The organism is Caballeronia sp. SEWSISQ10-4 2, assembly GCF_030464885.1.
In the GTDB taxonomy this organism is placed as follows: Bacteria; Pseudomonadota; Gammaproteobacteria; order Burkholderiales; family Burkholderiaceae; genus Caballeronia.
On the sequence record NZ_JALPRJ010000064.1, the window covers coordinates 1 to 47,514 of the forward strand.

41 protein-coding genes, 1 tRNA gene and 2 pseudogenes are annotated in these 47,514 nt (G+C 58.5%); 18 read left to right on the top strand and 26 right to left on the bottom strand.

The features are described from left to right. Window positions 1–186: 186 nt before the first annotated feature. From M0D69_RS32255 to M0D69_RS32290, 8 genes are all read right to left on the bottom strand, one after another. Complete coding sequence (locus M0D69_RS32255; RefSeq protein ID WP_301785898.1) at window positions 187–1,332, bottom strand: porin; 1,146 nt, start codon at window positions 1,330–1,332, stop codon at window positions 187–189. Window positions 1,333–1,534: 202 nt separating this feature from the next. Then, complete coding sequence (locus tag M0D69_RS32260) at window positions 1,535–3,076, bottom strand: tripartite tricarboxylate transporter permease (RefSeq protein ID WP_301785899.1); 1,542 nt, start codon at window positions 3,074–3,076, stop codon at window positions 1,535–1,537. 14 nt (window positions 3,077–3,090) lie between these two features. Further along, entirely contained in the window at window positions 3,091–3,600 is a 510-nt protein-coding gene (locus M0D69_RS32265; protein WP_301785900.1) for a tripartite tricarboxylate transporter TctB family protein, read from the bottom strand. Window positions 3,601–3,668: 68 nt separating this feature from the next. Then, window positions 3,669–4,049: a VOC family protein gene (locus M0D69_RS32270; protein WP_301785901.1), complete on the bottom strand. Its 381-nt coding sequence runs from the start codon at window positions 4,047–4,049 to the stop codon at window positions 3,669–3,671. A 69-nt stretch (window positions 4,050–4,118) separates the two neighbouring features. Further along, the gene (locus tag M0D69_RS32275; RefSeq protein WP_301785902.1) at window positions 4,119–5,129 is read right to left on the bottom strand and encodes a tripartite tricarboxylate transporter substrate binding protein; all 1,011 of its coding nucleotides are present in this window, start codon (window positions 5,127–5,129) and stop codon (window positions 4,119–4,121) included. A 37-nt stretch (window positions 5,130–5,166) separates the two neighbouring features. Beyond that, the gene (locus tag M0D69_RS32280; RefSeq protein WP_301785903.1) at window positions 5,167–6,087 is read right to left on the bottom strand and encodes an ABC transporter substrate-binding protein; all 921 of its coding nucleotides are present in this window, start codon (window positions 6,085–6,087) and stop codon (window positions 5,167–5,169) included. A gap of 241 nt (window positions 6,088–6,328) precedes the next feature. After that, the gene (locus tag M0D69_RS32285; RefSeq protein ID WP_301785904.1) at window positions 6,329–7,051 is read right to left on the bottom strand and encodes an FCD domain-containing protein; all 723 of its coding nucleotides are present in this window, start codon (window positions 7,049–7,051) and stop codon (window positions 6,329–6,331) included. A 131-nt stretch (window positions 7,052–7,182) separates the two neighbouring features. After that, the gene (locus M0D69_RS32290; RefSeq protein WP_301785905.1) at window positions 7,183–8,178 is read right to left on the bottom strand and encodes a YncE family protein; all 996 of its coding nucleotides are present in this window, start codon (window positions 8,176–8,178) and stop codon (window positions 7,183–7,185) included. A 909-nt stretch (window positions 8,179–9,087) separates the two neighbouring features. On the opposite strand from M0D69_RS32290, the gene M0D69_RS32295 reads away from it, so the two are divergent. The 5 genes from M0D69_RS32295 to M0D69_RS32315 all read left to right on the top strand — a co-directional run bounded on the left by M0D69_RS32295 (window position 9,088) and on the right by M0D69_RS32315 (window position 19,031). Then, window positions 9,088–10,353: an efflux RND transporter periplasmic adaptor subunit gene (locus tag M0D69_RS32295; RefSeq protein ID WP_301785906.1), complete on the top strand. Its 1,266-nt coding sequence runs from the start codon at window positions 9,088–9,090 to the stop codon at window positions 10,351–10,353. 18 nt (window positions 10,354–10,371) lie between these two features. After that, window positions 10,372–13,488: an efflux RND transporter permease subunit gene (locus tag M0D69_RS32300; RefSeq protein WP_301785907.1), complete on the top strand. Its 3,117-nt coding sequence runs from the start codon at window positions 10,372–10,374 to the stop codon at window positions 13,486–13,488. Further along, window positions 13,485–16,802 carry an efflux RND transporter permease subunit gene (locus M0D69_RS32305; RefSeq protein WP_301785908.1) on the top strand — a complete coding sequence of 1,106 codons (3,318 nt, stop codon included), beginning with the start codon at window positions 13,485–13,487 and terminating at the stop codon, window positions 16,800–16,802. The genes M0D69_RS32300 and M0D69_RS32305 overlap by 4 nt, the downstream gene beginning before the upstream one ends. Beyond that, a complete protein-coding gene (locus M0D69_RS32310; protein ID WP_301785909.1) occupies window positions 16,799–18,349 on the top strand; it encodes an efflux transporter outer membrane subunit in 1,551 nt (516 codons plus the stop codon). The genes M0D69_RS32305 and M0D69_RS32310 overlap by 4 nt, the downstream gene beginning before the upstream one ends. Window positions 18,350–18,596: 247 nt before the next feature. Continuing rightward, window positions 18,597–19,031, top strand: a complete 435-nt coding sequence (locus M0D69_RS32315) for a cupin domain-containing protein (protein ID WP_301785910.1) — start codon at window positions 18,597–18,599, stop codon at window positions 19,029–19,031. A 51-nt stretch (window positions 19,032–19,082) separates the two neighbouring features. On the opposite strand, the gene M0D69_RS32320 is transcribed toward M0D69_RS32315, so the two are convergent. The 7 genes from M0D69_RS32320 to M0D69_RS32350 form a co-directional block, all read right to left on the bottom strand. Further along, on the bottom strand, window positions 19,083–20,141 hold the full coding sequence (locus tag M0D69_RS32320) for an alpha/beta fold hydrolase (protein ID WP_301785911.1): 1,059 nt from the start codon (window positions 20,139–20,141) through the stop codon (window positions 19,083–19,085). Between the two features lie 121 nt (window positions 20,142–20,262). Beyond that, window positions 20,263–21,303: a fumarylacetoacetate hydrolase family protein gene (locus M0D69_RS32325; RefSeq protein ID WP_301785912.1), complete on the bottom strand. Its 1,041-nt coding sequence runs from the start codon at window positions 21,301–21,303 to the stop codon at window positions 20,263–20,265. 81 nt (window positions 21,304–21,384) lie between these two features. Further along, on the bottom strand, window positions 21,385–22,182 hold the full coding sequence (locus M0D69_RS32330) for a substrate-binding domain-containing protein (protein ID WP_301785913.1): 798 nt from the start codon (window positions 22,180–22,182) through the stop codon (window positions 21,385–21,387). Further along, on the bottom strand, window positions 22,179–23,261 hold the full coding sequence (locus tag M0D69_RS32335; protein WP_301785914.1) for a YncE family protein: 1,083 nt from the start codon (window positions 23,259–23,261) through the stop codon (window positions 22,179–22,181). Before M0D69_RS32335 ends, M0D69_RS32330 begins: the two co-directional genes overlap by 4 nt. Before the next feature lie 233 nt (window positions 23,262–23,494). After that, the gene (locus tag M0D69_RS32340; protein ID WP_301785915.1) at window positions 23,495–24,640 is read right to left on the bottom strand and encodes a porin; all 1,146 of its coding nucleotides are present in this window, start codon (window positions 24,638–24,640) and stop codon (window positions 23,495–23,497) included. A gap of 389 nt (window positions 24,641–25,029) precedes the next feature. Beyond that, window positions 25,030–26,373, bottom strand: a complete 1,344-nt coding sequence (locus tag M0D69_RS32345; RefSeq protein ID WP_301785916.1) for a sigma-54 dependent transcriptional regulator — start codon at window positions 26,371–26,373, stop codon at window positions 25,030–25,032. Then, a complete protein-coding gene (locus M0D69_RS32350; RefSeq protein WP_301785917.1) occupies window positions 26,366–28,321 on the bottom strand; it encodes an ATP-binding protein in 1,956 nt (651 codons plus the stop codon). Before M0D69_RS32350 ends, M0D69_RS32345 begins: the two co-directional genes overlap by 8 nt. A gap of 206 nt (window positions 28,322–28,527) precedes the next feature. On the opposite strand from M0D69_RS32350, the gene M0D69_RS32355 reads away from it, so the two are divergent. Together M0D69_RS32355 and M0D69_RS32360 are read left to right on the top strand one after the other, a co-directional pair. Next, a complete protein-coding gene (locus tag M0D69_RS32355; protein WP_301785918.1) occupies window positions 28,528–28,659 on the top strand; it encodes a hypothetical protein in 132 nt (43 codons plus the stop codon). A gap of 163 nt (window positions 28,660–28,822) precedes the next feature. After that, window positions 28,823–29,581, top strand: coding sequence for a GntR family transcriptional regulator (locus M0D69_RS32360; protein ID WP_301785919.1), 759 nt, complete (start codon window positions 28,823–28,825; stop codon window positions 29,579–29,581). Between the two features lie 44 nt (window positions 29,582–29,625). Here M0D69_RS32360 and M0D69_RS32365 read toward each other — a convergent pair. Both M0D69_RS32365 and M0D69_RS32370 read right to left on the bottom strand, forming a co-directional pair. Next, window positions 29,626–29,724 (bottom strand): annotated as a pseudogene (locus M0D69_RS32365) (pyridoxamine 5'-phosphate oxidase); the annotation flags it as partial. Window positions 29,725–29,876: 152 nt separating this feature from the next. After that, on the bottom strand, window positions 29,877–30,788 hold the full coding sequence (locus tag M0D69_RS32370) for a LysR family transcriptional regulator (RefSeq protein ID WP_301785920.1): 912 nt from the start codon (window positions 30,786–30,788) through the stop codon (window positions 29,877–29,879). A 338-nt stretch (window positions 30,789–31,126) separates the two neighbouring features. On the opposite strand from M0D69_RS32370, the gene M0D69_RS32375 reads away from it, so the two are divergent. Next, window positions 31,127–31,837 (top strand): SDR family NAD(P)-dependent oxidoreductase, encoded by a 711-nt coding sequence (locus tag M0D69_RS32375; protein ID WP_301785921.1) that lies wholly within the window; start codon window positions 31,127–31,129, stop codon window positions 31,835–31,837. 59 nt (window positions 31,838–31,896) lie between these two features. After that, complete coding sequence (locus tag M0D69_RS32380; RefSeq protein ID WP_301785922.1) at window positions 31,897–32,127, top strand: 4-oxalocrotonate tautomerase family protein; 231 nt, start codon at window positions 31,897–31,899, stop codon at window positions 32,125–32,127. Between the two features lie 79 nt (window positions 32,128–32,206). Here M0D69_RS32380 and M0D69_RS32385 read toward each other — a convergent pair. The 3 genes and pseudogenes from M0D69_RS32385 to M0D69_RS32395 form a co-directional block, all read right to left on the bottom strand. Beyond that, window positions 32,207–32,465, bottom strand: a pseudogene (locus M0D69_RS32385) (FAD-binding protein); the annotation flags it as partial. Window positions 32,466–32,490: 25 nt separating this feature from the next. Then, window positions 32,491–32,697: a tautomerase family protein gene (locus M0D69_RS32390; RefSeq protein ID WP_301785923.1), complete on the bottom strand. Its 207-nt coding sequence runs from the start codon at window positions 32,695–32,697 to the stop codon at window positions 32,491–32,493. Then, window positions 32,645–32,851, bottom strand: coding sequence for a hypothetical protein (locus M0D69_RS32395; RefSeq protein ID WP_367619789.1), 207 nt, complete (start codon window positions 32,849–32,851; stop codon window positions 32,645–32,647). The genes M0D69_RS32390 and M0D69_RS32395 overlap by 53 nt, the downstream gene beginning before the upstream one ends. A gap of 151 nt (window positions 32,852–33,002) precedes the next feature. Here M0D69_RS32395 and M0D69_RS32400 point away from each other — a divergent pair, with 151 nt between their 5' ends. After that, window positions 33,003–33,212: a hypothetical protein gene (locus tag M0D69_RS32400; protein WP_301785925.1), complete on the top strand. Its 210-nt coding sequence runs from the start codon at window positions 33,003–33,005 to the stop codon at window positions 33,210–33,212. 34 nt (window positions 33,213–33,246) lie between these two features. After that, the gene (locus M0D69_RS32405) at window positions 33,247–33,663 is read left to right on the top strand and encodes a MarR family winged helix-turn-helix transcriptional regulator (RefSeq protein ID WP_301785926.1); all 417 of its coding nucleotides are present in this window, start codon (window positions 33,247–33,249) and stop codon (window positions 33,661–33,663) included. 34 nt (window positions 33,664–33,697) lie between these two features. On the opposite strand, the gene M0D69_RS32410 is transcribed toward M0D69_RS32405, so the two are convergent. Further along, the gene (locus M0D69_RS32410; RefSeq protein WP_301785927.1) at window positions 33,698–34,117 is read right to left on the bottom strand and encodes a DUF1801 domain-containing protein; all 420 of its coding nucleotides are present in this window, start codon (window positions 34,115–34,117) and stop codon (window positions 33,698–33,700) included. 510 nt (window positions 34,118–34,627) lie between these two features. Here M0D69_RS32410 and M0D69_RS32415 point away from each other — a divergent pair. The 3 genes from M0D69_RS32415 to M0D69_RS32425 all read left to right on the top strand — a co-directional run bounded on the left by M0D69_RS32415 (window position 34,628) and on the right by M0D69_RS32425 (window position 37,440). After that, window positions 34,628–35,860, top strand: coding sequence for a Crp/Fnr family transcriptional regulator (locus M0D69_RS32415; protein ID WP_301785937.1), 1,233 nt, complete (start codon window positions 34,628–34,630; stop codon window positions 35,858–35,860). 81 nt (window positions 35,861–35,941) lie between these two features. Further along, a complete protein-coding gene (locus M0D69_RS32420; protein WP_301785928.1) occupies window positions 35,942–36,682 on the top strand; it encodes a motility protein A in 741 nt (246 codons plus the stop codon). 53 nt (window positions 36,683–36,735) lie between these two features. Beyond that, window positions 36,736–37,440 carry an OmpA family protein gene (locus tag M0D69_RS32425; protein WP_301785929.1) on the top strand — a complete coding sequence of 235 codons (705 nt, stop codon included), beginning with the start codon at window positions 36,736–36,738 and terminating at the stop codon, window positions 37,438–37,440. Between the two features lie 40 nt (window positions 37,441–37,480). On the opposite strand, the gene M0D69_RS32430 is transcribed toward M0D69_RS32425, so the two are convergent. Then, window positions 37,481–38,530, bottom strand: a complete 1,050-nt coding sequence (locus M0D69_RS32430) for a phytoene/squalene synthase family protein (RefSeq protein WP_301785930.1) — start codon at window positions 38,528–38,530, stop codon at window positions 37,481–37,483. Between the two features lie 1,108 nt (window positions 38,531–39,638). On the opposite strand from M0D69_RS32430, the gene M0D69_RS32435 reads away from it, so the two are divergent. Together M0D69_RS32435 and M0D69_RS32440 are read left to right on the top strand one after the other, a co-directional pair. Then, a tRNA-Leu gene (locus M0D69_RS32435) sits at window positions 39,639–39,723 on the top strand. Between the two features lie 151 nt (window positions 39,724–39,874). Further along, on the top strand, window positions 39,875–41,083 hold the full coding sequence (locus M0D69_RS32440; protein ID WP_301785931.1) for an integrase arm-type DNA-binding domain-containing protein: 1,209 nt from the start codon (window positions 39,875–39,877) through the stop codon (window positions 41,081–41,083). Between the two features lie 9 nt (window positions 41,084–41,092). Here the strand turns inward: M0D69_RS32440 and M0D69_RS32445 are convergent, their stop codons facing one another. From M0D69_RS32445 to M0D69_RS32455, 4 genes are all read right to left on the bottom strand, one after another. Continuing rightward, window positions 41,093–41,401, bottom strand: a complete 309-nt coding sequence (locus M0D69_RS32445; protein WP_301785932.1) for an H-NS histone family protein — start codon at window positions 41,399–41,401, stop codon at window positions 41,093–41,095. A 158-nt stretch (window positions 41,402–41,559) separates the two neighbouring features. Next, complete coding sequence (locus tag M0D69_RS32450) at window positions 41,560–43,257, bottom strand: metallophosphoesterase (RefSeq protein WP_301785933.1); 1,698 nt, start codon at window positions 43,255–43,257, stop codon at window positions 41,560–41,562. A 316-nt stretch (window positions 43,258–43,573) separates the two neighbouring features. Further along, window positions 43,574–44,104: a Mov34/MPN/PAD-1 family protein gene (locus M0D69_RS43900; protein WP_367619787.1), complete on the bottom strand. Its 531-nt coding sequence runs from the start codon at window positions 44,102–44,104 to the stop codon at window positions 43,574–43,576. Continuing rightward, window positions 44,047–45,795 (bottom strand): ThiF family adenylyltransferase, encoded by a 1,749-nt coding sequence (locus M0D69_RS32455; protein WP_301785934.1) that lies wholly within the window; start codon window positions 45,793–45,795, stop codon window positions 44,047–44,049. Before M0D69_RS32455 ends, M0D69_RS43900 begins: the two co-directional genes overlap by 58 nt. An 89-nt stretch (window positions 45,796–45,884) precedes the next feature. Here M0D69_RS32455 and M0D69_RS32460 point away from each other — a divergent pair, with 89 nt between their 5' ends. After that, window positions 45,885–46,010, top strand: coding sequence for a hypothetical protein (locus M0D69_RS32460; protein ID WP_301785935.1), 126 nt, complete (start codon window positions 45,885–45,887; stop codon window positions 46,008–46,010). 179 nt (window positions 46,011–46,189) lie between these two features. Further along, window positions 46,190–47,053 (top strand): WYL domain-containing protein, encoded by an 864-nt coding sequence (locus tag M0D69_RS32465; RefSeq protein WP_301785936.1) that lies wholly within the window; start codon window positions 46,190–46,192, stop codon window positions 47,051–47,053. The last annotated feature ends 461 nt before the right edge of the window (window positions 47,054–47,514 follow it).

Genomic DNA, 47,514 nt, shown 5'->3' on the forward strand with positions numbered 1-47,514 from the left:
AACCGGTACTTCGCCACGCTCGCCGAAGTCCTCTCGGCCGTCGAGGCCTGTTTCCGGCACTGGATCGGACCAAACGAAGTTCTACGAAGACTATGCTGCATTATTTAAGACGTTGTGTTTAACGCGCAATCCACAGTCATCCGGGATCGAGAGATGGACGACAACAGCTCCGGGTGCTGCCTCGCCTCAGAACTTGTGCGTTATACCCAAGATGACCGCTACTTGATTGGGCGTGCCTGAACTCGACTCGAGATCGCCCACTGTCCCGCCGGCGGCTACCAAGGAGTTACCATCCGAGCTGAACGTGGTACCGCGCGCGTGAGAGTAGGCGCTGATCGCGTACAAAGTGGTTCGCTTCGACAAGAAATACTCTGCACCAGCGGCAACCGTGTGATACGTTGCCGACGATGCTCCGCTCGATCTCATGTAGGTATACCCAGCATTCACGGCAAATGCCGGCGATACCAGGTACTCAAGTGAAGTCGCTCCGGTGTTGAACGTTTCGGTCCTGTTGAAGGCGGCCAACTTCACATAAGGCTTCCACTGCGCATTGCTATACCGGATATTGGCGGTGAAAGGACCGATCACGTACTGCGCTGCCACGTGGAAAATCGAACGCGATCCAATGAACGGGACGCTACCGAACAGTGGCGTCACAGAATTATTATGTGTCAGATCCGCCGTACCTACACCGGCCGCACCGTCGTTTTTTGCAAAGATGTAGCCGGCTGCCAAGCTCAAGGGACCTTGGGTGTAAGCCGCCGCTGCAGAAGAAGTCTCCTGGGACGAGACACTGCCCGGTACGCCGCCCAATCCATACATCAATTCATATTGAAGTCCACCGTACGTCGGGCTTGTGTACTTGATGGAGTTGTCGACGCGAAAGGTGTTGTCATTGTTGTCCGCGTCACCTGGAGTCGAAAACGCCGGCCCATAGCCATCGGCTGTGAGTGGCTGAACCAGATCGACCGTCGGATCGAGTTGTCGACCGATTGTCACTGAGCCAAGGGACTTGGACGCGAGCCCTACCCACGCGTTCTTGCCGAACTCGCGTCCGCCTTGTTTCAGCGCGCCGGTATTGATATCGAATCCATTTTCGAGGTTAAAGATTGCCTGGAAGCCTCCTCCAAGATCTTCCTTGCCCTTCAACCCCCATTGGTTGGCCGTGAAGTCAGCGCCCTGTAACGCCACTAAAGAATGACGACCGACATTGTTGTAATAGGCGAACGCATTATCTATCTCGCCATACAGTGTCACACTACTTTGAGCTTGAGCAGCTGGAATCCCAATTAACATCGCCAGGGGCAGACCGACAATCGCGAGGCGTCTCATATCATCTCCATAGATATCATGTTTTTACACAATTTATTAATTTAGTAGACCGACTTATAGAGCCTGTCATACCGGCCATTGATTGAATACTCACTATATTTTGTAATACTAATTATTAAATCTATTTTTGCCCCATTCATTTCTATTCCTTCAGGTCGGCAAGCGTTAAGAATGCACAGGCGATTAGGTAGTCACATAACCGCTAGCGCTGCTCTTCGGCAAGCCGCTGCTGTGCAATGCGCTCTTCGGCCTGCTGCAACTCTTTCACAGGACGACGCTTGCTCCACACCGACGCGCCCACCATGACGGCCGCGCAACACAGCAGGCCGGCGGCGATCGGGCTGCGCAAAAACACCGTAGGGTCGCCGTTGGAAATGGTCAGCGCTTGGCGAAACGATTGCTCCAGCGTATGCCCGAGGATCAGGCCGAACAGCAAAGGCGCCTTCGGCACGTCGAGCTTGCGGAACAGATAGCCGAGCACGCCGAAGCCGAGCGCGAGGTAGAGATCAAAGACGTCATTGTTGAACGAGTACACGCCGGCGGATGCGATGCCGAGGATCAGGCACAGCAGAATACCCGGCGGCACATAGAGGATCTTCGAGAGAATGCCTACCAGCGGCAGGTTCAGCACCAGCAGCATGATATTGCCGATGTACATGCTCGCAATCAATCCCCATACCAAATCAGGTTGCGTATGAAACAGCATCGGCCCTGGCTGGATGCCGTACATGATGAACGCACCCATGATGACGGCCGTAGCACCGGAGCCCGGCACGCCGAGCGCCAGCAAGTGGACAAACGCGCCGCACGTGTCCGCATTGGTTGCCGCCTCCGGTGCCGCAATGCCCTCGACCGCACCCTTGCCAAACTCCTCGGGGTGCTTCGATATTTTCTTTTCCAGCACGTAGGACAGCATGGCGGCAAGCGTGCCACCAAGACCAGGCGCAGCGCCACAGAGAAAGCCCACCGCCGTGCCGCGAAAAATCGCCGGCCGCGCGCGCCGCCATTCCTTCTTCGTGAACCAAAGCTTGCCTTCCACCTTCACCGAGTGCAGGGTGCCCCCAAGCGTGCCTTCCACCATGCGGCTGACTTCCGCAATGGCAAACAGCCCCACCACCACAACGAGAAAGCTCACCCGGTCCTGCAGTTGAGAGAGGCCCATCGTGAAACGCGGCACGCCGCTTTGCAGATCGATACCGATTGTTGCCAGCCCCAGTCCCATGAACACCGCCATCATGCCCTTGGCGATCGAGTTGCCGTTGAGCGCACCTACAGTGGAAAGCGCGAAGAAGATCAGCGCGAAGTATTCGGTCGGGCCAAAGTGTAGCGCGACCGCGGCGAGCGGCACGGCAACGAAAGACAGGCACGTCACGCCGATCATGCCGGCAATGAACGAACTTACGCCGGCAATGGCGAGCGCAGCGGCCGCGCGGCCCTTGCGCGCCATCGGGTAACCATCGAGCACGGTCATCACTGCGGCGGCGTCACCGGGCGTATTGAGCAGGATGGCCGTCACCGCGCCGCCGTACATGCACCCATAATAGATGCCGGTCAACATCATCAATGCGGTGATCGGATCCATTCCGAACGTGACCGGGATCAATAGCGCGATGCCCGCTGACGGCCCGATGCCCGGCAGGTGACTGATCATCGTGCCAATGAACACGCCGATCAGGGTGTAGAGAAGATGGGTCGGTTGGATGGCGACGGCCAATCCATGCAGAATCCCGTACAAGCTTTCCATTTTGGCGCTCCGCGTCAGATCGATAACAAGCCGGCAGGCATTGGAACGCCCAGCACCAGGGAAAACAGCAGATCGAACACGAGCGTGAAACCTAGCGCGACTGCGATATTCGTCTTGTGGCGCTTGCGGTTGAAATAGGTCAGAAGACCCAGTAGGAAGACCGCAGTCGCAATCAGGTAGCCCACCCGCGCGAAGCAGAAGTAATAGAGCGCCGTCCATATGACCATGCCCACGAGGACCAGCGGGGAATGCTTCACACCGTTGCCCGGGTTCGTGCCGGGCTCGTCGGAAAGCGGTGCGGCCTTGGCGGCGGACAACGGGTCGATGCGCACCTTGTGGCGCCGTTCGATCAACAGCAACAGTGCGGACGCGATCAGCCCAATGCCGACGAGCGCGGGAAAGGCCTTGGGCCCGAGTGGATCGCCCAGGCGCATTTCGGGCAGCCGCATGTCCATGTACAGATAGACGCCCGCAAGCACGATGACGCCAATGGCAAGCTGCGCGTCACCCCTCAAGCTTTTCATGTCTCCTCCTTGGTGTGCTGCCTGCCGGCGCACTCTTTGCGCGCGTCGCCGGCCCTGACTGATCCGACCTACTTCTCGTTGTACCGACCCGGCTTGACAACTTCGGCGATGGTGCCGTCCGGCGCGCGAAACTTGAGCGCGCCTTCGCCCTTCTGCGAGAGGATCGTGCCGCCGTACTGCTTGATCTTCTCGGCAGCAAGGTCCTGGTCGTCGACGGTCACGCCCCAGTGATGGAGGCGCGGCCCTTCGCCGGCGAGGGTAGCTTCGTGCGAATCCTCGCTGTCGTATTTCATCAGCGTGAAGTCGATGTGGCCGTCGGTCATGTGTCGCGAAATGTGCTCGCGATTGCGGCCCGTCTTCACTTCCGTGAAGCCGAATACTTCGGAGTAGAACTTGGTCGCCTCTTCGAGATCGTTGACCTTGACGGCGAGGTGGACGATGCGTGACATATGGATCTCCATGTCGTTGATTGCTACGGTGGAAAAAACAGGAAGTTGGCCTGGATGCTTTACTACCCGTTACTTCGCGAGGCCGAGGTCGGTGAGCAGCGACGTGAGCCGCTTCTGCTCGCCCGCGAGGAAGACCTTTGTGTCCGCACTATTCTTGTAGTCGGCGGTCCAGAGGTTGCGCTTGACCGCGGCGGCCCATTCGGGTGATGCCGTAGCCTTCTTCAGCACGTCGTCCCACCAGGCGATCTCGGCGACCGTCATGTCCTTTGGCCCGACGAGCACGCGCCACGTGCTGAACTCGGCGTTGACGCCCTGCTCTTTCCACGTCGGCACATTGGCGAGATCGCCTGCCTGCCGTACATCCGAAGGAATCCCGATCATCTTGATACGCCCCGCCTGACTGGGACCAAGAACGACGCCCGCGGGAGTCGCGCTGGCTGTGACATGCCCGCCCATCAGCGACGTGACCGCCTCGCCGCCCGAATCGAAGAAGACAATCTTCAGCTTCTTCGGGTCCTGTCCAGCCGCCTTCAGGACGAGCGCGGCGGCAGCGTGGCTCTGGCCGCCCGGCGAACTCGATACCGCCATGCTCACTGCCGACGGATCCTTGTGCAGCATCGCGACGAGATCCTTGCCGCTTTTGATCGGCCCGTCCGCTGCGACCGCGAACACCACCGGCTCGGTAACGAACACGGCGAGTGGCGTGACGTCGTCGACGCCGACCGTGCTCAGGCCCGTGACACGGTTCGTGATTAGCGGCAGCGCCTGCACACTCACGTAGTGGCCGTCGCCTGGGTGTGAATTGATGTATGCAATACCGACGGTGCCGCCACCGCCCGGACGGTTGATCACCGTGACCGGCTTGCTCGACAGCTTGTCCTGCTGGATCACGCTTTGCAGCGTGCGGCCGACCAGATCGAGCCCGCCGCCCGGCGCGCTCGGCACCACGATCTCGATCGGGCGGTGCGGCTGCCATGCATCGGCCGCATTGGCGGCGAGCGTTCGGATGCACAGCAGGGCAGCGCATGACAGCAGCAGCGCACCGCGTAGCTTCGCTCTTCTGATACCGGACTTACCCATTACGTCGTCTCCTGATTATTTTGTGTTTTCACCAGACTCAGAAATTGAAGCCGTCAAATGTAGTCGCGGCAAACAACTGGTCCATTGGTACGTCTTTATCGATCAACCCATCGGCCCGGGCGTAGCGTTGTAACGCGCCCAGGTCGCGGCGGTTCGCGTCCATGCCGTAGCGCCAGTAGTCCTCGCCCATCAGCACCTTCACCCTTTCGACCTCAGCATTGATCCACGGATGGGTGATACGTAGTGTGTCGGTGATCGACATTTCGGTCATGGCTGCCTCCTTTGCTTTCACAAAGGCTGCAAACACGTTCACCGGTAGCCACGGGTGCTTTTCTACCAGCGTGCGCCGGATGCCGATGGTGTGCATAGGCGGGAACAACCGCGTCTTCGTAAAATACGCCTCTTCCGCCTCGCGGAAATCGGGGAACAACCGCTGCACGCGTTCGTTACGGCCAAAGCACGACGGCGGCTTGGGCGCGATGATCGCGTCGATGTCACCGGCGTCGAGCAGGTTCGAGAGCGTGGCGGTCCCGGCAATCGGCGAGATGCTGATGTCTGCCGGCAGGTCGAGCGGCATACGTACCTCGCGACCGGCCTGCTCGAGACCACCCGTGAACCAATGGACGTCACGGGTGCGCACACCGTGTTCGTCGTCGAGAAAACCGCGCACCCAGACACCCGCCGTCTGCTGGAAGTCAGGCACTCCGATCCGGCGGCCACGCAACGCCTCGGCCGAATCAATGCCGCGGTCCGAGCGCACGTAAATGGCCGAATGCCGGAACGACCGCGACACGAAGGCAGGCACACCGATGTAATGGCTCTGGCCGCGCGCCGTGGTCAACAAATGCGTGCCCAGCGACAGTTCCGCTATGTCGAATTCCTCATGGCGAAACGCCCTTTGAAACAGCTCCTCCGCAGGACCGTGAACGAAGTTGATCCTGCATCCCTCAATTGCCACGCTACCGTCGACCAACGCCCGCGTCCGATCCGTGATTTGGCATGCTAATGAAATCTCAAGCATGGTATTGACGCACCCTCCAGTAGCCTCTTTTCATGGCGCCCTGGTCAATATTGCCGGGCGTGCTCGTCCAATACGATTCGTACACCATAATATCCAGGCCGACCGGATACATCCGGCCGTTTCTGATTACATCCCAATCTTCACCGGCCAGTCGTGACGCCCTAAACAACCGGGCCATTCATTTTTGGTCGCCGGCAACTGTGCTCCCCTCCTTCGTGAGCTCATCGAGGGCCATCAGCATGCGCGCCTTGCCGTGTGCGACATGGCTGAAACTCGCTTTGTAGCTCAACTCCGCGTCCTTCGACCTCAGCGCCGCGACGATCTCGCGATGCTCGCGATTCGATTGCAGCAATGCCCCACGCTGCACCAGCCCGTGCGTGCGAAAGAGATGGAATTCCTTCACCAGGCCGCGGTACAACTTGATCAATCGCGTGTTCTCGGTCGAGCGGACGATAAAATCGTGAAACTCGAGGTTGACGGGATCGAAGCTGGAGAAATCGCCCTTCTCGGCCGCGTCTTCCATCTCTTCCACGAATCCATCGAGCTTCGCCGCGCTCTGTGTGGACAGGATCGGCGCCAGCAATGAGGCCGACAGTCCGATCAGTCCCGCGCGCAGATCGTAGACTTCGATTGCGTCACTCTTGGTCAACCGCTTGATGAACACGCCGCGGTTCGGGATCAGATACACAAGACCCAGTTCCGCAAGTGCCCGGCAAGCTTCGCGCACCGGTCCGCGGCTGACCGACAGCTTGTCGGCCACAAGCTTCTCATTGAGGCGCTGCCCAGGTACCAGTTCGCCACGTAAGATCATTTTTTCGATCTCGTGTTGCACCACCCCCGTGAGGGTATGCGATTGAAGTTCCGCGACGGTGACGGTAGAGGTGCTGTAGTCGGTTTTCATGCGTCAATACTAAATTGCACATTGAAAACTGTCAACACTTTGCATATCCCTTCGTTCGTTTGCGGCCCGGTGGCCACCCCGACATCGAACTACCTTGCGCCACTCACGCTAAATGAGGTTAACCCCGGCATTCAAGCTGGCTCAAAAACCGCCACCTTGTTGCTGACATTCAAGTAAATAAAAATCCTGTGTGTTTTCGGGTCGACAGTTAATGTATGCGTGTTTTTCTCAGACACAATATGATCGACTACGGTATTGCTATCAATATCCACAACTTCAACGTTACCAGCTTTGTCGCCCATAAAAGCGCGCCGCGCAATGACATCGATCGCAGTTTGATCAATATCGCCACCTTTAAACGGCATCGTATTAACAAGTTCTCCAGTCGCAGCATTAACAGTTAACATCTTCTGATCTCGAGTTCCTATTATTAGGTGCTGTGTCTTGTCGTCATACACCATAGGCTTGGCGTCGGTCTTGACTCCCAGATCCCATACGGCTTCGACCTGGTTAGTATTTGGATTGATAACGTCGATCATGTTGTCGACCGGTTGATAAAGCCGGTCAAACTGAGCCACATATAAGCCCACATCCGGCCCATGTCTTGCCGGATGTGGCCTCAAGGTCACCGCGCTGACCTGCGCAAACGGCGGTTTGCCGTTGAACATCACTTCGTTGCCGGTGTCGTCGTTTGCTACGAAAACGTTGCCGGTATGCCGGTCGACGCTCACGCCATCCGGCGACTCGCCTCCCGAATTAACGGTTGCCACTTTCTCAAAAGTTCTTTTGTCGATTACCACCAAGGTATTGCTTTTACCATCGGAGACGAATGCATAGGTATCGTCGAGATCAATTCCATTAGCTTCCTGAACACCTGAAATCGTTGCTTTGACCACCAGTTTTTCGGCATCTATGACAATGACATTATGCGCTGGCGCCTGGCCAATCCAGACGGTATTTGTTTGTTCGTCGTACGCGACCCAATCGCCATGGCCACCTTGTCCGGGAAGGTCGATAGTTTTGATCAAACTGTAATGAGATTGGGCACTCGCGGCCGCAATACCCGTTAGCGCGAACACGCTGACCATGATTAAGCGAATCGATCGCGCAAGACTGACGGTCTTCATGTGGTTCCTGTTATCTGGTGGCGGGAATCGAGACCCTCCCTTGTTACGCGGTAAAGCGGAGGGAGTTCGGCACGCTTTGGCGCACAAAATGGCGATTGAGTACAGACACAACTCATGGCCGCGAGCAGTTATGGGCTACGCATATCTCTTAGTGAAAACTGTTAAGTGTCGACAATTTGAATTATGGGCGATTTTTGTAAACTGTCAACAGTTGACGAATAGGTAGTTTCGCTTAGTTTTCGTGTGCACTCACCGCTTCACAGCCGATGGGCTGTGATCGTCAACCGGCTCGACCTGTTGCTAGTAGACGGCGACACGACGCCCAATCACGACTCGTTCCTAGATCACCTCGGGCGTGACTGCCAAGTTGCCATGCCAGAGATATTCGGAACGCAGCGGCCAGCCTTAGAGTTGCGGGAACATACGCGCGAGCCTCTCCGCGAGGCAATTGCGCAGCTGGCTTTCACAGCCGCAAGATACGATCGACGCGCCACTGGCCAACCGCCCGCCCGCTTTCTGCGCGTATTACCGTTCCTTGGGACCGCCGTCTGGCGGCAGATCCCACGTCCAGCCGCCTGTTCGTACAGGCTACGCGTCCGAGAACGCTAAACGGGACATTTCAGGGATCAACATTATTGCATTCGTGTAACTCAAGCCTCGCGCGAGCCGGGTACATTGACGCCATTCTTTACTCAATCCGCGTCCCTCCTCTGCTACCGAGGTCAATATGAACAACAGACGGCTATTGCGCCGTTCGCGCGGCCAGCGTCGCTTACAACTTAATAAAACATTGTCAAAGGCTTGATCCATGGTTACAACGCGAGGGAACCGTGGCACCTTTCCACAGTCCCGGCTGGGGATCGCTCCCCGCCCAATCATCAACGACAGCACCTGTTTTCGGAGATACCTATGAGCGAAGCCGTGTCCACGCAGCCAAAGCGCTCCCGACGCGGGCTCATCCTGTTTGCGGTGATCGTGCTGGCGCTGATTGCGCTTGTCGTTGTCCACCTGTTGACCCAAAAGAAGCCCGCGCGCGACGCAGCGCCCATCGTCGTGACGGTGGCGAGCGCAACGCTCGGCTCGATGCCGGTCACCTTGAACGAACTTGGCACTGTCACCCCTACCGCTACCGTGACCGTGCTGCCGCAACTGAGCGGCTACCTAACTGCCGTCGGTTATCACGAAGGCCAGGAAGTGCAGAAAGGCCAGTTCCTGGCCCAGATCGATCCGCGCCAGTATGAAATCAACAAGCAGCAAGCCGAGGCGACGCTCGCCAAAGACCGGGCCTTGCTCGCCCAGGCGCGTGCCGACCTGGTCCGCTTCACGCAGTTGAACGAACGCAAGTCGATCGCCGAGCAAACCTTCGCGGACCAGCAGTTCCTCGTCCAGCAGGACGAGGCCGCGGTCAAGCTGGATCTGGCCATCATCGCTCAAGACGACCTCAATCTGACCTATTGCCGCATCACCGCGCCGGTCACCGGAAAGGTCGGCCTGCGTCTCGTCGACCCGGGCAACTACGTCACGGCGTCGTCGTCGACGGGCATTGTCGTCATCACCACGGTCAAGCCGACCACGGTGCAGTTCACGGTGCCGCAAGACTCGCTGGTCGCCGTCGTGCAGCGCCTGAATGCGGGCGCTACGTTGCCGGTCACCGCCTATACCAGCGATAACGCACGCGAAATCGCCACCGGCACGCTGTACGCCGTCAGCAACCAGATGGCCACGGCGACGGGCACGGTCACCTTACGCGCAACTTTCGCCAATGACGACGAAGCGCTCTTCCCGAACGAGTTCGTCAACATCAAGCTGCTAGTCGATACGATGCAAAATGCCGTGCTGGTGCCCACGCCCGCCGTGCAAACCGGGGCGCCCGGCGACTACGTGTATCTCGTCAACGCGGACAATTCGGTTTCCGTGCATAAGGTCAAGATCGGCCCGAGCGACGGCAAGAACACGGTCATCCTGTCCGGCCTCTCGGCGGGCAACGTAGTGGTCACGGACGGCACGGACCGCCTGAACGACGGCGCCAAGATCCAGGCGGCCAAAGCGAAACCCGCCTCGGCTGACGCAGTTGCCTCGGATTCCGCAGCCGCCTCCGGCCGGCACAAACTGGCCCACGGCGCCTCGGAGCCCGCTGCGGCGCCCGAAGCCGCGTCGGTCAATGCTGCTTCGTAGAAGCGGACCCACGCGCCGATGAATATTTCCCGTCTGTTTATTCTTAGACCGGTAGCCACGATGCTGCTGATGATTGCCCTCGTGCTGGTGGGCCTCGTCGCCATGCGCGTGCTGCCGGTCTCCTCGCTGCCCAACGTCGACTATCCGACCATCCAGGTGCAGACCTTCTATCCGGGCGCGAGCCCGGACGTGATGGCCACCACGGTCACGGCGCCGCTCGAAGTGCAACTGGGCGAGATCCCCGGCCTGCAGCAGATGACGTCGTATAGCTCGGATGGCGCGTCGGTCATCACGCTGCAGTTCGACCTGTCGCTGAACCTCGATGTCGCCGAGCAGAACGTCCAGCAGGCCATCAACGCGTCCAACAGCTACCTGCCCTCCGGCCTGCCGGCGCCGCCGACCTATGCGAAAGTGAACCCGGCCGACCAGCCGATCCTGACGCTCGCGGTCACGTCGAAGTCGATGTCGTTGACCCAGCTCGAGGACATCGCCAATAACCGCCTCGGCACCAAGATTTCCGAAGTGTCGGGCGTGGGCGTGGTCACAACCAGCGGCGGCAACGTGCCGGCCATTCGTGTAGAAGCGGACCCGCACAAGCTGGCCGCCTACGGCCTGAACATCGACGACCTGCGCACGCTGCTCAGCTACGTCAACGTGAGCCAGCCGAAGGGTAATTTCGACGGCCCGGAGCTCGACTACACGATCAACGGCAACGACCAGATCACCGATCCGAAGGACTACCTGGACACGGTGGTCGCCTATCAGAACGGCGCGCCGGTGTTCATGCGCGACGTCGCGCGCGTGAGCCAGGCCGCGCAGGACGTCGAGCGCGGCGCCTGGTACAACGGCTCGCCCGCCATCGTGCTCAACGTGCAGCGCCAGCCGGGCGCGAACGTGATCGCCACGGTCAACCAGATCATGAAGCAGTTGCCGCAGCTCGAATCCACGCTGCCGGCCGGCATGAAGGTCACGGTGGTGTCGGACAGCACCGGCGTGATCCGCTCGTCAGTGTCCGACGCGGCGCTCGAACTGATCCTGGCGATCGTGCTGGTGGTGGCGGTGATCTTCGTGTTCCTGCGCAACGTGCCGGCCACGCTGATCCCGAGCATCTCGGTGCCGGTCTCGCTGATCGGCACGCTAGCGGTGATGTACCAGCTGAACTACTCGATCGACAACCTCTCGCTGATGGCGTTGATCATTGCCACCGGCTTCGTGGTCGACGACTCGATCGTGATGATCGAGAACATCGTGCGTTATCTGGAGGAAGGCAAGACGCCGCTCGAGGCTGCGCTGGAAGGCGCCGGGCAGATTGGCTTCACGATTCTCTCGCTGACCATCTCGCTGATCGCCGTGCTGATTCCGCTGCTGTTTATGGGCGGCGTGATCGGGCGTCTCTTCAGCGAATTCGCGGTAACGCTCGCGGTCACCATCGTGATCTCGGCGGTGGTCTCGCTGACCGTGGTGCCGATGCTCTGCGCGCGCATGTTGCGCGCCCAGGCCGAACGGCATCCAAGCCGCTTCGAGCGCATCAGCGAAGGCCTCTTCAACAAAACGCTCGCCGCTTATGAACGCGGCCTGCGCTGGGTGCTGGACCATCAGATGCTGACGCTTGCGGTGGCGGTCGGCACCGTCGTGCTGACCGGCATCCTGTACGTGGTGATCCCGAAAGGCCTCTTTCCGGTGCAGGACGTCGGCGTGATCGAGGGCATCAGCGTGGCCGACAACTCGGTGTCGTACAAGGCAATGGTGACCCGCCAGAGTGCGCTCGCCGATGCGATCCTGAAAGACCCTGACGTGACCTCGCTCACCTCCTACGTGGGCATCGACGGCACCAACTCCACGCTGAACAACGGCCGCTTCCTGATCAACCTGCGCGACCGGGACAAGCGTTCCGACACGGCGCAAGAGATCGCGCGGCGTCTGCAGCAGGAAGTCGCCAATGTGCCCGGCGTGAGGCTCTACATGCAGCCTGAGCAGGATCTGACGCTCGACACCACGGTCTCGCCGAACCAGTACAGCTTCGTGCTGCGCGGACCGAGCCAGCAGGCGTTCCAGAAGTACGTGCCGGAACTGGTGTCGCGCATGAAGCAGATTCCGTCGCTCGCCGACGTGCAAAGCGACATGAACACCGACGGCCTGAGCGTGAACGTCGAAGTCAACCGGCAACTGGCCGCACGCTTCGGCATTACGCCGGCGACCATCGACAACGCCCTGTACGACGCACTCGGCCAGCGGATCGTCTCGACCATCTTCGAGCAGTCGAACCAGTACCGGGTGATCCTCGTCGCCAAGCCGGAATCGCTGCCGGACGTGCAGTCGATCGGCAACCTGTATCTGCCGAGCCAGACCGGCAGCACCGGCCAGGTGCCGCTGTCCGCCATCGCCAAGATCCAGATCACGAAGTCGCCGCTGGTGATCAGCCATCTTGCGCAGTTCCCGTCCGTCACGATCTCGTTCAACCTCGCGAAGGGTGCATCGTTGAGCACGGCGGTAAAGGACATCCATGCAGCGGAACAGTCGGTGAACCTGCCGCCGTCGATCACCTCGTCGCTGCAGGGCGCGGCCCAGGCGTTCGAGGATTCGCTGTCGAGCGAGGTGTACCTGCTGATCGCGGCGCTGGTCGCGGTGTATATCGTGCTCGGCGTGCTGTATGAGAGCTTCATCCATCCGGTGACAATTCTGTCCACGCTGCCCTCGGCGGGCATCGGCGCCCTGCTCGCGCTGATGATCGCCGGCAGCGACCTGGATGTGATCGGCATCATCGGTATCGTGCTGCTGATCGGCATCGTCAAGAAGAACGCCATCATGATGGTGGACTTCGCGCTGGATGCCGAACGCAATCACGGCAAGCCTCCGCGCGAGGCGATCTTCGAGGCGTCGCTGCTGCGCTTCCGCCCGATCCTGATGACGACGCTCGCCGCCATGCTCGGCGCCCTGCCGATGCTGCTCGGCAGCGGCACGGGTTCGGAGCTGCGCCGGCCGCTGGGTCTCGCGATCATCGGCGGCCTGACGCTGAGCCAGATGCTGACGCTCTTCACCACGCCGGTGATCTACCTGTTCTTCGACAGGATGGCGGAGCGCGTCAACCGTAGGCGGCGCCGCAATTCGGAGGGCACGACGGAGGACACGCCTTGAACATCTCGGCGTTATTCATCCGGCGCCCTGTCGCGACCACGCTTTTGGCGATCGCCATCCTGATCTCCGGGACGCTCGCCTATTTCCGGCTGCCGGTCGCGCCGTTGCCGAACATCGCCTTTCCGGTGATCGTGGTGCAGGCGAACATGGCGGGCGCGAGCCCGAACATCATGGCGTCCACGGTGGCCGAACCGCTCGAGCGGCGCCTGGCGACCATTGCCGACGTGAGCGAGCTGACGTCGATCAGCTACGTCGGCTCGTCGATGATCGTGGTCGTGTTCGGCCTGAACCGCGACATCAACGGCGCGGCCCGCGACGTCGAAGCCGCGATCCAGGCGGCCCGCGCGGACTTGCCGACCACGCTGCGCAGCAATCCGACCTATCGCCAGTACAACCCGGCGGATGCGCCCATCATGGTGCTCTCGCTGACGTCGGACACGCTCACCAAGGCGCAGCTCTACGATTCCGCGGATTCGGTGATCCAGCAGCAACTCTCGCAGGTCAACGGCGTGGGCCAGATCACGCTCGGCGGCGGCGCGTTGCCCTCGGTGCGGGTCGAGTTGCAGCCGGGCAAGCTGAACAGCTACGGAATCGGCCTCGAGGACGTGCGCGCGGCGATCAGTGCGGCGAACGCTGACAGCGCCAAAGGCCACCTCGATGAAGGCGACCAGCGCTACGTTGTCACGTCCAATGACCAGATCACCAAGGCCGCGCCCTACCGCGACCTTGTCGTCGCCTACCGCAACGGCGCGGCGGTACAACTGCGCGACGTCGCCGAGGTCAAGGATTCGAACGAAAATATTCGCAACGCCGGACTCTTCAACGGCAAGTCGGCCATCCTGGTGATCGTGTATCCGATGCCCGGCAGCAATGTCGTGAGTACGGTGGCGCAGATCCGCAAAGTGTTGCCCTCGATCGAAGCGACGTTGCCGAGCAGCGTGCACGTGGGCGTCGCGATCGACCGGTCGGAGTCGGTCCGCTCGTCAGTGGGCGACACCGAACGCACGCTGTTCATCGCCGTGCTGCTGGTCGTGGGCGTGGTGTTCATCTTCCTGCAGTCGCCGCGCGCCACGCTGGTGCCGGCAGTTGCGCTGCCGCTGTCGATCGTGGGCACCTTCGGGCCGATGTACCTGCTCGGCTACAGCATCGACAATCTCTCGCTGATGGCGCTCACCATCGGCACCGGCTTCGTGGTCGACGACGCGGTGGTGGTGCTGGAGAACATCGTGCGCCACATGGAGGCGGGGCTCAGCCCCAAGGAAGCCGCGTTGAAAGGCAGCGGCGAAGTGGGCTTCACGGTGATCTCGATGAGCCTGTCGCTGATCGCCGTGTTCCTGCCGATCATGCTGATGCCCGGTATCGTCGGCCTGCTGTTCCATGAGTTTGCGGTCACGCTGTCCATCGCCATCCTGATTTCGCTCGTCATCTCGCTCACGGTCACGCCGGCGATGTGCGCGTATGTGCTGAGCCGCAACAACGCCGGGCATTCGAAAGCCCGCTGGGCGCTGTGGGTCGAGGCTCAATTCGACCGATTCAAGGACGCCTACGCACGCACGCTCGCGGCCGTACTGGATCATTCGCTGCTGGTCATCCTGCTGTTGATCGGCCTGCTCGTGGCCAACGTGTTCCTGTTCAAGCTGGTGCCCGCCACCTTCTTTCCCGAGCAGGACACCGGCATCCTGATCGGGCAGATCATCGCCGACCAGAGCATCTCCTTCCCGGCGATGCAAAAGAAGCTCGCGCAGTTGCAGGAGATCGTGCAGAAGGATCCGGCAGTCGCCTCGGTAGCCGGCTTTACCGGCGGCCGCGCGCTCAATACCGCGAACGTGTTCATCGAACTGAAGCCGCTGGCGGAGCGCCATCTCACGGCGACCGAGGTGGTGAACCGCCTGCGGCCCAGGCTCAACCAGGTCTCGGGTGCGCGGCTCTTTATCCAGGCGCAGCAGGATCTGCGGATCGGCGGACGGCAGTCGGCCGCCGAGTATCAGTACACACTGACCAGCGACGATTCCGCCGCGCTGTTCAAGTGGACGCCGCTGCTCGTCGCCGCACTCGGCAAAGAACACGCGCAGTTGCTCGACGTGAACTCGGACCTGCAGCAAAACGGTCTGCAGACCTACGTCAGCATCAACCGCGCGACGGCGGCCCGGTACGGCTTCGCGCCGAACCAGGTCGACAACGTGCTGTATGACGCGTTCGGCCAGCGTACGGTGTCGACCATCTACAACCCGCTCAACCAGTATTTCGTGGTGATGGAGGTGGCGCCGGAGTACTGGCAGTATCCGCAGACGCTCAGCCAGATTTACCTGAGCAAGGCGGCGGGCAATGCCACCGGTACGGCGGCCACGCAAATGCCGAGCGGCACGGTGTCCGGCGTGACGGCGACGACTCAGACCAGCACGACCAGCAGCACGAACTCGCTCAACTCGAACGCGCAAGCCAACGCGACCACCAACAGCATCGCCAACAGCAAGGGCGGCAGTTCGACCGGCAGCGCGGACAGCACGTCAGCCGAGACCATGGTGCCGCTGGCGGCCCTGGTTTCGTACTCGAACAGCCATACGTCGACGCAGGTGAACCATCAGAGCGGCCTCGTCGCCGCAACGATTTCGTTCAACCTGCCAGCCGGCGGATCGTTGAGCAAGGCGGCCGTGGCGATCGACAACACGATCCGCGAGATCGGCATGCCGGCCAGCATCCACGGTACGTTTGCGGGTGCGGCGGCGGCCTACTCGCAGTCCATGGGTACGGTGCCGCTGCTGATTCTCGCCGCGCTCGGCGTGGTGTATATCGTGCTCGGCGTGCTGTACGAAAGCTCGATCCACCCGCTGACCATCCTGTCGACGTTGCCGTCGGCCGGTATCGGCGCCACGCTGGCGTTGCTGATTTTCGGCACGCCGTTCTCGGTGATCGCGATGATCGGCATCATTCTGCTGATCGGTATCGTCAAGAAGAACGGCATCATGATGGTCGACGTCGCGATCCAGTTGCAGCGCAACGAAGGGATGCCGGCGCGCGAAGCGATTCACGCCGCCGCCGTGGTGCGTCTGCGGCCGATCATGATGACCACGTTCGCGGCCGTGCTCGGGGCGGTGCCGCTTGCTATCGGCATTGGCCAGGGCGCGTCGCTGCGTCAGCCGCTCGGTATCACCGTAATGGGTGGCCTGATCCTGAGCCAAGTCTTTACGCTGTACACGACACCGGTGATCTACCTCTACCTCGACCGCTTGCGGGGCAAGTTGGTCAGGTGGTCCGCAGGCCTGCCGTGGAATCGGGACTCGGAGCAACCCGGACAACCGGATACGAAGGCATGAAGATGACGATTTCCTATAAACACTTTGGGCCGCTAAGCCACCACCTTAGCCACCTTGGTCACTTTCGACCCCTGGCCGCCGCGACGCTGGCCCTGCTGGTCAGCGGCTGCGTGGTCGGTCCGGACTACCACCGGCCGCAGGTCAACGTGCCCGCCACCTACGCGGAGCTGCCGGGCTGGACCCAAGCCGAGCCGGCCGCAGCCGGACCGAAGGGCGAATGGTGGACCGCCTTTAACGATCCGCTGATCGACCAGCTCGAACCACTGGTGTCGGTGTCGAACCAGACCGTGCGCCAGGACTACGCGAACTATCAGGAAGCGCTGGCTGAAGTGCGGGCCGCACGCGCCAGCCTGTTCCCGACGATCGGCGTAACCGGCTCGGGCACGAAGTCGCGCAGCGCAAACGGCAACGCGGCCAAGGTCGTCAACTCGGGCTCGCTCGAAGGCAACGTCAGTTGGGCGCCGGACCTGTGGGGTCAGGTGCGCCGCACGATCGAAGAAAACTCAGCGACCGCGCAAGCGAGCGAAGCGACGCTCGCCAGTGCGACGCTCTCCGAGCAGGTGGCGCTGGCCACGGCCATCATCGACCTGCGCACCAGCGATGCGAATATCGACCTGCTGCAGAGAACTGTCCAGGAGTATCAGCACTTTCTCGGCGTGATCGCCGACCAGGACAAGGCGGGCACCATCCCGCCGTCCGACCTGATCACCGCACGCACCCAACTCGAGACGGCACAATCCAACCTGATCGCACTCGGTGTGGCGCGGGCGCAAGACGCGCATGCGATTGCCGTGCTGGTGGGCAAGAATCCGGAGGAGCTTTCGATCCCCCACAGCACCGCGATGCCGACCCTGCCCGCGGTGCCGGTCGGCGTGCCGTCGACGCTGCTTGAGCGCCGCCCCGACATCGCCGCCGCCGAGCGCCAGATGGCCGCGCAGAACGCGGCGATCGGCGTGGCCGTGGCGGCCTACTACCCGACGGTTTCCCTCTCGGCGCTGAGCGGGTTCACGCAGTCGCCGTTGTCCGGGCTGCTGCACGTAAGCAACTATGTCTGGTCGCTGGGCGGCAGCGCCACCGAAACGATCTTCGACGGAGGCTTGCGCAATGCGGACGTGGACGCGGCGAAAGCGGCTTACGATGCGACCGTCGCCAACTATCGCGGCACGGTGCTGACCGCGTTCCAGGACGTGGAGAACGACCTGTCCGGCTTGCGGATCCTGGCCGAGCAGGCGGTCGTGCTGGAGTCGCTCGTGCGCGATGCGAACCGGGGCGCCGAGATTGCCTTCAACGAGTATCAGGCCGGCACGGTGGACTACACCACCGTGGCCACGGCCCAGGCCACCCAGTTAAGCAGTCAGCAGACCGCGCTGAATGTGCAGCAGGAGCGCCTGCTGGATGCGGCGTCTCTGTTCGGCGACCTGGGCGGCGGCTGGGCAGCTACCGACCTGCATGATCCGCGGCATCCGCAGATCCCGGTTACCCAACAGGCGACGCCCACGCAAACGGGCGATACCTCCACGCACAACACTGCAGCCAAGATGCAATGATCTCGCGTTCCTGGTGACGGGCTGAGCGGAAGGCCGCACGAATGTGTGATGCCGAGAGCATGCGCGAGGCGTCCGCTATTCCTGACGCAAGTTGGCGTTTGTTGGCGGAGCGAACAGCGTAGAATTTTGCGTCAGGTAGCCGCCGCCTTCATGCTTCAATAAGTATGCGTCAATCGGCACTGGATCGAAACCGGCTCGGCGGACGGCGCCTTCACGTGATCTTGCGACCTCGAAGGAGGAGCACCCCATGCAAGACGGCTCATACGACGCGCAAGCGTCCCTCGTCACGGTGCGACCCGAGCGTGAAATCGCTACGGGCCAGCGCCTCCCTTACTTCGTGGGCATCTCGGCGTTGAGCGCAGGCGCCAAGGGGCTGTCCATGTACCTCGTGGTGGTCCCGCCCGGCGGACACGCCGAGCCCCACGTGCATTGCGGCCACGAAACCGGTATCTACGTACTGGAAGGACGCGTCGAGACGCGCTACGGCCCGGGACTGCGCCAATCGGTCATCAACGAAGCGGGGGACTTCCTGTTCATTCCGCCGGGCGTCCCGCATCAGCCGTTCAATCTCAGTGAGACGACGCCCGCCCGGGCGATCGTCGCGCGCAATCAGGCCGACGAACAGGAGCAGGTCCTGCCCTACGATCCGGCTACTGAGAGCCCGCCAGCCCGCCGGCCCTGAGCGCCGGCTTCCCTTTCACGCCGACGGAAAACGCGCCCGCATGAAGCCGGGTCACCCGCTTGCGGCGGTACGCTGCGGCGGCATCGTGAAGAAGGCATGCATGGCGTGCCAGATACGGTGGCGGTTGATGCCAAGCACCGCGACATGGGCGACACCCTTGATCTCACAGAATTGTTTGTCTTTGTTCGGCAGTTGCGAGAAGAAATCGAGTAATTCAGCATCCGTCGCGTTGCCGTCGTGTTCGGCCCTCGTCATGCAAACGGAACACTGAAGCCTTTTGGGGTCGACCATCGGCATATGGATCGCCATGTCGACATAGGTTCCGTTCGGCGTCCGGTTCGTCAGCTTCAGCTCGTAGTCACCCAAGGCTTTCGGTACTGCCGGGTCGACCGTCGACGGGTCATCGCGCGAAAAAATGGCGTCGAAGCTCGCTTGCGAGGTCGGCCGGAAGTTGCTGGCCGTGAGGTTCGCGATGTTCGCGCGCCGCTTCATGATCTCGGGCGCGCCCTCCCCGGTATAGGTGAACGCATCGAGCACCATGCGGTCGACTCGCTCCGGCTCTTCCATTGCAAAGACACCCAGGCGGATCGAGCCAGAAGACTGACCGTAGAACATGACCTTCTTCTGTCCGGTAACGTGCTCGACAATCGGCAGCGCGGCTTTCAAGTCGTCGACGCCAGATCGGATATTGGAGTTCGATTCGGTCATGGACGAACGGCCGTAATTCTCATGATCCATGGTCCAGACGTCAAAGCCGTATCTTGCGAACTCGTCCATGAACGAGTAGTTCGACAATCCGGGTACCTGCAGGTCGAAACCGCCCCGCCCCGAGAACGACGAGCCATGCACCAGGAACAATACCGGCTTCGGGCCCGCAGCTGCGTTTGCGCCGTCGGCTAAGCGCTTGCGGTACAGGTACAGTTTCACCGCGCCTTTTTGCGCCCAGTAATCTTCGGCAACGATCTGCATGGTCGCAGCGCTTGCGCCTATCGGCATCACAGTCGTGGTGACCAATGTCAGTGCTGCGCCTTGCAAAAAACGACGTCGCTGCAATACGTTCTGCTTCTCACTCACATCACTCACATCACTCACATCACTCACATCGCTCATTCTGATTCCCTATGACTGTCCAACTATATTGATCACGCCAACGTCGGCCTGTCGATCAGGCCGCCGCCCAAGTCAACCGCCCCGGTAGCGACTTCTCCCTATTCCCGCGCGACACATGCCGCTAGGTAGTGACCTGACGAATCACATTTCGGATCACGCCGATCCGATCGATTTCGGTTTCCATCACGTCGCCAGGTTTCAGGAACTCCGGCGGGTTACGAGCGGCGCCGATGCCTGAGGGTGTCCCCGTTGCGATGATGTCGCCGGGCTCGAGCGTCAGACCGAGAGAGAGCTCAGCGATGAGGCGCGGCACCTTGAAATACATCTGGCTGGTGTTGATTTGCTGCTTCACTACACCGTTCACGCGCGTGGTCAGTTGCAGGTCTGTGTAGTCGATGTCGCTGGCAGGAATGATCCAGGGGCCAATCGGGCCATGACCGTCCAGGCTCTTGCCCTTGAACCATTGCCCGCCATGATCGACCTGCATGTCGCGCGCGGTCGTGTCGTTGATCACGGCATAGCCGAACACATACTGCATCGCGTCGGCTTCCGCGATGTTATAGCCACGCTTGCCAATGATGACCGCCAATTCGCCCTCCCAATCGATCTTCACGGACACCGACGGATCAAAGGGGATGGGGTCAAAGGGACCGTTGATGGTGTGCGTGCCCTTGGTAAAGAACACTGGGTGCTTCGGCAGAGCTGCCTGCTTCGCGGTCAGGCTCTCGCCGAAATGCTCCAGGTAGTTCCACCCGACAGCGTAGACGTTGCGGGCGGGCACCGGGATCGGCGCGAGTAGCCGCACGCGCTCAAGTGACGCATACGGTCGCCCGGAGGCCGCGCATCGACGCGCCTGCGCGATGGCATCGGGCCCGGCGGTTATCAACGAGACCATGCTCGCCGGGTCGAAGGCCAACGTCATACCTAAGTCCCGGGCGGTCGCGCCGAGGTCGATTACCATGCCCTGGGCCGTCACCGCACCAAGGCGAGGCGCTTCTGCGGCAGCATGGCGATAGGTCACCAACCGCAACGCATTGCCAGCCGGTCCTGACCCTGCGGGAACCTTGATTGCTGCGGGAGTCGCGCCTGCTCGAGTGGTTACCGCCGAGCTAAGGGCGAGCCCCGTGCCTATTTTAAGGAGGGTGCGACGCGCTTTGTCCAAGATCGTTCCTTTGAAGTAGTAGACCTGAATAATAGTGCCTGGTAAAGCTGGCAGCGTATGGCTAACGAGGTCCGGCTCCAGCTAGTTCGCCGGTGAAACAAGGTCGAATCCGTTCGCTTTCAACGACGCCTGCACTGCCGGACCGGTGAGATAGGAGAGCAGCTTTTTTGCCACCTCCGGTGACTCACTGTTGGTGCCGATACCCACTGCGTAGGTCGTCTTGAGCTGCAGGTCTTCTGGAATGGGCCCGACGAGCGTGACGCCGTGAACGGGCTTGATCTCGCTGATCTGCCCCAGTCCGAGGGATACTTCGCCCCGCGCCATGGCCTCCATAGCGGTTTGTCCTTCGGCGTAGTACTTGATCTTGGCATCTACCCGGTCACCAATCCCGAGGCGGTCAATCAGTTTGGCGAGATATATGCCCGACGTCGCCCCGGTTGCCGGATTGGCCATGCCGATCGACGGAGCGTCGAGCAAGACATGCGCGAACGCCTGGTCATCCCCGATCCAGGGCGCAGCGGTGCCGGTCTTGACCGCCATGCCAAGTCGCACGCGAGCGAGGTCTCTTTCCGACCCCTCCTGCACCAGATGACGCTCGACCAAATTAGCCAGCGGCATGGGAGGAACAATGACGAGATCGAAAGCCTCCCCCGACACCACCCGATCGTGCACCTGGCCTGCGGTACCATAGATCAAGCGGACATGGTCGCCACTCGCCGCAAAGTATTGCTCGGGCAGTTTCTCAAGAGCACCTTTCAGCGCGGCCGCCGAAAAAACTACCAGATCCGCTGCATGAACCGGCTGAATAACTGCGAGCAGCACGCCGATTAAAAATCCCGCTTTTATTTTCATGAGAACTGTCCTCACGATGAGCCTCATTGAGTACTGTAGACGCCGATGCAACCACCGCACGGACCACCTGTTTTAGGAAGCGGTACAAACACATGTCCATTCACATCGCTCGCGGCAACCGAATGGGCATTACCTCCCGTCGGGATGCTCTGTAAGAGCGTGTTGCTCTTGGCATCGATCACGCCCAGAACCGGACCATTCGGCATCTGCCGGCCGCTAATGTAGTACTGCCCGTTTTTAGCGCTATAAGCCACTTCGTCAGCTGCGCCCATATCGGGAACCGAGGCGACGACCGCCCCGCTATCTCCGTTGACGATCAGCGTAACCGGTTTGAGCGTCGACTTCTTGCCGCCGGCGTTGCAACCGATCACCAGATTCTTTCCCGGCCCGCGTGCCAGCCCGGCAGGTGTGCAGCCGGAAACCTTCATGACATTCGTGACTTCGCCCTTGAGCGGATCGATCATGGCGATTCCGCCCGTTGACTTGTCGCCCTTGATTTCCGGAACCGTCATCAGGAAGATGCCTTTCGGTGCGTAATAGATCGGCTGCTCGATTCCATCGGTCGCGTCATTGAAGACGATCTTTTTGAGGATCTTATGTCCCGGCTTGGTCGAGATCAGCGTCACGAAGGGAGGATCATCCGCATCGTTGGTGACGAGAAAGACATGGTGCTTGGGATCGTACGCCATTTCGTCAGCGCGATTTTTCCCGCCCGTCTTGATCGTTTCGACAATCGTCTGGGACTTGAGGTCGATGACCTTGACCGAGCTATCCCCATCGCCGGCCCAGGCCTCATCGCCAATGACCAGGACGCCATTAGGCCCCGCCGTGTCGTTGTCCTTGTCGAAGCCGACAAAACCGGGCACCTGGCCAACTACCTTCTCTGTCGTTCCGTCAACAATATCAACGGCCTTGTTGCTTCGGTCGGCCAGGTAATACCGATTAGTCTTCTGATCGACATAGCTGATGTCGAACGAATCCAGGGGCGCGCCTGGAACTTGCACTTTGGAGATCATCTTGAGTTCAGCGGCGCCTACATGGCCGGTCAGGACACAAGAAAACAGGCTGCCGAGCAGCGCGAGCGACTTTAGTTTGTATGACATCATCTCGATTCCTTTTGTATTGCTGCCAATGTTTGTTTCAGGCTTAACAGCCGATGTTTTTGCACGAGTGGTGCCTTGCGGAGGTATAGAAAGAACTCACTTCCTTCGCGAGTTGCCTGCAAGGTATTCGTGAATCTCAGGTTCCATTTACCAACGGGATAATTTCTAATACGAGCGTGCCGTCTGAGACACTGCGGCAGTGGCTGTCAAAACACCTGCGGCTTTTGCATGCGTCGTCAGAACTTGTGGGTAATGCCCAAGATAAGAGCGACCTGATTTGGCGTGCTTGAGCTGGATTCGAGGTCACCCACCGAACCGCCAGCAGCGACGACGCTATTGCCGTCTTCGCTGAACGTGGTGCCGTGTGCATGCGAGTAACCGCCGATTGCGTAGACGGTCGTACGCTTGGACAAGGAGTATTCCGTGCCCGCCGCAACGGTGTTGTACGTAGCCGAAGAAGCGCCGCTTGACTTCGTAAAGGTATAGCCGAGGTTCACCACAAGCGCTGGCGTCACCTGGTACTCGAGGGAGGTCGCTCCGGTATTGAAATTTTCAGTACGGTTGAATGCCGCGAAGCTTCCATAGGGCTTCCACTCCGCATTGCTGTAGCGCACGTTAGCGGTAAACGGACCGATAACATACTGAGCCGCAACGTGGGTGATCATCCTTGAGCCTACAAACGCGACACCGCCAAAGAGCGGCGTGACGGAGTTGTTCTGAGTCTGGTCGGCCGTGCCCACGCCACCTGCACCGTCATTCTTGGCGAAGATGTAACCAACGGCCAGTCCCAAGCCACCGTAGGTGTACGACGCAGCAGCCGAGGAAGTTTCCTGCGACGATACGCTGCCCGCCACGCCGCCCAGGCCGTACATCAATTCATACTGCAGGCCGCCATAAGTCGGGCTCGTGTACTTGATCGAATTGTCAACGCGAAAGGTATTGTCGTTGTTGTCGGCGTCGCCCGGGGTCGTAAACGCGGGACCATAACCGTCGGCCGTAAAGGGTTGAACCAGATCAACCGTTGGATCCAGCTGGCGACCGATTGTGATCGTGCCCAGGGTGGTGCTCGACAGGCCTACCCATGCGTTCTTTCCAAACTCGCGGCCACCCTGTCTCAACTTGCCGGTGTTGATGTCAAAGCCGTTTTCCAGGTTGAAAATCGCCTGAAAACCGCCACCCAGGTCCTCCTTGCCCTTGATGCCCCACTGGTTAGTGGTCAGGTCAGCGCCCTGCATCGTAACCAAGGAGGCGTGCCCCACATTGTTGTAGTACGCCAATGCGTTATCAATCTCGCCGTAAAGCGTGACACTGCTTTGGGCCTGGGCGATAGAAGCTGTGGACAGCATGGTCAGGGTAAAACACGAAATTGCGAGACGTCTCATAAAATCTCCAAAATATTATAGGTATAAGAATCCATCAATCCAGTCAGTTAGTAGACCGATTTAATTGGTGAAGAAGTGCCAGCGCAAGATGCTGCGGTTCCTGGTGGAACAGATCAGCCGGCGAAGCGGTTTAAGCGGCGGAAATAAGGGATTCGGCTACGTTGATACGCTCTCACGCGCAGTCACGCAGTCGTGCACGGGCCTCCGTTGTCATCGTAATTGTCATCAACAATTACGCAAGCGGCGTGCCAGTCTGTGCGACTACTAAGCTATTGATTTAAGGTGCATTTGCCGTTTGTTCGTTCGGCCTTATTGCGGAAAACCAGAAAAGCGTCCATTTGATGGCTGGAAATAGGGTCGAGCTCTTCCAGGCCCTGATCCAGACCAGTTCATTTGAACTCCTCGGTACTGATGCCCAGGCGACGCATCTTGTCGTACAGAGTTTTTTTGGGTACACCCAAGCGCTCGCACGCGATAGCCGCGCGGCCCGAACATCCGCGCAACGCCTCTTCGATCAGCTGGCGCTCGAACAGATTAAGTTTGGTCTCAAGCGATGGTTTCTCGATATTGTCGTCGCTGCTGGCTGCGTCGACGCGCGTCGGCATACCTAACGTGAAGCGCTCAGCCACGTTACGTAGTTCCCTTACGTTCCCCCCCCAAGGTCGCGACATCAGGTCGTGCATTTGCGCTGGCGAGATGTCCGGTATCGGCCTGTTGTATTCAGCCGCAGCCCGTACGACAAAGTGCTCGAACAGGAGGGGAATATCCTCCCGGCGTTCCCGCAGCGGAGGAATCTCCAGCACCATGACGCCTAGCCGGTAGTACAAGTCATCGCGAAAGTGGTTTGTTGAAGACAGCGCCAACAGATCCGCCTTGGATCCCGCGACGATCCGGCAGTCCATCTCAAGCAGATCGTTGGAGCCGACACGCTCGAACTTTTTCTCCTGCAGCAAGCGCAACAGTTTTACTTGCAGCGACATCTGCATTGTTTCAATCTCGTCGAGAAACAACGTGCCTCCCCGAGCGTATTCAATTTTTCCGATACGCCGCTTGATCGCGCCGGTGAAGGAACCAGCCTCATGGCCGAACACTTCGCTCTCGAACAATAGCTCGGGAATACCCGCGCAGTTGATCGCTGCGAAATTCTTCGCCTTTCGATGCCCGTAGTCATGCAGTGAACGGGCGACCAATTCCTTGCCCGTTCCTGTTTCGCCGAGAATCAGTGCATTCGCGTCGGCATCGGCAAGTTCCAGGATCATTCGGCGCAGGCGTTCGATCGCTGGAGAACGTCCGAGAATTCTTCCTTCTATATTGTCCCGATGCGCAAGTGCCTGACGAACGGATGCGAGTTCAAGCGTCAGGCGACGCTTTTCGAGCGCGCGCTGCGCTACGTCGACCAGTTGTTCCGACGAGTATGGTTTCTCGACAAAATCATAAGCACCCCGGCGCATCGCGTCGACCGCCATTGGGATATCACCGTGACCGGTCACGAGGATAACCGGCAGCGATGCGTCGGTTCCGACCGTATGCTCTAATAATGCGAGGCCGCTCATGCCGGGCAACCGGAGATCGCTGACCAGAATTCCGGGGAAGCCAAACTCGATATAACGCAGGGCATGTTCGGCCCGCTCGAACGACTGGACCTCCAGCCCGCTCAAACGAAGTGCTTGCATGCCGCCGAGGCGCACCGCCGCGTCATCTTCCACAAATAGCACCTTTAGATTTTTAGACATCGTCTCCTCGCAGTGTGGTCCGTTTTAGCCTGACGGTGAATTCAGTGCCGTCTGGCCTGTTTTGGGCGTCCAGGGTGCCGCCGAACTCGTGGATGATGCCGATCGAAATCGTCAAACCCAATCCCAATCCTTCGCCCTTGTCTTTAGTCGTAAAAAACGGTTCGAACAAGTGACTTCGGACCTCGTCCGATATGCCAGTACCGGTATCGCGCACGCCAATCGAAACGTGATGCGCTTCATCACTGACGATAATTGTCAGCACGCGCGCTCGAGCCGGGCGGTCGATGTCGATTTCGGCCATCGCATCCAGTGCATTACTAATCAGATTGATAAATACCTGCTCAAGCCGGTTGGGTTCCGCGATCGCGTACACACTATCTTCTGGCTCTTCGCGCACTAACTCGACATTGCCGCTGCGAATTCGGGCATCAAGCAGAAAGATGGCGTTGGAGATGGCGGAGCCGATCAGGACCCGTTCGAGGTAAGTGGGCGATTTGCGCGCAAAGCGTTTGAGCTGGCTGGTGATTTTTCCCATGCGCTCGGTCATGTCGCAAATGACCCGCAGGTTTTGCCGCGCCTCGTCGAATTCAAGCCGCTGCATGAACATCAACGCGTTCGACGACAACGTCCGTAGCGCTGCCAAAGGCTGATTCAGTTCATGCGTGATGCTTGCGGACATCTGTCCGAGCGCTGCCATTTTTCCGGCCTGGACCAACTCTTGCAATGTCGATTTGAGTACGGCTTCTGCACGCCGGCGTTCCGAAATCTCAACCTTCAACGTCTTGTTGATTCGATTCAGCGCATCGGTTCGGCGCGCCACCTTGCGTTCAAGTTCCTCATTCATGTGGTGCAGGTTTTCCTTGGCCGCAAGTTCCTGCGCGATGATCCGTCGCCGCTGCAACAGATACAAAATGAAAACCGTCACCAACGTCATCCCCAGCCCGACCCCAAGGGCGACATTCACTGCTGATACTTCGGCCGGCGTGATGTCGGACAGCGTGCTTATCGTCCAGCTTGTGTCAGGTACCGGGCGGCTCAACAGCAAAAAGCGGGATCTTAGAAAAGCCGGGGCGTGCGGGTCCAGATTGGCCTTAGGCGCGAACCTGGCTATATTGGCCGTGTCCCCTGCCGGCTCTTGCATAATCAAGCCGACTGGTTCCAGTGCGCCCGGCGCATCATATTGATGGTTGGCAATGATCGCCGCGCGTGCTTGCGCAGATAAGACGCTGAGTGACTTGAATCTCCAGCGGTCCTGAGTCGATAGAAAAATGACACCGTGAATATCGCTGATCGTTGCCGTATCGCCCGCACGTTGCCAAATTTGCTCGATCTTGCCGAGGTTGATCTTGACGGTCGCGATGCCAACGACCTTTCCGCTGGCGTAGATTCGCTCGGCATAGAAGTACCCAGCCTCCTTGCTTGCGGCCCCTAAGCCGTAGAACGTGCCACTGCCCGTCGAGAGTGCCTTCTGAAAATAAGGTCTGTAGCCGTAGTTAATTCCGACGAAACTGTAAGACTGGTCCCAGTTACTCGACGCCAGCGTATTGCCCAGTACATCCATGATGTACAGAGTATCCGAGTGCGCCCCCCGATTGACCGAGGCTAAATATTGATCGACCCGCCCGGTGAGCGCGGCATCGTTGGGCTCAAGCAACAATCGCACCACTTCGGGATTGAGGTTCACGAGCGACGGCAAGTAGGCATAACGTGCCAATTCGCTCTTTAGTGCAGTGTCGTAGATATCGATGCGATGGACCGCAGCGCGGCGAATAGTCTCGATGCCGAGTTGCTCGGCGTATTCATAAGACCAGTAGATACCCGCAGCAATGAGCAGCACGACTCCGGCATATCTCTTCAACCATCGCTGAGCATGCACGTGCTGGCGGAGCCAGCTGCGCACCGGCCGATCGCGTACTTCCAACCTGGGATTAAGGCCACCGCTTGACATAGGCAGCTCTCGCTAAAGCGGCGACGCAACAATGCGGCCGCCCGGATCGCTCGTTCTCCGGGCGGCCGGCACGGGGTATCGGCCACTTGTTGATATAAGCAATGGCGCGGAGAACCGCCCCGCACGGACACATCTGCCCCACACCGATAAACGCTGCGCCGTTCACCGCGCCAGCGCTCTAACTTGATCAGGCACGGGACTTCACGATGGATGGGTTCTGCGTCGTTGGCGGCGCGTTCGCCATGTGTGCGGGAGACGTTGCCGAATACGGAATGCGCAAGACGCGCGCTGCCGGCATGGTCGTTCACGATGCCAACGCGCCGACCGCGATCCGATGACTGCATTGCCGGTGCCGGCATGATTGAGTGTGAAGGTCAGAACCGCGCCGGACCGGTGGATCGTGGCCGGGTGCGGCAAAGATGCGTTATGCAAGTCGCCTCCTGCTATATAATTATTTTGTAGTTATTGTATACAGCGTATTCACTGAATAACGGAATGTCAATGGCCTCTGCAACGAAAGGCATGCTGGTGGAAGAAACCGTCGAGGTGCCGGACCAGGCGCTCGATGCCATCGGCCGCAAATATCACGCGCGAATGCGCACGGTCGATGCTTCCAGCGACTCGCTCAGCGACGGCGTGGTGGTGCCGGCTCTCCGGGAAGCGATCGTGGAAGGCGTGCTGGCACCAGGAAGTCGGCTCTCGGAGGTGCAGGTGGCGAAGCAGTTGAACGTCAGCCGCACGCCAATGCGAGAAGCGTTCGCGCAACTCGAACGCGAGGGGCTTGTGACGGTTGTGGCGCGGGTAGGCGCATTTGTACGGTCGGTGACGCTGCGCGACGTGACGGAGATCTACACCGTGCGCACGGCGCTCGAGTGCCTTGCCGTGCAACTGTCCGCGCAGAACATCACGGCGCTGGGGCGAGCGCAACTGGAAGATGTGATCGAGGAAATGCGGGCGGGTGTAGTCGCTGAAGACCCCGCTGCTTATGTGGATGCGCTCGACCGTTTTTATTCGATCGTGATGACAATTGCCGACAATCGTACGCTGCAGGCTACGCATGCGAGCCTGATCGGGCCGGTGCGGCGCTTGCGGCGTATAGCAATGTCTCGCGGGGGACGGATGCGCGTGTCGTTTGACCAGGCGGTCAAGATCAAGGACGCAATTGCCGCGGGAGATCAAAGCGTGCAAGACCTGATGCGCGAGCAACTGCGCGGCGCTTGCGCAGCTGCCACCGACGTGTTGAAGGAAACTGCGGGCTAACCCTTCACGAGGCCTTTGGGCTGAAAGCCGAATCTTGCACATTCCGCATAGTCGATGAGAAACAGATGCGCCTTCGGATTGTCTGCCAGATTGCCCAACGTGATGTATTGCTTGTTGCCGGAGAAATCGGCAAAGGCAATCGTCCTTTGAACTATCGTCGCTGGCTGAGCGGCGGATTCAGAACCCGCCCCAGCGCAGGCCGGCGCTGCAGAGCCGGGCCATGTCACAAGTCAAGTGAGGTTGCATTCAACCGTCAAAAGTCTCCGTGGGCAGCTTGCTGGCGGCCCTGAGCCGTCTATGCTCCCAGTCTTTGCATCAGAAATTCCACAAAACTGCGCACGCGCGACGACAGATGCCGGCCGTGCGGATAGAGCAGGATGAACGGTCGCGAACTACCGCCGTACGGGGTGAGCATCTCCTTCAGTGTTCCGTCCGCAATGTCTTTCTCAACAATGAACCGATAGGTCTGGAATACCCCCGCCCCGTGGCGCGCCAAAGTCACGCCGGCAAGCGCATCGCCTGAAGATCCATAACCTCCACGCGTCACGATTTCCACGGACTCGCCATCGCGAATGAACTGCCAGGGTAAGTTGCGGCCAGTACTCGGCAACTCAAACTGGATGCAGTCGTGGTTAATCAAATCCTCCGGCGTTTCCAGTTTGTCAGCTCTCTGCAAATACGCTGGTGATGCCACGACTACCATCTCCGCGTCCTCGATCTTTCGCGCTATCAGACCGGAATCCTGTGGAGCACGACCCCGGATCGCCAGGTCAAAGCCTTCGTCCGCAAAATCAATGTTGCGATTACTGAGGTGCGTTTCGACTGTGACCTCTGGGTAACGCTCACGAAAATCTGCCAATAGGGGAAGGACGCGGTAGTGACCGTATGGCGTTGGCATGCTGATTCGCAGGACGCCAGCCGGGGTTGTCTGTTGCCCTGTCGCTTCCCGCTCCGCGTCAGCAAGCTGGCTCAGTGCCAGCCGACATTGCTCGAAGTACCGCCTTCCCTGGTCCGTCAACCGGATCTGCCGCGTAGTCCGAACAAACAGCCGTACACCAAGGCGTTTTTCAAGCCGCGCCACCGCACGGCTGACCGCGGCAGGCATGACGCTTGCCGCCGTAGCAGCGGCCGTGAAACTTTCCAGCTCGGCTGCCAGGCAGAACAGTTCGATACTGCCCAGAAGGAGGTCTTCAAATTGACGCTGCATAGTCCCTCAATGACATGGGATTCCCGTTCTTCGCAGCGCGATTATCGCTCGACGGCAGACCCCCAGCTATTTCCTGATGGGAAAACATCCCCTGTGATCTCTTGTTGCGCTGAAGTTGCGCTGAAAACCCATAGCCCCGGACGGCTTGAGTCTCCAACGTCGATCTGAAAAAGCCGACCGGCGAACCCGTCAGCCGCGCACCTGATTTGTTCCCGCCACGCAAGACTGTTTGTCCATGACGGGTAATCGAACTTGACGTAAATGCGCCTAGATTAAGCACCTATCGGCACCGCCGGTTTAGTCGGTAAAAGAGCCGAATCAACTTATTGAGGTCTACCATGAGCACATCACAAAAGGTCGTTGTCGTTACAGGTGCGTCGCAAGGCATTGGCGCCGAGGTGGTCAAAGCTTTCCGCGAACGCGGCTACCGCATTGTCGCAACGGCACGAACCATCAAACCGTCGGACGACCCCGACATTCTGACGGTGGTGGGCGATATCGCCGACCCAGCCACCGCTCGCCGCGTGATTTCCGAAGGCGTGGCACGCTTTGGCCGTATCGACACGCTGGTCAACAACGCCGGCATCTTCATCGCGAAGCCCTTTACGAAGTACACCGCTGAAGACTATGCAGCGATTACGGGCGTGAACCTCGCGGGTTTCTTCTACATCACGCAGCTCGCGATCGCTGAAATGGAGAAGAATTCGAGCGGCCACGTGGTCAACATTACGACTAGCCTGGTCGATCACGCGATCAACGGCGTGCCCTCGGTACTGGCATCGCTGACGAAGGGCGGACTAAACGCGGCTACGAAATCCCTCGCAATCGAGTACGCTAAGAGCGGCATTCGCGCGAACGCGGTCTCGCTGGGCATCATCAAGTCGCCGATGCACGCGCCTGAAACCCACGAAGCGCTCGGGGCGCTGCACCCGGTCGGTCATATGGGCGAGATGAGCGATATTGCGGACGCCATCCTCTATCTGGATTCGGCTCCGTTCGTGACGGGTGAAATCCTGCACGTCGATGGAGGCCAGAGTGCCGGTCACTAAGCACTTCCGGGCGCCGCTGGCCGGCGCTCTGTTCGTCAACCACGATGAAGGAAAGTGATATGCCTATCGTCACGATTCAGGTTACCCGGGAAGGTACCCGGCTCGGCAGCGACTCTGTCACAGCGGAAGAAAAGGCCAAGCTCATCAAGGGCGTGAGTCAGCTGCTGCTCGACGTACTGAACAAGCCTCTCGAAGCGACCTTTGTTGTCATCGAAGAGGTGGACACGGAGAACTGGGGCTGGGGTGGACTGCCGGTCGATGTGTATCGCAAGCAGCAAGGCCTGAAATAGGCGGCGCGGATACGCCTATGCCTTTGCGATCGATATCTCCAGATGAACCACGTCGTCGCATGGCGCATCCGTTTTCTGTTATCAGGTCCAGCGCCATCCATTCAACGAAGAAGTGCGTCTTGGCTGCGACGTATCTGCTGATACAGCGTGTGCAGCAATGCGTGTCCGGTACGGTCGGCTGCGGCGCAAGCGCGCTGCACCGGCTTTTCACCGTAGTTCGCCGTGTGACCACAGAACGGACGCTGATAGATCGTGCCGTCCGCGTTGCGGTCGAACGGCATGCCCATGTGTTCGGGTTCGTAGACAGCGCCGGGCGCTTCACGGCACATGAATTCGATCCCTTGGTTGCGCAATGCAGCGATATCAGCCTGTCTTGATCCCCTTGAAATCCTCTCCGTTGATGCGGCTGGAAACGCTGATATTTTCCGCAGGATGTTCGTGCAGGATCACGTTGATGATCTTTGGGTCCGACCCGATCGAATCGTGCGTGACCTGAATGATGCCCCTGATGAGTTGCTCACGACGCTGGTGTGTCAGACCGGTGCTGATATGGCATTCGATGAAAGGCACGATGATTCTCCCACGTGAACGGATTATCCAGGCCGCCCTCGAAGCCGACGTGCACCTTCGAGAACACGCGGCCGTCCTCGAATTTGATCGTCACTCTTGCGTTCAACGCACGCGGATACCGTGCCCTGAATTCTGCATTCGGCCGCACCGTCACCTTCTCGAGCAACGCTTGTGCGTCAGCCTCATTAGTTATCCATATTGAATGCGTTCGCCACCGTCACCTTGGCAGTCGCCTCAAAACGGGCAAATACCTGAGGACCCCACCAACGAATATATATGTCGCGATCACATATACTTTCGGAAATGTGCCGACGCTGAGCGGTGACGCGATAACTCAAACCCGCTCAATCGGATGGCTCGAACGATTACGGTCGTGCCTCGGCGCACTAGTGGGGATCGCGTTTATCGCCGGCCTGATGCACGTTACGCTCGGCGACAGTGGCATGGTCAAGCAAGCGGACCCGATCCTGTCGCTGTACCGGCGGGGCCATGCCGGTGCCAATCAGGCGCGGTGAAACTACCGTCTCACCTTTGATTTCCAGGACATCGATGAAAAACCCCGTTCGCGGACTAACCAAAGCTGCTTTCGAGCAACTGTCTGAGTTTCGCTATCAGATGCGGCGTTTCGAGCGCTTTTCGGAAAAGGCCGCGCAGAGCGAGGGCATTACACCCTTGCAATACCTGCTGCTATTGCATATCAAGGGCTACCCGGATCGCGAGTGGGCGACTGTCGGCGAACTCGCAGAGCGACTGCAGGCGCAGCATCACGGCGTGGTTGCACTCATCACGAGATGCGAGGCGTTGAATCTCGTGCGAAGACAGCCCGGCGAGATTGACCGGCGAGAGGTTCATATCCACCTTGAACCCGCCGGCGAGGCGCTTTTGTCGCGGCTCGCGCAGATACATCGCGCTGAGCTGAAGTCGCTGCGTGGTGCGTTCAGCGTCCCCCAAATCGATTCCGACTAGCCGGTCGGACAACCTGCGAGAAAAAGCTATAGCGTCATGATTTTTTACCTTCATGTACTTTCGCTCGAGTACCCGCAGGCGCGTTCTTCTTCAATTTGAACTGATTGTATTCAATAGCGGCACGGACGAGATTTTTCAGAGCACGCTCATTAATCTTGTCGCCCTCGAAATAATCGATCGCTCGTCTTGCGTTACCTTCGAGGCCCGCGTTGAACAGCTTGTCAGGATCTGCGAGGCTTGCCCCGTGGGCAAAAGTAAGCTTCACCTTCCCTTTGTGTGCGTTGGCGACCGCGATCATTCCGTCTCGAGACCACACCGGGCTTCCCATCCACTTCCATTCCTCGGTTATCTCCCCGTCGGCCGCAAGGATGCTCTTGCGGATGCTGGCAAACGTTTTGCCACGCCAGTCTGTGATTTCTGCGATCAACTGGTCAATACGTTCCGATGGATTCATTGGATCTTTATGCCTCGAATTCTGGTCCGCTCACGCGACCACCATAGTAATGGTGCGACTACATTATTAAATGAAACGCAAGCAGCAAGAAGCCGTAGACAGCCTGGCCGTTGTAATCGCTACTCATACCTGAAATGAAGACACCGTTCCAGTCGTGAGTATCGCCATCCGCGGCTAGCGCAACACACGCGTCTTTGCCCGGCTTCTGCCTGCCGGTTATCGCCGCAGTTGACCCATTTTAACGTTTGCGTACTCGCCGCAGATGATCGCAGCGTCACGTCTTGGCAGAAGCGTTGTATGCCCATCCCTGCCCCGCGTTTTCCGCGCGAAAACGATTTCCCTGCAGCCCCCGGGTTTTGCGGGGACCAACAAACCCTGAGTAGAGCGAACATGACTAAAGAGTTCCGAAGAAAGGTCGTTATCTGATCTACAGACCATAGAAATTGGCGAAACGCTTGCGTGTCCGACAAACAAAAAACGGCGCCAAGCGAAAACTCTTCGGGGGCTACATTGAACCAGGAAAACTCATCAAGACTGCGGGCATTTGCCCCGGGTGAGGTCATCTACTCGGAAGGGTATGTTGGAACCTCCGCGATCTATGTGATTGCAGAGGGCAAAGTCGAGATTTCGACCAAATGCGACGAAAGACGTGTCGTCCTCGCGACCCTTGGAAAGGGAGAGTGCTTCGGAGAATCGGCGTTGCTGCCGTCCGAGCCACGCGGGTCGACGGCGAAGGCGCTTAGCTTTTGCCGACTAAGCGTAATCGACGCAAAGGTCGTGGAAGAAGAACTGGAGCGCGTCTCGCCCCTCCTTCGCCACATGATGCGCACTCTGATTCGCCGGAACAAGAGGAAGGACGAACTCCTGGCGACCTACACAAACGCTGATTTTCTGCCCGGCATAGTCTCCTATGCGCACTTACTTAGCTTGATGTCGGGAACTGAAAGCCGAGAAGTGCAGAGCCGCCGGTCTCAATCGGATGAAGTTGCAATTCCTCTTGCTGAGGTGTGCAAGCGGTGCCAGGCGGTAGCCGGCCATCCTCGCGTGCATGTCATGGCCATGCTCAAACGTATGGAGAAACTCAACCTCGTCGCGCTCGAGTTCGGTCGCCCGGAGTTTCTCGGCAATGTCCCGGCTCTTGCCGCTGACGACACCTCGGGCCGTCAGGTTGTCACCTTCGATCCTGTGCGGATTATCGAACGTGCTCAACGAGTCGGCGGTCATGATCTTGATATCTCGATCGCCAGCGAGCTGGAATTGATAGAACTGGCTGACCTTGAGGCCCTGATAGGAGTCGAGAGGCAGCTAATACTCGATAAGCTCTCGCGCGCGGAAATCGCCGAAGATATTTTTGCTTTCCGGCGAGCCAAAGTGCTGACGTACATTGAAAACAATGGCGTGGCTTATTTCTCCAAGAAAAAGGTGCGCGCCGCCAGCGAGCTCGAATCGCTTACTGACCTGGATCTCGTTGACGACCGGACGCTATTTGATGCTGTCAGCGCATTCGATACCTACGATCTCGCGAAGCTGCTCTCCTCGGCGACCGACCGCTCTGTATCCGAGCGGCTGCTTTCGGTCATGACAAAGGCCCGGCAGAGTGAAACGTCGTGGATCATGCGGCGTGACCTCGTGATAAATCCGCTCGAGATACAGGACATCGAACAACGATTCATTCAGCTGGTCAAGTCGATAAAAGCCGGGCCGGCAACCGACTCGTCAGCACAGCTTTCTGTTGGAACCTGACTGCCCGGCCCCAGGTCTTGTCCCGCAGATCAGGGGTCAACAAAAATAGTCGCAGCCGTCAAAAGATAAACGAGGAATCGTATGGATATCCTAACGCTGTGCGGAGCGCTTCTCGGCATCGTCGCGATTGTTCTCGGTTTTACTCTGGAAGGCGGCCGGTTCCTGACCCTCTTCCAGATAGAAGCCATCGTCATTGTCCTGGGCGGCACGATCGGCGCCGTGATGGTTCAGAACACGTGGGTAAAGTTCTCGGCAGGGGTCAGGCAACTGAGCATGGTGTTCACCAAGGCCAAGCCGGTAGATCGGGAAAACCTGACCATCTTGCTCGAATGGGGCCATAAAGCAAAAGTGGAAGGGATGCTCGCATTCGAAACCATCGATCCCGAAGGCATTAGTCCCTTTGCCAAGAGGGGACTCGAATTGATCGCCAACGGCGTGCCGACTGCCGTGATCGAGGATGCGTTGCAAAGGGAGCTGGACGCGTACGAGCGCAACCAGATGGCGGCCGCCCGGATATGGCTGCAGGCCGGAGGCTATGCCCCGACGTTCGGCATCCTGGGCGCTGTGCTGGGTTTGGTTCAGGTAACAGGCCATCTCCTGGAGCCTGCTCTGCTTGGCCAGGGTGTCGCGGTTGCTTTCATCACGACGCTTTACGGACTGGCTCTCGCCAATATGCTGTTGCTGCCTATCTACGGGAAAATCAAGGCAAGAATAGATAGCGAATTACGATTTAAAAAATTGTACTTTGACGGCTTGCTCGCCATCTCCCGCAAAGAGTCTCCCCAGTTGATCGAAGCCCGTCTCGTGGCGGATATTACTTAGAGACGGAATGTGATGAGCAGGTACTTTAACGCGCCAATTTTCGTCTAGAGATCATGTCCTCGGCATCTACCAAACCCAATCTCAAGTTCGACGATGACGCCGAGGTACTCTCCGAGCGTTGGCTGATTTCGTACTCGGATCTCGTGACCACCTTGATGGTGCTCTTCATCGCGCTATACGCGATGCAGCTAGCCAAACATCGAGAGCTTGAAACGAAAAATCTCGCTTTGGCACCGGTAGAGAAAAACCTGGGCCATGCAAATACTCATGTACCCCGGACTGCGGCTCTTGACGAACTCCAGGCGTCCAAGAGAGAGCTGATTTCTTCATTAAAAGTTCTGCGCGACAAGCAGGAAATTCTTATGCGCGAGAGCGCGCGCGGTGTCGAGATCGAAATCAACGCGAAGATACTCTTCCGCTCGGGTGAGGCACATCTGATGCAGGATTCAGATGCTGTGCTGAACCAGGTGGCAACTGCGCTAAAGGAACATTCGGCACAACAGATCCTGGTTGAAGGACACACGGATTCCGTGCCGATCTCGACGACAAAATACGAGTCGAACTGGGAGCTTTCGTCTGCACGGGCCGGCTCGCTCGTACGGTTCCTGGTCGATAGAGGTATCGAGCCACACAGACTTACAGCGATCGGCCGCGCGGACAATATTCCGGCTGTCATGGGCGATGACCCACTTGCCCGCGCAGCCAATCGTCGGGTCGTGATCATCGTGCAATACGATTTACCGAATCCCCCTCAGTAAATTCCGGCGGGATATTGTGAGCCCGTTGTGAGTCCGACGATCACTCTTTCATCCCGGCTTCGACTCTTCCAATCAGCCGCTCAACCCAGCTACGGAGTAGCCTGTTCGATGGCACCAGCGGCACCGAATACGCCATGACCCGGTACACGTTGCTGCGCGGTATCTTTGAGATTTTATCCGGGTCCAGCCAATCGTCATTGTTCACAAGAAGCAGTAGCGTCTCCAGCCCGATGAGAATCGGCCATAAACAGGCCAGCCGCAGTCGAACGGAGAACGCGGGAATAGCGAGCGTGTATTCGAGGGCTTCACGGAAGTGATCAAGGGTTCCCTGGACAAGTTCGAACATGAGCGGCCGGGCGCGACGGGAAGCATCCGGTAATAACAGGTCCTGCGGACTCAAGCCGGATCGATCAAGCATCGTGGCGGGAAGGTAGCAGCGCCCTATGCGCAAATCTTTGCCACAGTCCCGCAAAACATTCGTCATCTGCAGCGCTTTTCCGAAACGAATGCCACGCTTCAACATCGTCTCGGGACTGTCCTTAAGTGTTCCCGGCATGTGCGCGTACGTCATCTTGGTCCAGAATTCCCCAACGCATCCCGCGACCATGTACGTGTATTGATCAAGTTCGCCCAATTCCTGAAGCGCGATAATCTGCCCGGAATATTCGTTGGGAAAAGTACGCAGGTCGAATTCCATGCCCTGCGTGAGCGTAGCGACAATCTCGCGTACAGCCTCCTGATCAGACTCGCTCAATTGGGACAACACCGTCAGCGCGGGCCCGAGCGACTCAAGCAAATGCTTTTCGTCGGACTGCGTCTGCTGGCCCGCCACTTCCACCGCAATACGAGCCAGCGCTCCATCGTCCGAAGCGCCGTTGACCTGACTGCGAAGCGACAAGAGCAGATCCAGCCGCTGCTCCGGCGGGATCAGCGAAGTATCCGCGATCGTGTCCGCCGCGCGTGCCAGGAGGTACCCGAGGCCAATAGGATCGCGCATCCCGGCAGGCAGTATGCGCAGGGTGAGGTAGAAGGACCGTGAAACGCCTTTCAGTAGCGGACCTAGAAGGAAGGCTCGAGCAGGATTACGCATGGATCGGATCGGGTCGTGGTTGGACAAATCGGGCGCCGCCGCATTGTATCCGGCAACGTGCTTCCGGTCTGCTGCGTGCGCCCGCTCCTTCCGGCTCAAAGATCCGCCCCTCAATGAGCGCCCTTCCCGTGCCTCACTTCGCGAGAATCGTCGACAAACGCTCCCTCCGACATCCGGAGGCAACGCGGATGATCGTTGAAAACTCACGAAACCACTGCAATCCGTCCCATCGGGCTTATGTTCTGCTCGCTCGGCGGGACGGCTGTGATTTTGCTTGCCGGCTTACTACGGCTTGCGGGGCAAAGCGACGCCGGCGCCGCTACGGCTGGTTGCCGGCGACTCGAACACCCCGTGAGTGGGTCCGTAGCTAGGACGCGCATTGACGTCTGCTGGAGAACTATTATTCTTCGCCACGCCGCCCGAAGACGGCGCGTTCAGCGCTTGCGTTTCCAGTAGTTTTTTACTCCGGTCGTTCAGCGCAGCATTGCCCGTTTCGAGTAAGCAACAGCAGCATATGAACCCAAGGATAAGTTTCCGTTTGGTCATGAGCGCCTCCTCTTCACGTACGCACGGCCACGGGAACTCCAACGTGTCGGTTGAACCGGCGACCTGGCGATTTAACGCTGCCCGTGGCTTGTCCAACGACGCGTGACCCGGAACGAGGGAAGCATGATCGACTAATCAACAACTCGTCCGCGGTGTCATCGTCGATTCGATTATCGTGCGCCTTTGTGAACTGCATAACAAGATGGTCCAGGGTTGAGTTCGGCTTATCGCCCCCGGTAGCGAAATCCCGATTCGATGTGTTCTTTTGGCGCACTGCAAGATCGCATGGCACTACACCCTGGAACGGCGATTGCCTCCTCAAACTGTCTCTGGAATTGAGGATCGGCGCGTACTGGCGCGGCACACATGAGCGATGGTGGGGATCAAATCCGCACGTCTGGCAATTTCGCCTGGGAGAGTTAGCTGCCCACTCGTTCGCCATGGGCACTCCTTACCCCTTACTCCCTCTCGGACTTTTTCTACCCTTTTTTATCCATTTCTTACGTGACCATTGACAGCTTTGAATCGTTCGCTAAAATAGCACCCTTAGTTGCATCCCTTGGCCCAGGTGGCGGAATTGGTAGACGCACATGGTTCAGGTCCATGCGCCGCAAGGTGTGGAGGTTCGAGTCCTCTCTTGGGCACCAACACGTAGTCCGGAGCAATCCGAAGATGTCCGAGAAACCCCGTAAAGCCTTGTGCCTACGGGGTTTTTTGTCTTTTGAGTTCCGATGAGATCCAGTAACATCCGGCTTTTTTACGTATACTGGTGCGTATACCAGTCTCGGGGGCAACGTCATGCCCAGATACGTCGAACCGAAGTCGGAATTGGTGTTTCGCAATGCCAAAACAGGGCCGAAGCCCTACCTCCTATCGGATGGCCAAGGTCTTTCCCTTCGCATACGTCCGAGCGGCGCAAAGACCTGGCTACTCCGATATCGCCGTCCTGGCACTGGAAAAGAAAACTTCCTGAGCCTCGGCCCCTACCCCGACGTTAGTTTGATCGAAGCACGGCGTCGCGCCGCCGCTGCTCGCGATCTCGTACGCGAGGGCACCGATCCGGTCGAACAACGACGTGCCGATGTTTCCGCGCGAAAGCGCGCTGCCGACGGGGCCTTCCATCTCGTCGCCAAGGCATGGCTTGAATTCAAGCGCAAAGAGTGGGCAGATGAAACCTACCGCAAGGCCGAATTTGTCCTGCGCGAGTATCTGACACCGGCGCTACGCAACAAGTCGATCTCGACGTTGTCCACCGCGCAGGTCAAACCCATTCTCGAGACGATCGCGGCGAAAGCGCCCAACCTTGCATCGAAGGCACGTCAGTACGTTGGCGGTATCGTCAGTTACGCCATCCACAATGACCTGCGCGAAGACGGACTACCGCTGGCGCTGCGTGGCGTCCTTCCGCGACACAAAAAAGGTCATATCCCCGCGATCACAAAACCCGCCGACATCGGCCCGCTCGTGAAGGCTATCAACGCTTACTCGTCCCCTATCACTCGCGCTGCGCTGAAGCTCGCGATGCTGACCGGGTTGCGACCCGGCGTCATCGCATCGGCCCCTCGCAGCGAAATTGATCTCGACGCAGCCGAATGGCATATTCCCGGTGAACGCATGAAGATGCAGCATGACCACATCGTTCCACTTCCCCGACAAGCACTGCTTGTTCTGAACGAACTCAAAACAATAACGGGCGACAGTGCCTATGTTTTTCCGTCTCCAGCCAGACAGAAAACTCCGCATCTGCACCGCGACGCTCTTAGCAAGGCGCTGCGCGATATGGGGTTTCAGGGCAAACACGCGACCCACGGCTTTCGGGGAATGCTGCGCACCGTCGGCCGCGAGCGGCTGGGCATAGATATCGACGTGCTTGAAGCGCAGTTGGCCCACGCGAAGCGAGGCGACGTGCAAAAGGCCTATGACCGTACGACCTTCGATGACGACCGCCGTCGAGTCATGCAGGAGTGGGCTGATTACGTCGACAACTGTGTAGGGGGCAAAAAGTGACGAGACGCCTCACTGACTGCGAAACAAAGATGGTTGTATGAGAAAATCGGCGCGGCTCTTGTCTACGATCCACTGGGGCACCCGTCCCCGTCCGCTCCAGATGGCCCCAGTGGCCGGGTCGCGGTATTTCGCGTTGGCTGCTGGGGGGACCATAGGGGCCTGAGCTTTGGTACCCATTAGCTCCTGCAGGGTAATTTTGTATTCCCTCATTTTCGCGACGATCTCGCGCAGCGTGCGCTCTGCTTCCTGCTGACGGGCTTGCTCCAACTCCTGTTGGAGCGTTTCGCGCCGTGCCAGTAGCTCGTTCAAACTAGGCATTACCGTTTCCATATCATTCGAAATAAATTAGATCGAGTTTGACATCGACAAGGATCGCCTGACCACCGAATGTTAACCGCTAATGCGCGGACTTGATAGCAGTTGCGAAGGAGACTGGTGCGAGTGACCCGCGCCGTGGCAGCCCACCGCCCCATCTACTACCTAGGGACTGTCATCGATCTGATTTGGGGCTCCGCGGCAAGTCTACATGCTCCCTTAGAAGATTGAAGCTCTACCAATCTCCAACTGCCCGCTCCGGGCTGCAAGCGCGCGCCAATAGTCGCGGACGGGCTAGCAACGATACTGATATCTGTGTTCTGCACTCTGCCTAAGTATGCTATGTGCCTGTGCCCGTGGAATACGACTGTCGGCTCTCGTCGCTTCGAAAGCATCTCTACAAGCTGGACCGCATTTTGGAACACTAGGAATGCATTCTGCACACGAGACGCCCACTTTTTCGCGTACGGCATTGCTATGTGATGGTGTATGGCGAATACGAAGCTGTCGCATAGGGGCGCCATTTGTGCCATCAACTCATTGCATGCATTAATTGTCTCGGCAGGAACCGCGCCGATTGCGTTGGTAATGTTAATTGACGCCGGTTTGACCGTATCCAGGATTACGACACCAACCCGGTTGCCTTCGATGACGGCGACCATTGGAAACATTTCATCCCAGATCGTCGTCATTGGCCGCCGCGCAAGTTGATTATCGGAGACGTGCGCTTCAACTGCATTGCGTTGGCGGTCAACGTATTCGCTCAACTTCATAAGCCGCTTTGTCTGACGGTCGACCAGATACGTTCTTTCGCCCATTACCTCTGCCATTGCACACATTGCACGGATCTGGCGCATTCGTCGTCCAAAACTGTCGAGTCGCTCAGCTCGGGTAGGCCAACGACCCTGCTGCATATTCAGGTCGTGATTGCCAGGAACAAGAATCATCTTATTCTTTAGGTTAGCTGGGGCGGAGTCAAGGAATCGGGTCCAGCTCCTGCATGTCCCGCTGTCTGTTATGTCGCCCGTCAACAAAACGGCGGCACAGTCCTTCGCGTCCTGCTCCAACGCCGCCATCAGGCTCGAGACAAGACCGTCGGAAATGCATCCCGAACCTTCAGTCAGGGGCACATCGCTGCTGTCGGTTATATGTAGATCAGACGCGTGCAGTATGCGTACAGTTTGGGACGTATTTGTCGCAACTATTGAAGGCGCGACAGCTTCGTCGCACTCAGGCTTCGCAAACACCATGCGCCATTTTGACGAAAAACCGAACCTGATCGTTAACGCCGTAACTATGGTGCCGGTCACCAGTCCCGCTACAAATTTGAACATTTGCGGAGTTGCGAATTGGGTTAGCGCGCTCGATACATCCAAATTGGCTGGTAGTCGGGGTACTTGGCCGGCCGTCCACCGAAAACAGGCTAGTGTGGCCGCCGTCACAACGAAAACCATTGCCCACCCGAACACCTTGCGGAGAAACCAAAACTTCGCTGGAAGACAGGTGTGACATAAGGAATGTGCAGACACGACCATTCGCCCGACGACATCTTCGAACTGAGTCCAAAAATGACTGACTACCTCGGGAATTTTCGGCCAAGCCGCTGAGATGGTAACGAACATCGCTGCAAAGACGGCGACCATGGCCCAATCCATTGAACCAAGTGGTACACCTCGATGGGTTGCCGAGGCGCCAATCGCCGCGACGAGCGATGCACCGTACATCGCCGTACATACCAGATAGATATATACGCTGGCGGCAAATCCAGATATTTGAATGAAACGACTGGCCAAGCCTGCATATTCTCGTCGCCCATGCGACGAGGTTTTCTCAAGCAATTCTCGATATTCGCTTTTCATTCGTTAAACTGGCCACAGCCAGCTACCCCGTTAGTCTTCGGTTTGATTGCATCCACGATGCCTTTGTGGACGCGAAAGATAGTCGTTATAAGGCGAAAATCGTTGAAGTCATTTGCATACACGCGCGAGTCGACACACCGGGCTCAAGGGAATATGTAATCTACCGATCTCGGTCAATGCCTTCTTCGACTACGTGGCGATACCTTGCGCGACTTGGCTGATCCGATCGGAAGGCGAATCGAGACGCCACAGCTGTTTCATGCGCCGTGCAGAATCAATTTAGAGGGTGTGATCGCGCCTTTGCGCGTCGTCCATACTAGAAAACGCGGACTGTACCAGTCGTGTGTTGAATAAGGAAACCGCCCAGAAGCTCACCAGTGTACTGATGTACCTTCCAAGCCCATTTCCTATTGCTTCCTCCGCCGATCAACATCAGAGGCCGTGCAAGCGCGGCGTCAGAATACCTTGCGATACCACGCAATGTCCTGCGATCCAGCCAGCTCATCACAGGGGTACCGTCCGGATGAGTGTGCCAGTCCCCGAGGTAGACCGAACGTGCAGATGTCATTTCAAATATCTCGTCCAGCGCGCGACACTGCCATTCGTGGTCGGGCCCGAATCGGTTCCGCTCGTGAATCGCTTCTGGTCCTGGGCCCACAACATACTGAACGACGGGCTCACCGTTGTTAGCAAAGTACCCTACCAACACACCACCGGTTTCAAGGGGATATGTGCGCTCGGCTTCATCAACGAGGTAATTGAATGCCCCCTCGCCTATCCACAATTTATTCATACCACCGTGCACGCCGGGCAATCCGATCTGCCCGCCAACGTATAAGTGTCCCATTGCGGAGCCAGCGAGAAACCGTCGCGACGCAGATCGGTAACAGCAACGTCCCACGCAAAATCTGGATAGCTGTTTTCAGCCTCGGATGTCAGCGTCGCGACTGCAAGCCGTCCCGCGAGCAGCGCTACGGTATCGCTATCTATTCCCGCACCGATGAAAGTGGGTTGAGCACATCCTCCGGGCTGAATTTCTTCCGTGCCAGCGTCTGCCGGAAGTCTGATCGTCCCGTCATCAAGGCCACGGAGGAAGCAATGCCAGCAGCCCGCCGTCTTGTGTGGCCGTATGCGCCCGACAATTCCTCCAGCTGCGCCATGAGTGGTCGTCAGCCACACGTACGGTTTATGTAGCTCCTGAGCAAGGTCGGCCAGAAAGTGACTGACGCGATGACTCGCGGTGGCATCGATGATGACGTCGGCCTCGACGCACAATGACCTTAAGGCGTCGTATTCCGAGGAACCAACTGAGCCCGGGGTGCGGGCGCCGCCAATCCTGCAGTTGAAGCCTTTCACTTCGGTGTACGGATACTCGTGAGCAATATGTGATACCAACGCAGTTATCTTCTGCAGTCCGGCGTACTGCCATCCCAGCGCCCATCTGACAGTATTACCTATCTGAAGATTATCGCTGTCCACCAGACACAGACGACCAACGCCAGCACGAGCCAAGTGCATACTAACTGGCGAGCCCAAACTACCAACACCTACGACCAGTGCTGACTTTTTCCTTAACGGCATCAAAAAGGGGGCCCGGCTGAGCCATGCTTTTTGGCCGCCCCAGTCTGCTCTGACCAGCTCCAGATTGAACATCGCATCGCGAGCGCGCTTTGCTTCGCGTTCCACTCGTATCGAAAGAAATACCCAATCGTCAGCATTGCTACGCCACGACACCTCATCCGGATATACGAACCCAGCAGCGAAAACTTCGCCGCGCCTAGCCGCCTGTATCGTTCGCGCGAACATCGGAACTGCGGACTGAATTAGGCGAAAAAACTCATTCGGTGCATTATCCGGATCGCTCAATTTAGGCCGCTGATCCAGCCGTAGCCAAAAGCCAGTGACGCGACGGCTAAAGACAGGCACCTTTGTTCCGAAGCGGAGAAGTGGTTTGCTCTGCAAGTCCGTGATCGTTTCGATCACGCCATTCAGGAATGCTCGGCCAGAAAATTGAGGTGGGACTGGACGGGCCAATACGCTCAGGCGGCCAGCCCGAACTTCCTGCGCCGGCGTTTCGTCCGGCACGATAAGCGCGCACTCCGGACTGTACGGCAGGAACGAACTGAGGGGTTCGCCGACATGATCCTCCGCGCACGCAACGGTCTCCGACACGGCGTGCTCATGATTGACACTTAGGATTAAGGGAAGCTGCTCGCTCAGCAGCGTCGCCAAAGTGTCATGTCCGGGACGCCAGTCTTCGCCCTCTCGTGCTAGTAAACAAAGATTTTTACCGACCGGGTGCTGATGGCGATCGAACAAAAGATTGTCCGAAGTGACCATCGGCACGAAATAAGGAAAAGTATCAGGGTAGACCGCATTGATGCCAAGCGTGCTTTCCCCCTGTAAAATTTCCACACGCACCACCAATTGGCCTGCGGCCATAGCCGCCTGATCATACGACCAGGCGTAGCCAAGCGCGTCCAGCGCAACTATCTCCCTTTGCCATTCACCCGGGTAACGGTCCCACCAAGCCGTCATGATTAGCCTACCGGACGATGACCGGGGGGCTTCGGCGCGCCGGAGCCAGGATTGGGACGGCCACCCGACGACCCGGGCGGCGGCGGCTGTTGGCCGTGCTCATGCTCGTGATGGCCGTGTTCACGTTCGTGATGCTCATGACCACGATGTTGCTCGTGGTTATGGTGCTTTTCGCGCTCGTGCTTGTCGCGCTTTTCGTGACGTTCGTTCATTGAGATTGTTCCCCAAAAAAAGATCTCCCACAGCACTGACGCCGGGCGCCCTCGCTGATCGACCGCCTCTGCGACCAATGAAGCAATTCTACAGCTGAATCGTAAAAATTAAAATACTTTTTATTACCACATATTTTTTCTTATAGCATATTTTTGATCTTCATCTACAATAGGGCGATCAAATGGAGCCCAAAATGAACCTTCCGCGAGACATACAGCGCGAACGCCTTTACTACATCGAATTTCTGGCCCTTTTTGCGGGGCAAGTCAGCCGGAAGGATTTAACAGGCAGATTTGGGATCAGCGAGCCTGCGGCGACCAAGGACTTGTCGCTGTACAGCGAACTTGCCCCGTCGATGCTCCGATACGATCTGCGACGCAAGTGCTACGTATTTGATGGAGGGAAACCGTATTTCAAACACAACGTCGAGCAGGCACTACATGCACTTGCGGGAATCGGTGCGGTCGACTATGACCCGTCAAGGACTAAGCGCCTCCCCGGATGGGTAAGCTCGAGCATCAGACGAGAGCTCGCTCTCGATCTGGTTTCAACGCTTACCCGGTCCATTGAACAACATCAATACGTCATCGCGGAGTACACATCGCTATCGAGCGGCTCCCGAAAGCGGAAGTTGTCGCCTTTAGCAGTGGTGAACGACGGCCTTCGTTGGCACATCCGCTGCTTCGATCACGACCGCAAGGAATTTCTCGACTATGCGTTGACCCGATTCGAGAGCGCGGAGGTCGGCGGCGCTTCGGACATTGGCTTGGCAGACGACAAGGAGTGGAGCACCGAAGTCACCTTGAAACTCGTGCCTCATCCCAAAGCCGATCATCCGGAGGCGACCTGCGTCGACTTCGATATGCTAGACGGCGCGAAGCTCGTCACGCTGAATGCGTGCTTGGTTGGATATTTCCTTCGCCACTGGCACGTTGATTATTCAGTCGATGCTTCCGGAAGTCCGCGTGCTCAGCAACTTTTCCTAGCCAATCGCATCGAGCTTCAACGAAGCGGCGTGCCAAGTTGGGCTCTGAAGATAGATTGAAGTTGCCCGTCCAGAAAGTAAGCATCTTCGCAAAACCCTTGTGCCGTCCCGCCGCTGTCCGTCGGTCGCCCGACGGTGACGACGCGTGTTCGCCGAGGCCTTTATTAGTCAGCCTCAGGATGCTTTTCATATGGCTTTAGATCCAGCACTGTACGGGAGGGCACACGGTCCAAAACAGGAATGCCGGTCATCACCAACCGCGGACCGTCTGGCTCATACGTTAGCCCTTCAGGCAGGCAGTCACTAGCGACTCGCGGACTTTGTTCCGCCAGCCGCACGTAGTGTTGTTTGGTCCAGCTCAAAACGGCCTGGTGGAGAGGCTTGACAGACCTTTCTGAGATAGAGTTATCGTGCTGTAGCCCCATGACGTTGAGGTGGATAGCGTCAACCAGAACGTCCGGTTTACCGACAAATGGAATGAACGCCCCCACCTATCGGACGTTAGGATCTGAAAAGTGGAC

Coding starts and splice junctions, on each gene's coding strand:
- M0D69_RS43900 (WP_367619787.1), bottom strand. CDS start 44,104: ATGGGACACTTATACGTTGGCGGGCAGATCGGATTGCCCGGCGTGCAC.
- M0D69_RS32260 (WP_301785899.1), bottom strand. CDS start 3,076: ATGGAAAGCTTGTACGGGATTCTGCATGGATTGGCCGTCGCCATCCAA.
- M0D69_RS32350 (WP_301785917.1), bottom strand. CDS start 28,321: ATGTCAAGCGGTGGCCTTAATCCCAGGTTGGAAGTACGCGATCGGCCG.
- M0D69_RS32265 (WP_301785900.1), bottom strand. CDS start 3,600: ATGAAAAGCTTGAGGGGTGACGCGCAGCTTGCCATTGGCGTCATCGTG.
- M0D69_RS32405 (WP_301785926.1), top strand. CDS start 33,247: ATGAAAAACCCCGTTCGCGGACTAACCAAAGCTGCTTTCGAGCAACTG.
- M0D69_RS32335 (WP_301785914.1), bottom strand. CDS start 23,261: ATGATGTCATACAAACTAAAGTCGCTCGCGCTGCTCGGCAGCCTGTTT.
- M0D69_RS32340 (WP_301785915.1), bottom strand. CDS start 24,640: ATGAGACGTCTCGCAATTTCGTGTTTTACCCTGACCATGCTGTCCACA.
- M0D69_RS32320 (WP_301785911.1), bottom strand. CDS start 20,141: ATGAGCGATGTGAGTGATGTGAGTGATGTGAGTGATGTGAGTGAGAAG.
- M0D69_RS32425 (WP_301785929.1), top strand. CDS start 36,736: ATGTCCTCGGCATCTACCAAACCCAATCTCAAGTTCGACGATGACGCC.
- M0D69_RS32370 (WP_301785920.1), bottom strand. CDS start 30,788: ATGCAGCGTCAATTTGAAGACCTCCTTCTGGGCAGTATCGAACTGTTC.
- M0D69_RS32410 (WP_301785927.1), bottom strand. CDS start 34,117: ATGAATCCATCGGAACGTATTGACCAGTTGATCGCAGAAATCACAGAC.
- M0D69_RS32375 (WP_301785921.1), top strand. CDS start 31,127: ATGAGCACATCACAAAAGGTCGTTGTCGTTACAGGTGCGTCGCAAGGC.
- M0D69_RS32455 (WP_301785934.1), bottom strand. CDS start 45,795: ATGACGGCTTGGTGGGACCGTTACCCGGGTGAATGGCAAAGGGAGATA.
- M0D69_RS32275 (WP_301785902.1), bottom strand. CDS start 5,129: ATGGGTAAGTCCGGTATCAGAAGAGCGAAGCTACGCGGTGCGCTGCTG.
- M0D69_RS32345 (WP_301785916.1), bottom strand. CDS start 26,373: ATGTCTAAAAATCTAAAGGTGCTATTTGTGGAAGATGACGCGGCGGTG.
- M0D69_RS32445 (WP_301785932.1), bottom strand. CDS start 41,401: ATGCCTAGTTTGAACGAGCTACTGGCACGGCGCGAAACGCTCCAACAG.
- M0D69_RS32310 (WP_301785909.1), top strand. CDS start 16,799: ATGAAGATGACGATTTCCTATAAACACTTTGGGCCGCTAAGCCACCAC.
- M0D69_RS32450 (WP_301785933.1), bottom strand. CDS start 43,257: ATGAAAAGCGAATATCGAGAATTGCTTGAGAAAACCTCGTCGCATGGG.
- M0D69_RS32430 (WP_301785930.1), bottom strand. CDS start 38,530: ATGCGTAATCCTGCTCGAGCCTTCCTTCTAGGTCCGCTACTGAAAGGC.
- M0D69_RS32300 (WP_301785907.1), top strand. CDS start 10,372: ATGAATATTTCCCGTCTGTTTATTCTTAGACCGGTAGCCACGATGCTG.
- M0D69_RS32420 (WP_301785928.1), top strand. CDS start 35,942: ATGGATATCCTAACGCTGTGCGGAGCGCTTCTCGGCATCGTCGCGATT.
- M0D69_RS32255 (WP_301785898.1), bottom strand. CDS start 1,332: ATGAGACGCCTCGCGATTGTCGGTCTGCCCCTGGCGATGTTAATTGGG.
- M0D69_RS32360 (WP_301785919.1), top strand. CDS start 28,823: ATGGCCTCTGCAACGAAAGGCATGCTGGTGGAAGAAACCGTCGAGGTG.
- M0D69_RS32330 (WP_301785913.1), bottom strand. CDS start 22,182: ATGAGGCTCATCGTGAGGACAGTTCTCATGAAAATAAAAGCGGGATTT.
- M0D69_RS32270 (WP_301785901.1), bottom strand. CDS start 4,049: ATGTCACGCATCGTCCACCTCGCCGTCAAGGTCAACGATCTCGAAGAG.
- M0D69_RS32290 (WP_301785905.1), bottom strand. CDS start 8,178: ATGAAGACCGTCAGTCTTGCGCGATCGATTCGCTTAATCATGGTCAGC.
- M0D69_RS32285 (WP_301785904.1), bottom strand. CDS start 7,051: ATGAAAACCGACTACAGCACCTCTACCGTCACCGTCGCGGAACTTCAA.
- M0D69_RS32440 (WP_301785931.1), top strand. CDS start 39,875: ATGCCCAGATACGTCGAACCGAAGTCGGAATTGGTGTTTCGCAATGCC.
- M0D69_RS32380 (WP_301785922.1), top strand. CDS start 31,897: ATGCCTATCGTCACGATTCAGGTTACCCGGGAAGGTACCCGGCTCGGC.
- M0D69_RS32315 (WP_301785910.1), top strand. CDS start 18,597: ATGCAAGACGGCTCATACGACGCGCAAGCGTCCCTCGTCACGGTGCGA.
- M0D69_RS32295 (WP_301785906.1), top strand. CDS start 9,088: ATGAGCGAAGCCGTGTCCACGCAGCCAAAGCGCTCCCGACGCGGGCTC.
- M0D69_RS32465 (WP_301785936.1), top strand. CDS start 46,190: ATGGAGCCCAAAATGAACCTTCCGCGAGACATACAGCGCGAACGCCTT.
- M0D69_RS32355 (WP_301785918.1), top strand. CDS start 28,528: ATGGATGGGTTCTGCGTCGTTGGCGGCGCGTTCGCCATGTGTGCGGGA.